The sequence below is a fragment of the Alphaproteobacteria bacterium GM7ARS4 genome (assembly GCA_014332745.1).
Classification (GTDB): domain Bacteria; phylum Pseudomonadota; class Alphaproteobacteria; order GM7ARS4; family GM7ARS4; genus GM7ARS4.
The window spans coordinates 106,775-151,445 of sequence record JACONL010000003.1; the positions used below are offsets into that span (position 1 = coordinate 106,775).

Annotated in this window: 41 protein-coding genes, 2 tRNA genes and 1 pseudogene (1 of these 44 only partly in view); 20 read left to right on the forward strand and 24 right to left on the reverse strand. The window is 52.0% G+C overall.

Features of this window, described 5'->3' with window-relative positions; genetic code table 11:
• The 3 genes and pseudogenes from GDA54_04035 to GDA54_04045 form a co-directional block, all read left to right on the forward strand.
• A pseudogene (locus GDA54_04035) lies at positions 1 to 70 on the forward strand (flavoprotein) (it extends 449 nt beyond the left edge of the window).
• Entirely contained in the window at positions 67 to 1,434 is a 1,368-nt protein-coding gene (locus GDA54_04040) for a dihydropteroate synthase (GenBank protein ID MBC6497473.1), read from the forward strand. The pseudogene GDA54_04035 and the gene GDA54_04040 overlap by 4 nt, the downstream one beginning before the upstream one ends.
• Before the next feature lies 1 nt (position 1,435).
• Positions 1,436 to 1,996 carry a DUF447 family protein gene (locus GDA54_04045; protein ID MBC6497474.1) on the forward strand — a complete coding sequence of 187 codons (561 nt, stop codon included), beginning with the start codon at positions 1,436 to 1,438 and terminating at the stop codon, positions 1,994 to 1,996.
• 713 nt (positions 1,997 to 2,709) lie between these two features.
• Here the strand turns inward: GDA54_04045 and GDA54_04050 are convergent.
• Together GDA54_04050 and GDA54_04055 are read right to left on the reverse strand one after the other, a co-directional pair.
• Complete coding sequence (locus GDA54_04050) at positions 2,710 to 4,011, reverse strand: hypothetical protein (protein MBC6497475.1); 1,302 nt, start codon at positions 4,009 to 4,011, stop codon at positions 2,710 to 2,712.
• Positions 3,980 to 5,041 (reverse strand): ATP-grasp domain-containing protein, encoded by a 1,062-nt coding sequence (locus GDA54_04055; protein MBC6497476.1) that lies wholly within the window; start codon positions 5,039 to 5,041, stop codon positions 3,980 to 3,982. Before GDA54_04055 ends, GDA54_04050 begins: the two co-directional genes overlap by 32 nt.
• 2 nt (positions 5,042 to 5,043) lie before the next feature.
• Here GDA54_04055 and GDA54_04060 point away from each other — a divergent pair, with 2 nt between their 5' ends.
• The 3 genes from GDA54_04060 to egtD all read left to right on the forward strand — a co-directional run bounded on the left by GDA54_04060 (position 5,044) and on the right by egtD (position 8,230).
• Positions 5,044 to 5,793, forward strand: coding sequence for a hypothetical protein (locus GDA54_04060; protein MBC6497477.1), 750 nt, complete (start codon positions 5,044 to 5,046; stop codon positions 5,791 to 5,793).
• A gap of 107 nt (positions 5,794 to 5,900) precedes the next feature.
• Positions 5,901 to 7,262, forward strand: coding sequence for an ergothioneine biosynthesis protein EgtB (locus GDA54_04065; protein ID MBC6497478.1), 1,362 nt, complete (start codon positions 5,901 to 5,903; stop codon positions 7,260 to 7,262).
• 20 nt (positions 7,263 to 7,282) lie between these two features.
• Positions 7,283 to 8,230, forward strand: a complete 948-nt coding sequence (egtD, locus tag GDA54_04070) for an L-histidine N(alpha)-methyltransferase (GenBank protein ID MBC6497479.1) — start codon at positions 7,283 to 7,285, stop codon at positions 8,228 to 8,230.
• Positions 8,231 to 8,327: 97 nt separating this feature from the next.
• Here egtD and GDA54_04075 read toward each other — a convergent pair whose 3' ends face one another.
• The 4 genes from GDA54_04075 to GDA54_04090 all read right to left on the reverse strand — a co-directional run bounded on the left by GDA54_04075 (position 8,328) and on the right by GDA54_04090 (position 10,183).
• Positions 8,328 to 9,185 carry a site-specific DNA-methyltransferase gene (locus tag GDA54_04075; GenBank protein ID MBC6497480.1) on the reverse strand — a complete coding sequence of 286 codons (858 nt, stop codon included), beginning with the start codon at positions 9,183 to 9,185 and terminating at the stop codon, positions 8,328 to 8,330.
• A 54-nt stretch (positions 9,186 to 9,239) separates the two neighbouring features.
• Positions 9,240 to 9,315, reverse strand: a tRNA-Asn gene (locus GDA54_04080).
• A 70-nt stretch (positions 9,316 to 9,385) separates the two neighbouring features.
• Positions 9,386 to 9,456, reverse strand: a tRNA-Cys gene (locus GDA54_04085).
• 70 nt (positions 9,457 to 9,526) lie between these two features.
• Positions 9,527 to 10,183 (reverse strand): outer membrane beta-barrel protein, encoded by a 657-nt coding sequence (locus GDA54_04090; GenBank protein ID MBC6497481.1) that lies wholly within the window; start codon positions 10,181 to 10,183, stop codon positions 9,527 to 9,529.
• 115 nt (positions 10,184 to 10,298) lie between these two features.
• Here GDA54_04090 and GDA54_04095 point away from each other — a divergent pair, with 115 nt between their 5' ends.
• Positions 10,299 to 10,478, forward strand: coding sequence for a hypothetical protein (locus GDA54_04095; protein MBC6497482.1), 180 nt, complete (start codon positions 10,299 to 10,301; stop codon positions 10,476 to 10,478).
• A gap of 31 nt (positions 10,479 to 10,509) precedes the next feature.
• Here the strand turns inward: GDA54_04095 and GDA54_04100 are convergent, their stop codons facing one another.
• From GDA54_04100 to GDA54_04120, 5 genes are all read right to left on the reverse strand, one after another.
• Entirely contained in the window at positions 10,510 to 11,070 is a 561-nt protein-coding gene (locus tag GDA54_04100; GenBank protein ID MBC6497483.1) for an outer membrane beta-barrel protein, read from the reverse strand.
• A 131-nt stretch (positions 11,071 to 11,201) separates the two neighbouring features.
• Positions 11,202 to 12,203, reverse strand: coding sequence for a beta-N-acetylhexosaminidase (nagZ, locus tag GDA54_04105; GenBank protein MBC6497484.1), 1,002 nt, complete (start codon positions 12,201 to 12,203; stop codon positions 11,202 to 11,204).
• Positions 12,204 to 12,248: 45 nt separating this feature from the next.
• Entirely contained in the window at positions 12,249 to 13,439 is a 1,191-nt protein-coding gene (locus GDA54_04110) for an SPOR domain-containing protein (GenBank protein MBC6497485.1), read from the reverse strand.
• Between the two features lie 17 nt (positions 13,440 to 13,456).
• Positions 13,457 to 15,190: an arginine--tRNA ligase gene (locus GDA54_04115; protein MBC6497486.1), complete on the reverse strand. Its 1,734-nt coding sequence runs from the start codon at positions 15,188 to 15,190 to the stop codon at positions 13,457 to 13,459.
• 16 nt (positions 15,191 to 15,206) lie between these two features.
• Complete coding sequence (locus GDA54_04120; GenBank protein MBC6497487.1) at positions 15,207 to 16,364, reverse strand: deoxyguanosinetriphosphate triphosphohydrolase; 1,158 nt, start codon at positions 16,362 to 16,364, stop codon at positions 15,207 to 15,209.
• A 122-nt stretch (positions 16,365 to 16,486) separates the two neighbouring features.
• On the opposite strand from GDA54_04120, the gene erpA reads away from it, so the two are divergent.
• Together erpA and xth are read left to right on the forward strand one after the other, a co-directional pair.
• Complete coding sequence (erpA, locus tag GDA54_04125) at positions 16,487 to 16,825, forward strand: iron-sulfur cluster insertion protein ErpA (GenBank protein ID MBC6497488.1); 339 nt, start codon at positions 16,487 to 16,489, stop codon at positions 16,823 to 16,825.
• 14 nt (positions 16,826 to 16,839) lie between these two features.
• On the forward strand, positions 16,840 to 17,697 hold the full coding sequence (gene xth / locus GDA54_04130; GenBank protein MBC6497489.1) for an exodeoxyribonuclease III: 858 nt from the start codon (positions 16,840 to 16,842) through the stop codon (positions 17,695 to 17,697).
• A gap of 15 nt (positions 17,698 to 17,712) precedes the next feature.
• Here xth and GDA54_04135 read toward each other — a convergent pair whose 3' ends face one another.
• The 7 genes from GDA54_04135 to GDA54_04165 all read right to left on the reverse strand — a co-directional run bounded on the left by GDA54_04135 (position 17,713) and on the right by GDA54_04165 (position 28,687).
• Positions 17,713 to 20,373, reverse strand: a complete 2,661-nt coding sequence (locus tag GDA54_04135) for a CDGSH iron-sulfur domain-containing protein (protein ID MBC6497490.1) — start codon at positions 20,371 to 20,373, stop codon at positions 17,713 to 17,715.
• A 37-nt stretch (positions 20,374 to 20,410) separates the two neighbouring features.
• Complete coding sequence (gene ilvD / locus GDA54_04140) at positions 20,411 to 22,285, reverse strand: dihydroxy-acid dehydratase (GenBank protein MBC6497491.1); 1,875 nt, start codon at positions 22,283 to 22,285, stop codon at positions 20,411 to 20,413.
• A 42-nt stretch (positions 22,286 to 22,327) separates the two neighbouring features.
• Positions 22,328 to 23,158 carry an alpha/beta fold hydrolase gene (locus GDA54_04145; protein MBC6497492.1) on the reverse strand — a complete coding sequence of 277 codons (831 nt, stop codon included), beginning with the start codon at positions 23,156 to 23,158 and terminating at the stop codon, positions 22,328 to 22,330.
• Between the two features lie 8 nt (positions 23,159 to 23,166).
• On the reverse strand, positions 23,167 to 25,863 hold the full coding sequence (locus GDA54_04150; protein MBC6497493.1) for a valine--tRNA ligase: 2,697 nt from the start codon (positions 25,861 to 25,863) through the stop codon (positions 23,167 to 23,169).
• A 27-nt stretch (positions 25,864 to 25,890) separates the two neighbouring features.
• A complete protein-coding gene (locus tag GDA54_04155) occupies positions 25,891 to 26,700 on the reverse strand; it encodes a hypothetical protein (protein MBC6497494.1) in 810 nt (269 codons plus the stop codon).
• Positions 26,701 to 26,811: 111 nt separating this feature from the next.
• The gene (locus tag GDA54_04160) at positions 26,812 to 28,119 is read right to left on the reverse strand and encodes a TolC family outer membrane protein (GenBank protein MBC6497495.1); all 1,308 of its coding nucleotides are present in this window, start codon (positions 28,117 to 28,119) and stop codon (positions 26,812 to 26,814) included.
• Positions 28,112 to 28,687, reverse strand: a complete 576-nt coding sequence (locus GDA54_04165; protein MBC6497496.1) for a hypothetical protein — start codon at positions 28,685 to 28,687, stop codon at positions 28,112 to 28,114. Before GDA54_04165 ends, GDA54_04160 begins: the two co-directional genes overlap by 8 nt.
• 182 nt (positions 28,688 to 28,869) lie before the next feature.
• Here GDA54_04165 and dnaX point away from each other — a divergent pair, with 182 nt between their 5' ends.
• The 9 genes from dnaX (at position 28,870) to GDA54_04210 (ending at position 38,156) form a co-directional block, all read left to right on the forward strand.
• Positions 28,870 to 30,360, forward strand: coding sequence for a DNA polymerase III subunit gamma/tau (gene dnaX / locus GDA54_04170; protein ID MBC6497497.1), 1,491 nt, complete (start codon positions 28,870 to 28,872; stop codon positions 30,358 to 30,360).
• A 134-nt stretch (positions 30,361 to 30,494) separates the two neighbouring features.
• Positions 30,495 to 31,106: a recombination protein RecR gene (recR, locus tag GDA54_04175; protein ID MBC6497498.1), complete on the forward strand. Its 612-nt coding sequence runs from the start codon at positions 30,495 to 30,497 to the stop codon at positions 31,104 to 31,106.
• An 18-nt stretch (positions 31,107 to 31,124) separates the two neighbouring features.
• On the forward strand, positions 31,125 to 32,003 hold the full coding sequence (locus GDA54_04180) for a hypothetical protein (GenBank protein ID MBC6497499.1): 879 nt from the start codon (positions 31,125 to 31,127) through the stop codon (positions 32,001 to 32,003).
• 10 nt (positions 32,004 to 32,013) lie between these two features.
• Complete coding sequence (gene lptB, locus GDA54_04185) at positions 32,014 to 32,829, forward strand: LPS export ABC transporter ATP-binding protein (protein MBC6497500.1); 816 nt, start codon at positions 32,014 to 32,016, stop codon at positions 32,827 to 32,829.
• A gap of 13 nt (positions 32,830 to 32,842) precedes the next feature.
• Positions 32,843 to 34,246, forward strand: a complete 1,404-nt coding sequence (locus GDA54_04190; protein ID MBC6497501.1) for a cobyrinate a,c-diamide synthase — start codon at positions 32,843 to 32,845, stop codon at positions 34,244 to 34,246.
• Between the two features lie 119 nt (positions 34,247 to 34,365).
• Complete coding sequence (gene mdh / locus GDA54_04195) at positions 34,366 to 35,337, forward strand: malate dehydrogenase (protein ID MBC6497502.1); 972 nt, start codon at positions 34,366 to 34,368, stop codon at positions 35,335 to 35,337.
• A 211-nt stretch (positions 35,338 to 35,548) separates the two neighbouring features.
• The gene (gene sucC / locus GDA54_04200; GenBank protein ID MBC6497503.1) at positions 35,549 to 36,718 is read left to right on the forward strand and encodes an ADP-forming succinate--CoA ligase subunit beta; all 1,170 of its coding nucleotides are present in this window, start codon (positions 35,549 to 35,551) and stop codon (positions 36,716 to 36,718) included.
• The gene (sucD, locus tag GDA54_04205) at positions 36,718 to 37,602 is read left to right on the forward strand and encodes a succinate--CoA ligase subunit alpha (protein ID MBC6497504.1); all 885 of its coding nucleotides are present in this window, start codon (positions 36,718 to 36,720) and stop codon (positions 37,600 to 37,602) included. The genes sucC and sucD overlap by 1 nt, the downstream gene beginning before the upstream one ends.
• A gap of 23 nt (positions 37,603 to 37,625) precedes the next feature.
• Positions 37,626 to 38,156, forward strand: coding sequence for a hypothetical protein (locus GDA54_04210; protein MBC6497505.1), 531 nt, complete (start codon positions 37,626 to 37,628; stop codon positions 38,154 to 38,156).
• Here GDA54_04210 and holA read toward each other — a convergent pair.
• From holA to GDA54_04225, 3 genes are read right to left on the reverse strand one after another with little or no spacing between them, the layout of a single operon-like run.
• Positions 38,136 to 39,236, reverse strand: coding sequence for a DNA polymerase III subunit delta (gene holA / locus GDA54_04215; GenBank protein ID MBC6497506.1), 1,101 nt, complete (start codon positions 39,234 to 39,236; stop codon positions 38,136 to 38,138). The two genes, GDA54_04210 and holA, sit on opposite strands and share 21 nt — an antisense overlap.
• On the reverse strand, positions 39,233 to 39,769 hold the full coding sequence (locus GDA54_04220; protein MBC6497507.1) for a hypothetical protein: 537 nt from the start codon (positions 39,767 to 39,769) through the stop codon (positions 39,233 to 39,235). Before GDA54_04220 ends, holA begins: the two co-directional genes overlap by 4 nt.
• The gene (locus GDA54_04225) at positions 39,750 to 40,424 is read right to left on the reverse strand and encodes a dienelactone hydrolase family protein (protein ID MBC6497508.1); all 675 of its coding nucleotides are present in this window, start codon (positions 40,422 to 40,424) and stop codon (positions 39,750 to 39,752) included. The genes GDA54_04220 and GDA54_04225 overlap by 20 nt, the downstream gene beginning before the upstream one ends.
• A gap of 84 nt (positions 40,425 to 40,508) precedes the next feature.
• Between GDA54_04225 and GDA54_04230 the strand changes: the two genes are divergently transcribed.
• Positions 40,509 to 40,892 carry a hypothetical protein gene (locus GDA54_04230; protein ID MBC6497509.1) on the forward strand — a complete coding sequence of 128 codons (384 nt, stop codon included), beginning with the start codon at positions 40,509 to 40,511 and terminating at the stop codon, positions 40,890 to 40,892.
• On the forward strand, positions 40,885 to 41,541 hold the full coding sequence (locus GDA54_04235; protein ID MBC6497510.1) for a sulfite oxidase-like oxidoreductase: 657 nt from the start codon (positions 40,885 to 40,887) through the stop codon (positions 41,539 to 41,541). The genes GDA54_04230 and GDA54_04235 overlap by 8 nt, the downstream gene beginning before the upstream one ends.
• 10 nt (positions 41,542 to 41,551) lie before the next feature.
• Here GDA54_04235 and GDA54_04240 read toward each other — a convergent pair whose 3' ends face one another.
• The 3 genes from GDA54_04240 to GDA54_04250 all read right to left on the reverse strand — a co-directional run.
• Positions 41,552 to 42,574 (reverse strand): substrate-binding domain-containing protein, encoded by a 1,023-nt coding sequence (locus GDA54_04240; protein ID MBC6497511.1) that lies wholly within the window; start codon positions 42,572 to 42,574, stop codon positions 41,552 to 41,554.
• A 57-nt stretch (positions 42,575 to 42,631) separates the two neighbouring features.
• Complete coding sequence (locus GDA54_04245) at positions 42,632 to 43,891, reverse strand: hypothetical protein (GenBank protein MBC6497512.1); 1,260 nt, start codon at positions 43,889 to 43,891, stop codon at positions 42,632 to 42,634.
• 344 nt (positions 43,892 to 44,235) lie between these two features.
• Positions 44,236 to 44,671, reverse strand: a 436-nt coding sequence (locus tag GDA54_04250) for a hypothetical protein (protein MBC6497513.1), incomplete at its 5' end; no start/stop codon positions are given.

Genomic DNA, 44,671 nt, shown 5'->3' on the forward strand with positions numbered 1-44,671 from the left:
TGTGTGGTCTATGGCGCAATTAGGGCATGCGATCACCTGTCGCTGTGAGCAGCTAGGGACAGATGTATGACAGAGCGTATCGTTTTTCTCACAGGGCATTTGGCGGAAGTGCCGTTGCGGACATTACTCTCAGAGATGTCGGCGCGGAGTCGTATTCATCCGCAAGTCGAGAATGTGGGCGTGCAGGTGGCAGCCCTTATGACGCCAAAGATTATTCTTCGCCGTCTTTCTCGTTCTCGTGTTGCTGGCGCATCGAGGGTCATTGTGCCGGGGCGTGTGCGCGGGGATATGGCGGTGTTGGAAGAGCATTTTGGGACAAAAGTCGAGCGTGGCCCAGACGATTTATATGAATTGCCCCAATTTCTAGGAGAACAGGAACGAGATAAGGACTTGTCGCGCCATGATTGTCTCATTTTTTCAGAAATTACCCAAGCGCCTTTCTTATCGGTGCAACAATTGACGGAGAAGGCGCAAACATATATTGCTGACGGGGCGGATGTGATCGATATTGGTTGTCTTCCCGACACGCCATTTCCTCATTTAGAGGAGAGCATCGACGCCTTGCATGCCTTAGGCATAAAAGTCAGTGTCGATTCTTCCGATGATTGCGAGTTAGCGCGCGCCGCCGCCGCTGATGCCGACTATCTTCTCAGCGTGCATAAAGGCAATATGGACTTGTTGGAGCGTTATCCTCGTATGACGCCTATTGTCATACCCCATCCCCTCAAAGATATGGACTCTCTCTATGACGTCATAGATCTCTGTTTGTGTGCGAAGCGTCCCTTTTATGCCGACCCCATTTTAGACCCGCTCCATATGGGCTTTACCGAGTCATTAGGGCGTTATGCCGCTTTAAGAAAGCGTTATCCCACCATTGATATTTTTATGGGGACAGCAAATGTCACAGAGTTATGCGATAGTGATAGCGCTGGTGTTGTCATGGTTCTTATGGGGATGGTCTCAGAATGGCGGATAGGGGCTGTGTTGACGGTACAAGTCAGTCCTCATTGTCGGCGTGTCATTGCCGAGACAGATGTTGCTCGTCGTATTTTCCATTATGCCCAGAGCAAACACATCTTAGCGAACAACATTGACGATAGGCTGACGAGTCTCCACGAGCGTCGACCCCTATGGTATGATAAGAAGGATATTGCCATGATGGTGGCGAAACTACGCGCGAGCGACAAAGCATGGCGTATTGCTATCGATAAGGAAGGGATGCTCCATGTCTTTAATGGCACAACCCATGTGCATTGTTCTGACCCGTTTGCCATGTTCCCTCAGTTAGGGTTAGACACCCATGGTGACCATGCGTTTTACATGGGGTATGAATTGGCGAAGGCGCAACAAGCAGCTATGTTAGGCAAACGTTACGTTCAAGACAGAGATTTATTCTGGGGATGCGCTGTCCATAAGATGACGAAGGAAGAGTAAGATGGTGAAGATTATCGAGACGTTGGTGACGACGGTGAATGCGCAAGGCTGTGTCCATACGGCTCCTTTTGGCATACGTTATGGGGGAGGCGAGCGTGTGGCTCTTGCGCCTTTTCGTCCCTCTCGCAGTCTCGACAATTTATTATTGCCGGGGGCGGAAGCTGTCATTCATTTGAGCGACAATCCTGTGTTTTTTGCGGCATGTCTCACAGACCGCCGTGATTTTTCTATGCGCAAGGCAGCGCATGTGAAAGGGTGGGTCTTGTGTCATGCTGTAAGGGCGTTCGAGTCCCGTGTTGTCGGTATTGAGGAGGATTCGACACGCCCGCGCATTATGCTTGAGAAGGTTGCAGAACATGCCTTAGAGGATTGGCATGGGTATAATCGGGCGGGCATGGCGATTATTGAGGCATGTATTGTGTTGAGCAGGCTGGCTTTCCTCGAGAGGGCGGAGGTTGCCAGCAAGATGGCATTCTTTAAAGATGTTGTGGAGCGTAGTGGTGGCGAGGAGGAAGACAAGGCATGGGGGTGGCTTCAAGAGTATTATGAACAGAGGTCTTAGGCGTGTGTCCCATGTCTCTTGTGTCTCACCATAACCATGGCCATTGTGGCTGGCTGGCGAGTGTGCGCAATGGCATGGAGGCCAGCATGGTGGCGTCTATGGGTGTCGATATTATCGATATGAAAGAGCCATCGAAGGGTGCTCTTGGCGCGCCTTCTGTTGCTCTCTGTCGCTCTGTATGGCGGGCATGGGGAGGGCGCAAGACCTTGAGTGTGGCAGCTGGCGACTATCATCTGTCGTCTGTTGAGTCCTCTCTCCCCCTTGTTTATTCTTTGGCCAGAACGGGTGTTGATGTCGTGAAGGTTGGGATGCGTCTTCATGAGTCCCCTGACGATGTTGCATGGGATGAAGCGTCCTATGATCGTTGCTTCTCAGTGTGGAGAGATGCTGTGGATGGGCATGCGCGGTGGGCGTGTGTGCTGTTTGCTGATGATAGGGGGTTTAGGCGCTTATGGCGTCGTGTCGTGCCAAAGGCTTTTGCCTATGGCTGTTATGCTCTTGTGGTGGATACGGCAAACAAAACAGGCCTATCGTTACCGCGCTATCTTTCTTGTGGCGAGATGAGGGACATTACGCATTGTGTGCGGGCGTGTGGCGGCGTGAGCATTTTAGCGGGGTCTTTACATTTTTCCGACATTGCGCCTTGTGGCGACAGCTCTCCTGATTATTTAGGCTTTCGGGGGTTATTGTGTGAGGGGGGGCGTATGGGGGTGTTATCGATGGCGCGTCTGAGGCGGGTTGCGCGTTACTTTCCCTATCCTTCTGTCCTCTCCTCTGTGATGGGCGGTGAGGAGGGCGAGAGCGACGGCAGGGGCGCAGATATCGATACCGCCTTTTCCGTCAATGTCGTTGGTGGCGTGCGTGGCACGGCAGGAAGGGTATGACGAGAGGACAATATCGGCAAGACGACATAGGCGTATGGGCATGGAGAGGGCATGGCGGAGTCCCTGTGCGATTTCCTCACTGAGGACATGCCCACATCCTGTGACCCATAAGGCGAGTTCGTGCGGCTGGTGGCGTTGCAGGTGTGTGATAAAGGGGGGCGTTTTGATGACAAACAGACAGGCGTCGCAGAGTTTTTGTAGGTGTTTTGCTTGAAACGCCTTGACGAGCGCATCTTGTTGTGTGGGCGACAATGTTGTGCTGTCGCGTCCTATCATGCGTGCGATACGTTGGATGCTTTCTTTTCGACTCTTTCCTCTTCCATCGGCTGTGGGCATATGGTGATAGGCGAGAGGGAGACTATCATTGTAGAGATAGATATCGCCACTGGTGGCGAAGAGTTCGGCACAGACGGGCATCGGCTGTGAGTCGAAACATATGTGGGATGCGCACGCCATGAGGGGCGTGCGTATGACACCGCTATAGAAGAGCTCACGATGGCGTAGGCGTGTATAGTCGTCATGGCCATGGCTGAGCGGTGTGTGGTGATGGATGGGCGTTATGTCGCTTGTTGTGCTTCCAATATCGAGGAGCAGGAGGCAAGGGTGGGGATTATACATGGCGGCAAAATGCGCTGTGGCGCGCCAATTGCTTGATGCGTATGCCAAAGGCTCTGTGCTGGCGCTGTGGAGGGATGTTTTTTCCCCACGTTGATTGTAAAAAGAGACATGGTGTTCGTTATCATCTTGTTTGATGAGAGCGCAGAGTGTCTCCATGATATGGATGACGCCTTCGCGTCTGTTCGAAAAAATATCGGCAACTTCACCACTCATGGTCACGATGTGATGCCATAAAGGGCGGGATGGCCTGTCATGAGGCGCATGGCTTCTGTGCTGTGTCGTCTGCTGTGCCCCGTGGCGTGCCCCGTGCTGTGCCCATGTGGTGGCATATGTGATGGCATCACGGCATGCGCGCTCGAGGATGGTGCGTCCTTGCCATAGGGGTGTTGCCACGTGGCGCGTATGGAGGGATGCGCTCTTCCTGTGATAGAGCGCATTTTTGAGATGGGCGCCTCCTATATCCCACCCCATGATAAAGTCTTCATGATGGGGTATGGGAAGGGGGGTGTGCATGGTCTTTGAGGCGGATGGTGTATGTGCTGTGGGGACGTGGGTAGGAAGATGCGAGCGTCCCTGTGCGATGGAGGGTGAGAAGCCAATCACACGGGTTATGGTGGACGATATGACGGAGTCCCATATAGGATGTCGTTATACGCGGATTGATGTCTGTTATGACACATTGTCTGTCATGGTCGATGATATCGATGCCGACAAAGCCATAGAGTGTCGGCATGCATTGGGCAATGTTGTCTGCGAGGCGTTGATAGCGTTGCCATTGTTGTGGGTGACATGGGATTCCCACATCGATTTTCTCTAAGGTGATGGCGTGTGTCTCTTTGTCTATGTGGATGTGCTGTCGGTTGCATGTGATGAGTTGCGCCTTGCCATAGGCACAGAGGGTTGTGAGGCTATAGCTCTTGCCTTCGACCCATAGGGTGACGATATGGGATGGGTAGTCGGTGCGCATGGTTTTGAGCTGTGTATATCCCTGTGCCATAAAACTCTCGAGACATCCCACGCCGTCGTCTGGTTTCAGGCAATAGCGTGTCTCTTCATCATGGGTGTGTGGGCTTGTCGTTGAGGTGCGCATGTCTATGATAGGGGGGGCGTGCATATGGTGGGCGAGGAGATGTCGCGTTGTTTTTGTTTTAGAGCTGGCGATGGCGATGGCGCTACTTGCTGATGTGAGAAGAGGGATATGGTTCTGTTCCACCATATGCGTTAATCGGTATAAAATGTCCTTGTGTTCGGGGGCAATAGGGATGACGATGTCTGCTTCTTGGAGGGCTGTGTGCCATGGGGATGGGAAGCCGTCTTTGTCTTGTGTGTTTGCTGGGATGGGGATGATACGTATGGCGTGGTGTGGTGTGATGGTCTGTGCATAGTGGCGATGGCAACAGAGGATAATGTCGAGGGGTTGTATGGCTGTGGCCCGTATAAGGTCGGAGAGAACAGCCCGTAACATGAGAGAGCCTTCATGAAAGAGTGGGTGGTGTGGGCTGGTGCCGATGGCGGTGATATACTCACAGAGGAAGATGACCATCGATGAAGTTAATAGCGGTGATCGATATGCGAGGGGGGTATGGCGTCAGAGCCTCAGCGGGGATGGGAAGGGGCTGTTATCCCTTCCTACGTGCGCCTTTTCCAGTGCGTATCGTGCCTTTGGTTGACCGACTCTACCATGCCTATGGCTTTCGTCATATCTATATTGCGGATTTGGATGCTCTGATGGGTAAGAAGGAGGCATGGGTTTATTATCATCTTTATAGAATGCTCGAGGGGTTGTTTCCAGATGTGACATTTTATGTGGATGGGGGGTTTCGTAGCGTGTGCCAAGTTCGGCGTTTCTATCGTTTTGTGCGAGGGCATCAGATCATTCCTGTGATATGCACGGAATGTTTTTGCGGTACGGAGGATTGGATACGGATTAAGCGTTTGATGCGGGGGCGCGTTGTTCTCTCTTTGGATTATCGAAACGACTATCTTTTAGGTGGCACGTATATAGGGAGGGCGGTTGGTTTATGGTCTTCTTATATGTTGGTGATGGCCTTAGACGCCATTGGTCGAGGGGGTGCGCGGGGTATGAAGCGAGGGGGCGCTATACAGGAGCGCGGTCGTCGGTATGGGAGCGAGCAACATTTCAAGGGGTGTTTTTTAGCGGGAGGTGTGGGGTGTTTTCAACATCTTGTGACAGCGCAAGAACAAGGCTTTGCTGGCGTTTTGCTCTCTTCCACGTTGTATGGCGGCGTCTTTTCCGCGTCTCAATTACAAAATTGGAACAAAAGCTTGCGTTAGGGTTCTTATCCCTCTAGTGTCATGGCACGTAAGGTGCGGTTTGGGGGTGCGGTTTGGGGGGTGCAGTTTGGGGGTGCGGTTTGTATGCGTTAAGGACAGGGTAGACAATGTCGACAGCTGTGAGAGCGAAACAGGTCAAGGGGGGACAAGGAATACGAAAAGGCTTAACCCACCTCTTGTCGTTGCCTCGTGGCGGCGCTGACCATGGGCATATCTATCGCCATGTGCGGGAGCAGACGATGGCGCTGGTGTCTCCTTTAAGTGAGGAAGATATGGTCGTGCAGTCCATGGCGGATGCGAGCCCTTCTAAATGGCATATTGCTCACACGACATGGTTTTTTGAGGAATTGGTGCTCAAGAAATTCATGTCGAATTATCGTCCCTACCATAAGGATTTTTCTTACCTTTATAACTCCTATTACAATAGTTTAGGTGAGCGTATGGCGCGTCCACAGAGGGGCTTAGCGACGCGTCCTCCCCTCAAGGATGTTTATGCGTATCGTGCGTATGTGGATGAGCATATGGCGTTGTTGTTTTCCTCTGCCGACCATGGGGATGGCGCTGAGTCGGTGTGGGAGCGTCTGTCGCCCATTGTCGTTCTTGGTCTTCATCACGAGCAACAGCATCAGGAATTGTTGCTTATGGATATTTTACACCTTTTTTCCCATAATCCCCTTTGTCCCGCCTATAAGAGGGCGGCGCCTATGGTGATGAACGATGCCACCCAGCATGGGTGGTATGATTATGAGGGCGGTCTTGTTGATATAGGATGGCATGGGGATGGTTTTTTCTATGACCATGAGGGGCCGCGCCATCAGCACTATCTTGTGCCTTATCAATTGGGGTCTCGTCTGATCACCAATGGCGAGTGGATAGCGTTCATCGAGGCGGGCGGGTATGATACCCATGAGTGGTGGTTAGATGATGGGTGGCGTTGGGTGCAACAGAAGGGGATTAAAGCGCCCCTTTATTGGCGGCGTGAGGGACGTGGTTCGTCATCGGCTTGGCATATGATGACGTTGTATGGTATGATACCCCTGAACGAGGATGTGCCGGTGGTTCATGTGAGTTTTTATGAGGCGGATGCCTATGCGCGTTGGCGAGGCTATCGTCTTCCGACGGAGGCGGAGTGGGAGGCTGCCGCATGTGGGTATGCTCTTTCAGGCGTTTTTCTTGATAAGGGGCATCTCCACCCGCAGATTGCCGACCATAAGGCGAAACATCAATTTTTTGGTGATGCGTGGGAGTTCACATCCAGTGCGTTTCGTCCCTATGCTGGCTATCGGCGTGAGCAAGGTGCTTTGGGGGAATATAATGGGAAATTCATGTCGCATCAGATGGTGTTACGGGGGGGGTCGTGCATCACCCCTGAGGGGCATATGCGTTTGACCTATCGCAATTTCTTTTATCCATCGATGCGTTGGCAATTTGCGGGTGTGCGTCTTGCGCGAGATATGGAAGCGCCATGATGACGATGATATGATGACTCATGTGTGAATGCGAAACACAAACGTTTTTGACTGATGTCGCCATGGGGCTTTCCTCTCCTCAAAAGCGTATCCCATCGAAGTATCTTTATGACGAGAAGGGGAGTGCGCTTTTCGAGAAGATTTGTTCTCTTGACGAGTATTACATTACGCGCACCGAGCTCAATTTATTGGAGGAATGCGCGCCTCACGTGGCGCGATCTATGGGAGGGCATGTCCATATCGTCGAGTTTGGGAGTGGTTCTGATGTGAAGATACGGGCGTTGTTGAAGGCGTTTCAAGGCAGTGTGACCTATGTTCCCATCGACATCTGTCAGGAGGCGTTGGAACAGTCGGCACAATCACTGCGCGCGGACTTTCCTCATGTGGAGGTTCTTCCCGTTTATTGTGACTTTTTGAAGCCTTTTTCTCTTCCCAGTGCCGTTGCTGGCGGGCAGTTGCTTGGTTTTTTTCCGGGCTCTACCATTGGCAATCTTGGTGAAAAGGAGAGCAAAGACCTTATGAGCAGGGCGTCCCACTATTTAGGTGAGGGTGGCTCTTTCCTCTTAGGCATTGATTTAAAGAAGAATCAAGAGACTCTTCGGCGCGCCTATGATGATAGTCAAGGCGTGACGGCGGCCTTCAGTTTGAATCTCCTCGAGCGTATGAATCGTGAGTTATCGTCCGACTTCGTCATAGAGAATTTCGAACATCGTGTGCGCTGGAACGAAGAGCGAGGCGCTATTGAGATTTTCATCGTGAGTCTCTGTCATCAGGAGGTGTCTGTGGGTGAGCATCGTTTTCATTTTCAGAAAGACGAAGGCATTCACACCGAGACATCCCGTAAATATACGATGGCACAAATCAAGAATTTGGCGTTGCAATCGGGTTGGCATGTGCAACGTAGTTGGGTGGATGATGCCTCCCTCTTTAGCGTTAATTACTTGGAACGTTCGGCATGCATGTTATGACCATGCCATGTCGAGGACAAACCCATTCTCCGACGCTTCTCGCTTAAGACGTGAGCATATACTTTATAGACACGGGGTCTATCGCATGTCCTTGATGTCAGCATAGAGTTCCATGGTCCCTATGTTGTCGCGTGATGATGTCGAGCGTATCGTCTTTGTTTTTCAGGAAAACGCCTTGCTTATTGTCAAAGCCTGTTTTCTTCTTGATAATTGGCACGAGGTCCTCTTTGATTTCCAGATTAATACTATGCCGTCCTAGTTCGCGCGCTTTCTTCATGGTTGTTCCACTCCCTGTGAAGGGGTCAAGCACTGTTTCGCCCTTGTAGGAAAAGAGCTTTATGGCGCGATAAGGAATCTCTTCTGGAAATGCCGCAATATCCTTTTCGAGAGGAGCGCCGGGCATGACATTATTCATTTCCCACAGCGTCATGTACCATTTGTTGTCCTGAAGTTCCTTGACATCAACTTTAGAGGCTTCTCTGGTGTTTTTGTCGATAGATTTATAGTTGAATGTTCCCTTTTGGAATATGAGGATGCTTTCCAAGAGATTGTCTGGGTAAAAATACATGGGGTATGGATTCTGTAGGATGACGCCACTGCGGCGGCTAATTCTCAGATACCCATCAGGTTTTTTCCATATGATTCTATCCCTATATCGAAATCCCGCTTTTTGGCATATTTTTGTCGCGTCAGCCACGATAGGAAATTTCTGTCCATCCACAAGCATGTCATCTATATTGAGGACAATGATTCGGCCACCCTGTAGGACTCGATAGAGCTCACAAGCACATTTTTCGAGTATGTCAAGATATTGGTCGTAGCTGCCAAAATATCCTTTATAGTCGAAGGGCGCATTGAAGTAGGGGGGCGATGTGACAACGAGATGGACGCTCTCTGTTTGTATCTCTTGCATGCTGGTGCAACTGCCGAGGATCAGTCTGTGATGTGTGGCAATGCGTGTTCTCTGTTCCATTGGACCATGCATGGACATGAGGGGTGTATAGGCGGGTGGCTCCGGCGGCAGGACTCGAACCTGCGACCCGGCGGTTAACAGCCGCCTGCTCTACCAACTGAGCTACACCGGAAGAAAGAACATCACCCCACAGGCAATGTAGCAAAAAAGAGGGGAGGGGCAAGGGCTTTGTTGGCAAAAAGAGGCGCGAGTCGGAATCGAACCGGCGTCCACGGATTTGCAGTCCGCTGCATAACCACTCTGCCATCGCGCCCCAAACCCGCCCACACCATGTGGAAAAAAAAGAACAACCAGATAAGGGAGCATGACCCACCTGTGTCAGCCTAGAAAGGCTGTGTCACACCCACACGTATCATATGCGCTTTCCCGCTATCTATGACGGCTTGTGTCGTTGCGAAACGGCCACCCTTGTCAAAAGACACATAGCTATAATCGACACGCATGAAGAGTGCTGTGCCCGCAAGGTCGAATTCGATACCGCCACCAAAACGAGGTCCATGGATGAGAGCATCGTCTTTTCCACCAAGGCGTCCAGTATTTTCTAGCTGCACCCAGCCATATCCTCCTTTTGCGTATATCATGAGAGGCCCCAATTCAGCGCCAGCTCTTCCCATCACAGCAGCATCATAGCCATAGCGGTAGCGCGTCGTTTGTGCGACATCGTCTCCGCCACGACTCACCACACGCCCCACCTTTTCATCTGAGAAGACATAACCGCCTTCCAGCTCCAACCCCATCAGCGCCCTGTTACCAGGCTTGCTTTTGGGAGAGGACGCCACATTAAAACCCAGCCCGAGATGGACAGAGCCTCCATCGGCACTGGGGTCTGGAGCGATGGCGGTGTCTTCCTCTACGAGGTCAAAGGACGCCGTCTGCCACCCTCCCAAGAGGAAGACATATCTCTCGAGATTCCCCCATGCATAGGAAGGGACGAGAAGAGCCGTCCACAAAACGATACCGAGAAGGGAATACGAGAACACACTTGTTTTCATGGTCTGTTGAGCCTTGTGCATTGTTAGTAAGACGTTTTCGTAAGACATCATCGCCAGCGCTGCTCCGCGCACTCCTCACAAAAGGTAAGGACTCCTTCCCAGCATGTTCACAAAGAAGCACCCCCTGCCACCTCTCGTGTTACCGCCCACGTCCCTACGGACAGCTCTTGCGGGGAGCAATTCCCTGCCCAGAAGACGTACCAACAGAGCAACCGCCCACCCGCTGATAGAGAGGCTACGCGCCACAGCACGCCACCCACATCCATCCTCGCACAAGGGCTGAACGAGCTGTCACGAACGCTGTCTATGTCCTGTTAGAAGGGGAAAGAGACACCTACTCGGAAGAGATGGGTTTTCCCTTCCCTTTCATTGTAGAAGATATAGGTATAATCCGCGCGCAACGAGAGATGGAAGTTTGGTACCCTATATTCAGCACCTCCGCCACCACGTAACCCGCCATCAAACTGGCTGATACGTTCTGTAGCCGATGTACGCTTGATATGGGTCTGTCCGTAACCCGCCTTTGCGTAAATTGTGAGGGGATTGCCTTGCGTTTTGACGCCAGCGCGTAAGAAAAAGGCGTAGTCGAGGCCAAAATCCGTCTCATACCCGTTCACAGTGGCAGAATCGAACAAATGTCCCGCCTCTCCCTCGAGCCCCACGAAGAGGTTTGTCCTTGTCTTCGGGGGAAGGATATAGTCGATATTCGCACCGACATGGATGGAGCCACTATTAGGCTTCGTGTCTTCTGAGGAAAATTTCCACCCACCTAGCATATAAAATTGTCCACTGCTCTCCGCGCGAGCCTGCCCTGAAAAACAGGAGAGGGTAAAGGCCGTGAGAACAATAAACGCATAGCACTGAATTCTTTTCATGATTTTCTCCTATTGCTGAAAAGTCCTATGGTACCCTGTTGTGTCATATGGGATACGTCTTACCCCTTTGGCATAATAAAATATAATTTTTGCCTATGCAAGTTTTTGCTGAAAAATAATGCTGTGGCCTATCATTTTTTAGACACGTCATCAAGGGTATGGGCAAGCGTGATACGGCGGGCGCTGTCCTCCCTTAAAGGGGGAAGATTTTCCGCCAATTGTCGCATCGTGTCTCGGTGGCACGGGCAGTGAAGAACGAGATCACATCCCGCATTGAGGGCAGAGCGCGCTCTTTCGATGGGAGAGAGATATGATAGAGCATGCATCGCGATGTCGTCGGTGATGAGGACTCCGTCAAATGCCATCATGTCTCGAATAATATCTTGGATGACAATGGGTGAGAGCGTGGCGGGATGGCGCGCATCGATATCCGTGTAGGTGACATGGGCTGTCATAGCCCATGGGGGTGGTTGTTGGGGGGGTGGCTGTTGTTGGGCGTTCAGAGGGCGCGCGAGGGCTTGAAAAGGTAGGAAGTCGCTTTCCATAAGCGTTTTCTTATGGGTATCGACGATGGGGAGGGATAGGTGGCTATCTTCTTTTGCTCGTCCATGGCCGGGAATATGTTTGATGACGGCGTGGACGTTCTGTTTCTGCAATGCATCGATGAAGTGTCGTCCCAGTGACGTCGTCACGTCCGCTCTATGAGAGAAGGCGCGACTTCCAATGATAGGGTGGGCATCTTGTTGGGGAAGGTCGAGGACGGGTGCGCAATTGACATTGATTCCCATGCGATGGAGGGTTTTCCCTATGTGCGTGGCATTCTTGGCACAGAGGGCTATGGCATCATCGAGCTGTGTTTCTGCTTTGAGACCAAACATGTTGGCAGCGGGAAAGGATGGGAAAGGGGGTGATGGGAGGCGTTGCACCTTCCCTCCTTCTTGGTCTATGAGGATAAAGGGTTTGTGGTGGCAGATGGCGCGCACACTCTCCACTAACTGGGTTATTTGTTGCGCATCGCGACAATTGCGGTCGAACAGGATAAATCCTTGTGGTTGATATTGGCGGAAGAACGTTTCTTCGAAAGAATCGAGGGACAATCCTTTGAGTCCAAAGATAACGGGCAGGGATGTCATGATGTAGGCGCACCGCTATGAGACACGACTGGCTTGGTCGTGTGGCTACTGTTGTGCCGATGTCGTGTTAGGCTGGATGGCGAGGCAATGCTCACCTAATTGCTTCATTTGGCGACAGATTTTTTGAGCATCAGCATGGCTTGGGAATGGTCCTACTTGTAGTCGGTAGAAGATGCCTTTTGCGCCGAGATTTGCTTCTTCCACATAGGGTGTGTAGGCGGCAAGGAGGGCGCTATGGTCATAGAGGAGTCGAAGCCATGCATTGTTCGTTTGTATTTTCTGTCGATAAGAGCCAAGTTGGATACGATGTGTTTTACTATGCTCGACATTGAGGCTGACCACGTCCCTTATGCTTTTTTCTGGCGGTGGCGAGAGAGTCGGCTTGGCGGTGTTGGCGTTTGCTGGTTGGCGTGATGGAGAAGGTTTGCTCTTTGCTTTGACTGTCAAGGCCGCGAGGAGTTCTTTTTTCCCTTCTTCAGCAGATTTTATCGGTGTTGTCGCGTCTGTCTTTTTGTCTTTATCCTGTTCCGCTTTAAATTGGGCGATTTCTTGGGCGATACGTTCGATATTGTCGCGCACTTCTTCATTTTTTTTGCGTTCTGGCGTTGCGAGAGCTTGTGCGGTATCACTGGCGGTGGTTGACTCTGTGTTTGCTTGTGTCTTTTGAGGCGCTGTTGTTTTTTCCTCTATCGTTGGCGTTGGTGTATTCGTGTTGGCGGTTTCTGTGCTTGTGTTGTCTGTGGGCTTATCTTCGGTGATGCGATAAATTTCTTTGTCTTGATGAGGGATAGGGGGCTGGTCGGGCTGGACGATGGGGGTGATGCGCACCGTTGAGCCGTCCGACGTGATAAGAGGCACTTGGGCATTTTGTTCCATGCCTGATTGCACGCCCATGCGGTAAGAGAATGTCATAATGAAGAGGAAAAACCCCAACACAGCGAGGCCACTGACGATGTAGAAGGCTGGCGGGTATCCGCTCAGTAGGGTATCTAGCTTGTCCCTGAAGGATGGATTGTCCTCGTGGAGCTCGCCATCCTCTTCTATGAATTCTGTGTTCGTATCGTCTTGGTCCTCTTCATGGGGCGGAGGAGGCTGTGGTCTAGGGCTTTGCTGTGGTGGCTTTTTGTTCGAAGACGCATCCATAGAATGGCGTAATGCGTCGAGAGGCGACAGCTCTTCTTTTTGTCTTCCTTGGCCTTGAGGCTGTTGCGTGCCTTGTGTCTTGTCTTCAGCCATGGTGCTCTCTCTCTGTGTTAGTCGCGCAATTCGTCCAAAGCACAAATACCCAGGGTCTCTAACCCTTCTTTTAGCATGATTTGTGTCGCTTTGACTAGTGAAAGGCGTTCTTTTTGTCGTTTTTTGTCCCCCGCGTCGAGGAATCGCATGGTTTTATCACGATTCCCTTGAGTCCATAGGATGTGAAAGGCTTCGGCAGTGCGTGTTAAGAGATATGGAATGCGGTGTGGCTCACGCATACGCACGGCATCGCGACAGTGCTCGGGCCAAAAGGCCAGAATCTTAATCAAGGCGATCTCGTGGGGTGACGTGAGAGAAGGAAAGGGATGGGCGGTCTCCTGTGAGGGGATGTCAGGGGCATGTGTCGCCTGACGCAAGATAGAACAGCATCGGGCGTGGGCGTATTGGACGTAGAAGAGGGGATTGTCTCGATTTTCGAGAATGGCGGTGTGTAAGTCGAAGACAAGGGGGGCATCATGGCGTCTGGTGAGCATGAGGAAACGCACGGCATTGCGACTTGTTTGTTCGACGAGTGTGCGTAGTGTGACGATATGCCCCAACCTTTTCGAGAGTTTTACGGCTTGTCCGTCTTTCATCAGCCGCACCATCGCCATCAACATGACATCGAGTTTTCCTTGACCATCGCTCATGGCATGGAGAGCGCCTTGCAGGCGTTGGACATAGCCAGCATGGTCAGCCCCCCAAATGTTGATCATGGCGTGATAGCCTCGTTGCCACTTGGTGTGATGGTAGGCGATGTCAGCAGCGAAGTATGTCCATGTGCCATCGTCTTTTTGTAGGGGGCGGTCGCTACTATCACCGAATTGTTGCGCGCGAAACAAGTAAATAGGACGTTCTGTCCAATCTTCTTTTTTCATGCCTTTTGGCGGGGGAAGTGTGCCGTGATAGAGCAATTTTTTCTTATGGAGGATATGGAGGGTTTTTTCTATCTCTCCGTTTTGGTGGAGGGATTTCTCTGAGAAGAACACATCATGGCGTATGTTGAGGCATGCGAGGTCTTGGCGAATCAATGTCGTCATGGCATCGATGACATGGGTTTCGATGTGCTGTTTCCGTGTGGCGTCCTTCATATGGAGCAGCTGTGTATCGTGGCGTTTTATCAAGGAGAGGGCGACATGCCGTAGATGGTCGCCTTCATAAAAGTCTGATGGTTTTGGCGGCGTGACACCGCATTCTTTTTGATAGTACCACCAGACAGAGTCGGTGAGATGAGCAATTTGGACACCCGCATCGTTCATGTAGTATTCACGGGTGACGTTAAAGTTTGCTTTTGTGAGCATATTGGCAAGGACATCGCCAAAGACGGCGCCTCGCGCATGTCCTACATGCATAGGGCCTGTAGGGTTTGCTGAGACGTATTCTATGTTAATCTTCTCTCCTTTTCCTATATCACTCCGTATCCATTCCTTGCCAGCTGAGATGATGGCCGCAAGCTGTTGGTGCCAGAAATGCTCCTCGCATGTGATATTGAGGAATCCAGGGCCAGCGACATCGACATGTTTGATGGACGGGTGTTTGTCTAAGGTTGTTTTTATCTTATGGGCGAGCTCCAGTGCTGTCATGGCGTAGGCTTTCGTGAGACGTAGGGCGATATTGGTCGAGACATCGCCAAAATCTTGATGTTTTGCCAATTCCATGGCGATGCTGTCGGTGGATATGGTGTCTTTCCCCTGCCCATTGGGGAGGGCATCATGGAGCATGGTTTGAAGCTGCTGATAGGCGTCACGCATAAGAACGAGGCGGGGCTTATAGTCTTATTATCTGTTTTTGATAGCATTTTTCGGCATAGCGGTCGGTCATGCCTGCGAGATAATCGCACAGGATGCGCGCCTTATGCGATTCATCGTCTCCTTGCTCTTGGGAGCGTTCATACCATGACGCTGGCAATTGATGTGGGTGATGCCACCAATGGTGGAACAAGGCGCGCAATTTCTGTTGGCTTGCCTCCATGATAGCACGGACGTCTTGATGGCGATACATTTTTTCCTGTAGGAATTGGCGTAACGCGCCCATCACATCGGCCATGGGCTTTGAGAAAGTGATGAGCGGGGCGTGATGGGCGCGCACTTGTTCGGCATGCGTGATATGGGCGTTGGCGAGCGTCTTTGACGAGTGTTCCACAAGGTCATCGATCATGCGCGTGATAAGGTGGCTAATACTCTCATGGCGGAGGCGTTGTGAGTCCACATGGGGATATGTGCGCTGTGTTTCTGTAAAGACCTCATGGAGGAGGGGTATCGTCATGAGGTCTTCGATGGACAATAAGCCGCTGCGCAACCCGTCATCAATGTCGTGGTTATGATAGGCAATATCGTCGGCAAGGGCAGCGACCTGTGCCTCGAGGGAAGCAAAGCAATCAAGGCGCAAGTCGTGCTGTGCGTTATAGCGCGCAAGATGGTAGGGATATGGCTTTGTCGTCACGGGCCCATTATGTTTTGCCACGCCTTCCAATGTTTCCCACGTCATATTGAGTCCGTCATAAGAGGCATAGCGTCTCTCGGTGGCTGTGAGGACGTGGAGCGTTTGGTCATTATGGTCAAACCCGCCATAGGGCGTCATGAGTCCTTCCAGTGCTTGCTCGCCGGCATGGCCAAAGGGTGGATGTCCCAAATCATGGGCGAGGGCGATGGCTTCGGCAAGATCTTCGTGTAAGCCTAGCCTACGTGCGATGGAACGCGCCATCTGTGAGACCTCTAGCGTATGGGTGAGGCGGGTTCGATAATGGTCATTTTCTGTGACAATAAAGACTTGTGTCTTAGACTCTAAACGGCGAAAGGCCGTGCAATGAATAATGCGGTCCTTATCCCGCTGCCATGGCGTGCGGTTTTTGTCAGGGGAGTGCGGGTAGAGGCGTCCTCGACTCTGTTGAGGGTCGCTGGCGTAAGACAAACAACGTATCATCATGACTCTCAATTCTTTTTTGTTGATTATAGCTTACGTTATGGGCTATGGCTATGCCTTGTTTTTATAGGTGATGTGCCTTATAGTCTTTCGTGGGCGGGGATGATGTTAACAGAGGTGATGACATGACGGACGGGACAGGTGTGACATTGACTGAGAAGGCGGCACAACGTATCACGGATATTGCCCGCAAGAAAAACAAGGGTGATGCGATGCTCAGAGTGTCCGTGCAGGGTGGAGGCTGTCAGGGGTTCTCCTATGTTTTTTCCTTTGACTCGGCACAAAGGGAGAATGACACGTTATTTTCACAGCATAATGCCAAACTTGTGATTGATCGTGACTCTTTTGCGTTGCTTCAGGGGGCGCGCATCGACTTCGTGCAAGACCTCATGGGGGCGCGCTTTTCCATCGACAACCCGCAAGCCTCTTCTTCTTGTGGCTGTGGCAATTCCTTTAGCCTCTAGGGAGTGTTGACGTTGTGGTGAGTGATGTGGATACGCTCACCATTGCCACGTGGAATGTCAATTCTGTGCGCGCTCGCATGGAGTCGCTCGTAGAGTGGCTTCGCCACCAAAGTCCGGACGTCGCCCTTTTGCAAGAGACAAAAATCCACCATGAGGCGGTGGACAAGGAGATTTTCGAGGATTTGGGGTATAACGTGGCGTTTTTTGGGCAAAAAGCGTGGAATGGCGTGGCGATTTTAAGCAAACGTCCTTTAGAGGATGTTCGTTATGGCTTTGAGCGTAAGGAATCGCCAGCCGAGACGAGGTCTATAGACCAGCCGTATCTGCATGCGCGTGTCATTGAGGGGTTGTGTCCCTTTGCCACAGGCATGATGCGCGTTGTCTCTATCTATGCGCCCATTGGCAACCCGTTAGGGAGCGATAAATATCAGAACAAGCTCTTGTTTATGGACGAGATGTATGACTATGTGCTGTCCCTCTTAGGGGAAGAGGGACATTTTGTGTTAGGGGGCGACTATAATGTCTTGTTAGAAGATAAGGACGCTGCCGATCGTGATGTCTTCGACGACGATGCGGTGGGGTCTTATGCCAGTATGGCGTCCATGCGCCGTATTATGCATTTGGGTGTCGTCGATAGCGTTCGGGCGCGCCATAGGGGAGAGGGGCATTATAGTTATTGGGATTATCAAGATGGGGCATGGGAAAAGGACCATGGCATTCTCATCGATAGGCTGTTGTTATCTCCTCACAGCGCTGACTGCCTTCGTGAGAGTGGTATTATGCGTGAGATGCGAGGCAGAGGCGCACGAGGCGTATCACAAAACAAGCCTTCTGACCATGTTCCCGTCTGGTGTCGCCTGTCGTCTCCCTAGGGATGTGGCCTCAAGCTAAATCAGCATGGGGTCGGTGACGATATCGATGAGGGCTGGACCTGAGGAGGCGAGGGCGTCACGCATGGCGTTATCCAATTGCTTGATTCTGTCGACGCGTATGCCTTTTCCACCACACTGGGTAGCAAATTGTGCGAAGTCGGGATTATGGAGGCTTGTCTGCCAGACGTCCCAGCGTCCGTCCCTTTGTTCTTTCGATATTTTTCCTAATTCATTATTGTTGAGAAGGATATGGGTGATAGCCATGCGATATTTGACGGCTGTGGTGAATTCGGCAAGATACTGCCCTAGGCCACCATCGCCGCTAATAGAGATAATGGGGCGTGGCTGTTCTTGTGTTTGTTCATAAGCCCATGCGCCCATGGCGGCGGGGAAGGAGAAGCCGATAGAGCCTAGATAGCCAGACATGAGGATTGTTTGTGCAGTGCATTCGAAATAGCGTCCAAAGGAATAGGTATTATTGCCCACATCCACGGCGATCACGGCGTTGTGAGGGATATGACGGGAGAGCACATCGAAGAGCGCTGCTGCGTTGACACCTTTTTTATTATCTTCGCGTCCGCGCCTTTTTTTCTCTTCCCGCCAGAGCGCCCATCGCGCCTTGATGTCTTGGCGTTGGTCTATGCATGCTGTCTGTTGCGGTAGTGCGTTGAGGAGGCGCTGTGCTGTCGTGCGAATATCGCCCCAGATAGGGAGGGTCACGGGGTGAAATTTTGCCAGCGCCATGCGGTCAAAATCGACTTGGATGATGGGTTTGCTCTTATCGATTCCCGTATGGTCTGAGAAAGACGCTCCGAAGGCGATGATAAGGTCGCTTTCATTCATGAGCCAGCTCGCGATGGGTGTTCCGCTACGTCCCAAGACGCCAGCGGCGAGGGGGTCGCTATCGGGAATGATACCCTTTGCCTTAAAGCTCGTCATGATGGGGGCGTTGATTTTGTCGGCGAGGGCGCGCATGTCGTCCATGCTGTCTCGCGCCACACCATGGCCTAAGATGATAACGGGGCGTCGGGCGTGGCCTATTCTATAGGTGGCTTCTGTGATGTCGCGTTCATCTGGTGCGATATGGGTGCGCGCGATACGTCCTCTGGGCGAGGAAGCGACGCTTTTTTTGTCGGCAGGGATATTTTGCACTTCGTCTGGAAAGATAAGATGGGCAACGTCTCGCCGCACGATGGCGTTTTTCATGGCGAGGGACATGAGGTCGGCATGGCGGCTTGTATGGAGGACGGTGTGATTAAAGGGCGCGACTGCTTCGAAGGCGGAACTTTGGTCTATTTCTTGGAAGGCGCCGGGACCCAGCACTTGGGTATTGACTTGTCCTGTGAGGGCGAGGAGGGGAGCTCTATCGATATGGGCGTCCCATAGTCCTGTGAGCAGGTTGGTCGCGCCGGGGCCAGCGATGGTGAGGCATGCGGCAGGCTTACCGCTGAGTTTCCCATAAGCCGAGCATGCAAACGCCGCTGCGCCCTCATGGCGAATGCCAATAAAGGTGAGACGCCCTTTTTCCTCTTCTATGCGGATGGCGTCCGCCAGGCCAAGATTGGAGTGTCCGACCATCCCAAAGACATGGCGTACGCCCCATGCGACCATCGTCTCGACCATGACGTTTGATATGGTGCGTGGCATGGCGAGGGATTCTTGGACAGCGACATAAATGCCGTCATCTCGGCACTCCACAGGATAGGCGGCGACATCGTCATAGCCAGAGCCTTTGCGCGCTTTCCCGTTGATAGGGTCGAAATCCCATCCATGCCATGGACAGCGTAGGTAGCATTTCTCGATACTTCCCTCACCGAGAGGCCCGCCTTGATGGGGACAGCGATTCTTTAAAGCGCCATATTGTCCCTGAAAATGCGTCAAGGCGATGGTTTGTTTGCCCGCTGTTACCGTCCGCACGCGCCCTTCAGGCAGGCTTCCTTTGTCCGCCACTTTATACCAGACGGTGCGCGTCTCTTCTGGCGTGGGCTGGCGATGGGTTATGCTCAGGGTCGCATCATCGTCTTGGAAATCCTTATACCAGTGGCTTCCATCGCAAAAAGGCTTGTTCGTTGATGCGCCACATCGGCAGAGAGCATAACGCCTTTTATCAGCGCCCTTTCCCCATTGTCCCTGCTCGTGTGTTTGAAGGTCAATAGCGCCTTCTACGTGGAACGGGCCATCTTTGCTGACGGTGATACGCGCTGTCCCATGGTCTGTTGCTGAAGAGGCTTTGTTCTTGAGCGTATAACGCAAAGCGCCAGATGGGCATTGTTGGATGACGTTGATAATGTCTTGGGTTTTTGCGCCATCGGGGTCGATCCACGGCTCGATGCCCATGCGCCAAACGCTTTTGAGTGTCTCTGTGCATATGCCCGCATGGGAGCATATGGCGCGATTATCGTGAATGGTGATATGTTTGCCTTCATAGGCGTCATCATGGTCTGGAATGTGGCGTTTTTGGCATGCGCTCGTAAAGCCAATTTTTTTATGGCTTCCGTCGCAATAGGGCTTATCGTGCGATGCGCCACATCGGCAGAGGGAGAGGACGTTCTTTTTTGGGTAGGCGTCTCCCGTCCAATCGTAGAGAGGAGGGGGATTCTTAACAACAAGGGGCCCGTCTGTCACAGGGGCGATGGTGGCTGCTGCGCTCTGTTTTTTTTCTGTTGTCTCGGACATGTTTCAGTGGCAGGGTTCAGTGGCGGGGGCAGGGGTGCTATGGCTGTGTTTTATGGAGTAAGGCGTGTATGGTATCTGTTGACCGCACTGCTCCATAGGATGCCGATGTGGTGAGGGCAGCATAAGCTTTGAGGGCGTCACTGACCTTGCGGGGACGTGCGTGGACAGGTTTCCACCCTCCATCGTTACGTGCGTGCATTTTTTCTCGCCTTTGTTGCATTTCTTTGTCGGATATATCGAGCGTGATGAGACGTTGGGGAATGTCAATGATAATACGGTCGCCTTGCTCGATGAGGGCGAGGTTTCCCCCCTCAGCGGCTTCTGGTGATATATGCCCTATGGAGAGGCCTGATGTCCCTCCTGAGAATCGCCCATCGGTGATGAGTGCGCATGAACGGCCAAGGTTCTTTGATTTTAGGTAGCTCGTGGGGTAGAGCATTTCTTGCATGCCCGGTCCTCCTTTTGGCCCTTCATAGCGTATGACGATGACGGCGCCTGCTTGGACGTCATCATTGAGGATACCATTGACGGCGCTCTCTTGGCTTTCGAAGATATGGGCTGGTCCTTCAAAGGTAAAGAGCTCTTCATCGACACCGGCTGTTTTCACAATACATCCTTCTGTGGCGATATTTCCTGTGAGCACGGCAAGCCCGCCATCTTTGCTATAGGCGTGGTCGCTATGGCGTATGCATCCTGTTTTTCTATCTTGGTCGAGGGCGTTGTAGCGTTTATCTTGGGAGAAGGCTTGTTGCGTGGGTACGCGCCCCGGCGCGGCAAGATAGAATCGCTTGCAGTGGTCGTCATGGCTTTGGTCAATATCCCATTGTTGAAGAGCATGCAAAAGTGTCTCACTATGGACGGTCGGGACGTGGGTATGGAGAAGGTTTTTCTCTTGTAGTCGTCCGAGGACGGCATAGACGCCGCCGGCGCGATGGAAATCTTCCATGTGATAGTCAGAACTGGGGGCGATTTTGCACAGATTGGGGACGGCGCGCGACAATCTGTCGATGTCTTTGATGGTAAAGGGGCACTCACCTTCATAGGCAGCGGCGAGAAGATGGAGAACGGTGTTGGTTGAGCCTCCCATGGCGATGTCGAGGGACATGGCATTCTGGAAAGCCTGATAGCTGGCGATGGCGCGGGGAAGGGCGTTTTGATTGTTCTGTTCGTAGAATTGCTTTGCCAATTCTACGATACGATGTCCCGCTTGAATGAAGAGCTTTTCGCGCTCCACATGGGTCGCCAAGAGACTCCCATTGCCGGGTAACGCAAGGCCAATGGCTTCCGTGAGGCAATTCATGGAATTGGCGGTAAACATGCCAGAGCATGAGCCACATGTAGGGCATGCGCTACGTTCATAAGCCAGCACATCGTCGTCGCTCGTGTCGGGATTGGCGGCTTGCACCATCGCATCGACGAGGTCAAGGGCCTTCTTTTCGCCTTGGATTGTCGCTTCGCCAGCTTCCATAGGCCCGCCAGAGACGAAGATGGCGGGGATATTGAGGCGCATGGCCGCCATGAACATGCCAGGGGTGATTTTGTCGCAATTGGATATGCAGACAAGAGCATCGGCACAATGGGCGTTCGCCATATACTCTACGGAGTCAGCAATAATTTCTCGCGAAGGGAGAGAGTAGAGCATACCATCATGGCCCATAGCGATGCCATCATCGACGGCAATGCTGTTGAATTCTCGCCCTACGCCTCCTGCTTTGGCGATGGCGTCACAGACCAATTGTCCTACGTCCTTGAGATGGACGTGGCCTGGCACGAATTGGGTAAAGGAATTGGCAACGGCGATAATGGGTTTTTCGAAATCCTCGTCACGCATGCCTGTTGCCCGCCACAGCCCGCGCGCCCCCGCCATGTGACGCCCATGAGTCGTTGTGCGTGAGCGATAGGCTTTTGTCATACGCTTCTCCTGAGATTTCAGATGATGACGTCTTTCCGTTGACTATAAGCTATGATGGGAGGAAATGCCATGCTCTTGATAAAATGCCATCACCGCCTGCCAAAAAAGGGTGCGTTGTTCGAACATCATAAAGTGCCCTGCGCCTTCGATGGCATGTAAGGGCATGCCGTCATGGCGTAGGCGGCGCGTATTGTCTTCTATCTCCGATTCAGCGCCATAGAGATAGAGTGTTGGGCTGGACATCATCTTATAGAAGGCATAGAGCTGTCCGCTTGACGACCATCTTGTCGTGGATTGGGCGTAGGCGTGAAAGGCGTCCGCGCGCGTTTCTTTCAGCGCCATTCCCCATCGCCTTGTGGATGGGTTGTCTGACGTGCATGCGCGTTCTAAGAGGCGTGGAAAACGCCTATGGATAAAGTCCTCTCTCTCGTAGGATGCCGCTCGCCTGCTGATGAGCTTGCCATCATGGGGTGATAGATTGCCTTCAGCGCAAATGAGAGAGCCAATGGTGATACCATCCTTTTTTTGTAAGGCGCGCTGTGCCATGAGCAGAGCGATAGCGCCTCCCATAGAGTGGGCGACGATATGGATATGGGTATGTCCGTGTCTTTGCAGGCTTGTGCTGAGCCAGCGCGCCACCGCCACAAGGGTATAGGGTCCCTGATAGGCTTCGATGTCTCCATAGACCATGTCCCCTTTGCTGTGTCTCTTTTTCCGTTGACGAATGCCATGAGCAATGCCATGGGCGGGGAGGTTCGGTATAAGGCATGGCGCGCCTTGAAAGAAACGCATGGTTTGTGCGTCCTCGAAGCACTGAGCGTTGTCACCTAATCCATGGAGAAAGAGGAAGGAAGACAAGGACAATGCCGTCACAGGGGCTTTTACGAACGTTTGAGGCGATGGATGATTCGCTCGAAATGGCGATAGGCGTCATGGTGCTTCTGCCATTGTTCTGTTTTTTCTTGGAGGATGGCCGCGGGGGCATTTTTCACGAATCCTTCATGATCCAATCTTGTGCGTAAGGCGAGGGCTTTTTCTTTATGGCTATGCATCGATTTCGAGAGTCGCGCCTGTAAGGCGTCCATATCCACATGGTGAGACAGGCCTATGGCAAAGAGAGAGCCATCCACAAAAAATTCGATGGCATGGCGGGGGTGGGTCTCCTTGTTGGCGATGTCGGTGATAGTCTCTATGGGGCATAGATGGGAGAGGAGTTTGTGGTGTGTTGTGAGGGCAGTCCTATGGTTATCGGACGCTTGTATGATGTGCAGTGATATAGGCTCTTTTGGTGATTGCTGGAGGTCTTGCATGAGGCTTCGCACATGGTGTGTCAGTGTGAAGATAAAGTCGATGGCGTGGGTATTATCATGAGCATTGTCATAAGTGTTGTTAGGGGTGTCTCTATGCGGTTTTTGCCTCAGCGTTTTGGTGGGTGTCGTCCTTTTGATGAGGGCTGGTGCGTCTTTTGCTTTGAGTACACGCCAGATATGCTCGCTCACGAAGGGCATGAAGGGGTAGAGGGCATGGAGCATGTGGCAGAAGACATATCCCATGACGTTGCGCGTTTCATGGTGTGTAGGCTCGTCTTCATGGGTGAGGAGAGACTTCACGCCCTCAATATAGTTATCGCACAGGTCTGACCATATGAAGTGGTAGAGCGCTTGTGCGGCTTGGTCGAAGCGTCCATTGTCGAGTTCATCACCGACTGCATGGAGCATATGGTGTAGTTTATGGATGATCCACTGATTGAGGGGGTGGCGATATTGTGGGCTCGTGTCGGGGGTGCATGTGATGGCATGGAGCGTACAGAAACGTGCGGCATTCCATATTTTTGTTGTAAAATTGCGGTATCCTTGGATACGTGATGTGCTGAGGCGGACATCTCTTCCGGGAATAGCGGAAGCTGCCATCGTAAAACGCAAGGCGTCTGCGCCATAGGAGTCGATGGTTGCAAGGGGGTCGATGACATTGCCTTTGGACTTCGACATTTTTTGTCCCTGTTCGTCCCGCACGAGGGCATGGACATAGACATGGCGAAATGGGACATCTCCTGTGAAATGGAGTCCCATCATCGCCATGCGGGCGACCCAGAAGAAAAGAATGTCGAATCCTGTCACGAGGACGTTGTTAGGATAGAAGGTTTTTAATTCTGCTGTTGCTGATGGCCAGCCTAAGGTTGAAAAGGGCCAGAGGGAGGAGGAAAACCACGTATCGAGGACATCCTCTTCTTGGGTTAATGGGGGGATGATTGCTGTTTTGTAATGGGTGCGCGCCTGTTGTTCGGCATGGGCTTGTGTGTTGGCGACAAAGATTGTGCCATCTGGAGCGTGCCATGCGGGAATGCGATGTCCCCAACGTATCTGTCTTGATATGCACCATGGCTGGATATTGTCGAGCCATTGTAGGTATGTTTTGCGCCATGTGGCGGGTGTGAATGTCATGTCGCCGCTCTCGACGGCGCGTATGGCTTTGGGGGCAAGGCGCGGCGCATCGACAAACCATTGGTCTGTGAGCCATGGTTCGATAATGGCGTGGGATCTATCACCGTGGGGCGTTGGGATGCTGGTCGTTTCGATATGGTCTATATGTCCTTGCTGTGTGAGCGCCTCGATGAGCGCTTTCCGTGCTTGGAATCGTTCCATGCCACGCCATGGTTTTGGCACGTTATCGTTGTAGTGCGCCCTTGAGTCGAAGACATTGATGAGGGGGAGGTTGTGGCGTTGTCCTACATCGAAATCGTTCATGTCATGGGCGGGTGTAATCTTCACGGCGCCAGAGCCTTTTTCGGGGTCAGCATGGGGGTCGGCAATGATAGGGATTGTCCTATGGAAGAGGGGAAGAATGCACTGACATCCAATCCATTGTTGATAGCGTGGGTCATCGGGATGGACGGCGATGGCGGTATCGCCCGCCATGGTCTCAGGGCGTGTCGTGGCGATGATGATAGCGTGGGATGGCTTATGGGCGAGAGGATAGCGTATATACCATAGGTGTCCTTGTCGGTCTTTCGTTTCTACTTCGAGGTCGGAGATCGCTGTTTCGAGGACGGGATCCCAATTGACAAGGCGTTTGCCTCGATAGATGAGTCCTTGTGCGTGCAGGGTCGTGAACGCATGGAGCACAGCGTGAGACAGGCCGTCATCGAGGGTAAAACGTTCCCTCTGCCAATCAGGCGAAGCGCCAAGGCGACGCAATTGAGCGGTGATCTTCCCACCCGAACGTTCTTTCCATGCCCATATATGCGCGAGGAGTTCGTCCCTTGTGAGGGATGACGGGTCTTGATGGCGTGATGCCAGTTGCCTCTCGACGAGGGCTTGGGTGGCAATCCCTGCGTGGTCTGTTCCCGGCTGCCATAAGGTGCGCTCACCTTGCATGCGGTGGTAACGGACGAGGATGTCCTGAAGAGTCATATTGAGGGCATGCCCCATGTGAAGCGACCCCGTCACATTGGGGGGCGGCATCATCATACAGAATGCTTTGCTCTCCTTATTCTGGTGCGGCGCAAACAAGCCGCTTTCTTCTTCTTCCTGATAGAGTGCTTGTTCTATAGCCTGATGTTGATAGGTTTTCGCGAGCATACAGAACGGATATGGAAAGAGGTAAGATTATGCTTTAGGAACGCCCTTGTTCGCGAGCCAAGAGCGCAAGACGGATGGGACGATTTTTTTAATCATCGCCTCAGTGATGTGGCTATTGGTGGCTTGGGCTTCTTCCTCCAAACGTTTCTCGACGCGCTCCACGATGTCGGGCAAGGACTCTTGTATGGCCCCTTGTATATCGGTGGACTGCGTTTTTGATACGTGACGTAACTCGGCTGCGATATGAGGGAGGATAGAGACGTTGTCTTCCTTGCCAACGACATCGGTGAGTTCCAATATGGAGTCATCATTCCTCCCAGTGTTCTCGTTGCCCTGTTGATGGGGGAGCGCTGGCGTTGCTGTCTGAGAAGGCGGTGGCGCTGTGGCACGTGGTGCTTGTGGTGATGGATGTTGTGGCGATGGTGGCGATGAATGTTGTGGCGCTGCTGGTGATGGATGTTGTGGCGCTTGTGGTGATGGATGTTGTGGCGCTGCTGGTGATGGATGTTGTGGCGCTTGTGGTGATGGATATTGTGGCGGGATGGCGTTGTGTGGTGTCATCACACTGCCGAGATATGATGTCTGTGTGTTCTCTGGTTGGGGGCTATGGAACGACATTTTTGTGGTTTGGGCATCTTCTTTTCTCACTGGCACATCAGGAAGGATGGGGAGGAATTCCGTCTTTTGTTTTTGCTCTTGGGCGTCATGTTCTCTGGTGAGGATGTATTGTGCTGTCGCATGAAAGTTTTCATCTTCGAACATCGAATTTTTCTTTGCGATTTTCTCCACTGCCGAGAGAATCTGCGCGGTCGTGTTTTTTTTATCAGAATCGCTCATAGCGTATGTCTTGCCCTGACGTTTGTAAGAGACGCGCCTGCCCCCAGCCCTGTCTGCTCTATTATATAGGATGAAGGCGTTGTGATAAAGAGGAAAATGGGGTCGTTCTTTTTATTGTGTGTCCGTGATGCCGATATGGTCCAGCGTGAGTGCTCCCATAGCGTTCAAGAGTTGGAAGACGGCTTCTCTGAAATCATATTCGGCTTGGGCGAGTTGTTTGAGAGATTGAAAGAGTTCATTTTCGGCATCCAACACATCGAGGACGGTCCTATCACCGAGGGTCGCTTCCTCACGTACGCCTTGGGCGGCGATACGGTTGGCTTGGACTTGTGATTTATAGGAGACAATTTGCGCTTTAATGGCTTCGAGATTCTGCCATGCGCTGGCGACTCTTTGGTCGACGGTGCGTTGTTCTTGGGTGAGGAGGTGTTTTGTCTTAGCGTGGTCATATTTAAATTCTTGGAGGAAGCTCAAGGCGGCGCCGCCTTGCCATAGGGGCACGGTGAGGAGCGCTTTGACTTCGACACTTTCACTTTTGCTTCCTCTGCTAAATGTATCGAAAGAGCGTGAGCCTCGTCCCTCTAGCTTGAGGGAGGGAAGAAGTTGCCCGATGGCGTTATGGACTCGGTAACGGGCGGCATATTCGCCATAGCGCGCATTTTGTAGGAGGGGATGGTTTGTGCGCGCGACGTCAATGCTTTTCTCTAGGGTTTTTGGGAGGGAAAAGGTGAATTTGGACGTGATGGGGTTGTCTGGTGGCGCTTGCCCGACAATATCCCGATATTGTGCTTGGGCGATGGCATAGTTTCCTTGACTACGTACGGTTTCGGCATGGGCTTGTGCCAGTCGCGCTTTTGCTTGGGCGACATCGGTAAAGGTGACTTCACCCACTTGGAATCGGTCTTCTGTTGACTTGAGCTGTTCGATGAAGAACGCTTCACTTTTACGGGCGATCTCTGTCAGTTGCTTGTCGCGCACAATGGCAAAAAATGCCGATGCTGAGCGCAAGAGGACATCTTGTCGTGTGCTTTCTAACACGGCCATGGCTTGTTGCTCTAGGGCATAGGCTTGTCGCACTTTTGCGACACTGGCGAAGCCGTTAAAAATCTCTTGGGTGATGACGAGTTCGCCTTTGCGTGGTTTCCGTCTCTCGCTACCCCTGATAAAGGGGAGGTCGCTTGTAACATCTGAGACGGCGTAGTCAGCGCGTCCCTCGATGCTTGGTAAAAATTCACTATAGGCTTGGGGGACTTTCTCTTGGGTGGCTCTGAAGCTTTCCCATTCTGCTTTCAAGAGGGGGCTATCGCTATAGGCGTATCGTAGTGTTTCCTCTAATGTCGAGGCAGAACTGGAAGCTATGGGCACAACAAACATGCAGAAGCAACAGCACAAGGCTAAAGAGACGATGTCTTTAGGCATGGTGATGGGCTCGCAGCGTGTGTCCGTTGTGGCGTGTACGTGTATATGTGATGACTCCATGCTTTGAGGAGTCTAACCCAATGAGACATCCCCCCACCTCTAAGCGCGCAAGGAGCTTGTCCACATGGTATGTGTTTCTCTGTGTGCCTGTGATGTCGTCCTCGATAAGGATGAGATGGTATGTTTTGTGCTTGTGTGCGTCATCTTCTTCACAATCATATCCCATATGACGAAGGAGGGCAGCGGCATAGCCATCAACGTCTGGTAAGACGAGGGCATGGCCTTGTGTTGGTGTCTCACCATCAGCGAACAGGTCATCAGTGCTGTCGCTATGGGCATTGTCAGGGCAATGGGAGAGCATTCTGGCGGTGACAATGGGGGCAAGGAGGTATCCCCCGTGAGGCATGGGAATGGGGCCATCATGGTAGGCTGTGGTGCGATATTTCGGAGGCACGAAACGCTCTCGCGGCACGGCCATGAAGGCATCAAGGATGTTCCTTGCTCTTATGGCGTGAGGGATGATCTGTCCAAACACCATATTATGTCTTTGCTGTTGGAAGTCACTCATGCGTTATGGACGAAGGGACAGGGGAGACGATAGCGCCATGCTTTGATGATACCAAATGATTGTCACAACCCTCTCTTTCCCTTATAATGATGTCTTGTGTTACGTGCAAGGGGCGTGAGGGCGTACCGTGGGCGTGGGAGATGTCATGAACATGTCAGTGGGACGTGTCAGTGGAAGGGAGCATGGTGAGCGACAAACAAACGACAGGAAAGACAGAAGCTGTGTCTCAGGGCGCTGTGTCTCAGGGCGAAGGGGCGTCTCTTTTTTCTTCTTCTCAGGGTTCTCAGGGGGACGAGGGGCTTCGTCTTGCGGATAAGGAGCAGTCATCGGTGCGTCATGACGACGGGCGTTCTCATGGTGTGCAGGCGGCGTCATCTATGCGCCTTGCGCTGGCGCGGCGCTATCGTCCGGCGCGCTTCGAGGATGTCTTGGGACAAGATGTGACGGTGCGTATCCTACGCCATGCCCTTTCTTCTCAACGTTTAGGGCATGCGCTGTTGTTTGCTGGTCCTCGTGGCACAGGCAAGACGACATTGGCGCGGTTGGTTGCGCGCGCTGTCAATTGCACCTCCTTGAAGGAAGAAGAGAAGCCATGTGGGCGCTGTGCCTCGTGTCTTGCGGCGCAGGAAGGGCGTCATTTTGATATTCTCGAGATTGATGCAGCGAGTCACACGGGTGTCGACATGATGCGTGATGTCATAGAGCAAGTGCCTTATCACCCTGTACAGGGGACATTCAAATTCTGTATTATCGATGAAGTCCATATGTTGAGTAAGGCAGCCTTCAATGCTCTTCTGAAGACGTTGGAAGAGCCTCCGCCCCATGCGTTTTTTCTGTTCGCGACGACAGAAGCGTCTAAAATTCCGTTGACGGTGTTATCGCGTTGCCAGCGTTTTGACCTCAATAGGCTTACGTCAGAGGATATTGTCAAGCATATTGAAGAGATAGGTGTCAAGGAAGGCTTTACCCTAGATGGCGGCGCTTCTGTTTTAATAGCGAGGCATGCGCAAGGGTCGATGCGCGATGCCTTGTCTTTATTGGATGCGGCACTGGCGGGCGTCCATGACGGCGTCGTGCGCGGTGACGCATTGCGCGCGATGATAGGGGTGGCAGACGGAGAAGACATCATTGCTCTGTTAGAGAATCTCTTCAAGGGCAATGTGGAGGATGTGCTACAGCATATACGTGCGCTCTATCATCAAGGAAGCGACGCCCATGCCTTGCTGTCTTCTCTCCTTGATGGGTGTTATTGGTTGACGATCCTCACCATAGACAGACAGGCAGAGCCTCCCTTTCCATTGGGAGACTCGGCCAAGAAGCGCGCCCAAGATATTGTCGAGCATGTCAAGAGAGGAAAGATGATGCGCCTATGGCAGATGGTGATGGCGGGATATAACGATATACGTCTTGCTCCCAATCCCCTCCATGCCCTCGAGATTGTCTTGCTCAGAGTCATGCATGGCTTGTATCTTCCCACATTGGATGCGATGATTGATACGATGTCTCTTGATGGGGCGCAGGATAAGAGTCATGCGGATGGCGATAAGACGACTCATGAACGCCAGCATGAGACACAGAAAGGTGTGTCTTCTCGTGAGGAACAGACCCCAGCCTTGCTAGAGAAGGCGCAAGCCGTTTTTCCTGATGCTGTTGTGACGCGTCACGGGACGTGACGATGGCACAAAGAGATGGAGCGCGTGAAGCGGGACGATAAGGAGGGTAGAGCATGGCAATAAAAAATGGACATTCCCCATCGCGCCCCCCATTGGGTGTGTCGCCTCTGTCGAACGCCTCGTCTTTGCCTGCCATGGCGCAACGTAGAGAGGAGGAGGCGCGCATTCCAGAGCTCGAACAGCTCATTGGACTTTTTGCGCGTCTTCCGGGGATGGGCATGCGTTCGGGACGGCGGGCTGTTTTGTATCTGATGGACCATCGTCAAGAGCTCATGACACCCCTTGCCCATGCCATTGGGCGGGCGGCAGAGAAGGTGAAGCAGTGTGCGCGCTGTGGCAATCTCGACCTTCAGGACCCGTGCGCTCTCTGTTGTGATACGACAAGGCGTCAGGATATTATCTGTGTTGTGGAGAATGTGGCGGATTTATGGGCGATGGAGCGTTCTGGTGTATATAGGGGGCAGTATTTTGTCTTGGGGGGGACGTTATCGGCTTTTGATGGCAAGGATCCCGAGCATTTACGCATCCCCTTATTGGAAGAGTATGTGCGTTCATCGTCCTTTGAGGAGGTTATTCTCGCCACCAGTGCGACGGTTGATGGGCAGACGACAGCCCATTATATCGCCTCTGTCTTAGAGGATGTGGCTGTGCGTGTGACTCGTTTAGGGCAGGGTATTCCTTTTGGTGGCGAGTTAGACTATCTCGATAGCACGACTCTTGCGTCGGCTTTACAAGGGCGTCGCTAGCTGTTTTGGGTGAGCGTCATGGTCTATCGGTTTTTTTGTCTCTGTGTGGTTGCTCTCTACGTCATGGTGGGTGGTGGGGCGATGGCAGACGGTGCGAGAGGCATTGACTTTCCTTCATTGAGCGGGGATGAAGAAGTCGTCATTCGGGCGCGTCACGGCATCGAATGGCGTCGTGATGAACGTCGTTATATTGCGCGTGGCGATGCGTCTGTTCGTCAGGGTGACAAGGCCATTTATGCTGATATGTTAACATTGATATATCGTGAAGAAAGTGATACGATGGAGGGCGGTATGGGTTCTATTAAGCGCTTGGAGGCAGAGGGTCATGTGCGCATCGAAACCGCATCCGAACGCGCCATGGCAGACAAAGGGACGTATGATGTGATGGAAGGGAAAATCATGCTCACAGGGGAATCAGTGTCTATTCACAGCGGCGCGCTGACGATGCATGCCAAGAATCACTTTACCTATTGGCGCGAGCTTGCTCTTGGTGTGGCAGAAGGCGATGCCTCTGTGCAGAAGGGCGATGCCATGTTGCAAGGCGATGTCTTGGTAGCCGAATTTCTTCAAGAGGGCGATAGGGCAACAGGCATATCCATGATTGAAGCGTATGGCAATGTGCGTGTTTCTGATGCGGCACAACATGTGCGCGGGAAGCAAGGCACGTATCATGTGGAGAGAGGGCTTGCCGATATTATGGGCGATGTGGAGATTGTCTATGGGCGTCATACACTACGTGGTGAGCATGCCCAATTCGACTTTGATAAGGGCGTGAGCCGTTTAGTGGCTGGAGCGCCAGCGGATGATGACACGCTCATGTGGAAGAAGCGTGCGCGCGCGGTGATCCAATTGGACGACCCCACTCTCGACACGTTCTTCGAGGAGGAGACTCAATAGCATGGCTGTGATGTCATCACCTCAAAAAAGAAAAACAAGGCGTCTCAAAGTCGTCAAAGGGCGTCATGCGACGACGTTCTTGCCTCGCAAAAAAACATCTGCTCAAGGGACTCTTCGTGTTGCTAACTTAGGGAAAATGATAGGCAAGAAGCGTGTCTTGCAAGATATTTCCATGACACTGCATCGGGGTGAAGCCGTTGGGTTGTTGGGTCCTAACGGGGCGGGCAAGACGACAATTTTCCATATTATTGTCGGTCTTATCGGCACTGATTATGGCTCGATTCTCATTGATGGAGAAGATGTGACATTGTTACCCATGCATGTGCGTTCCCAATATGGTATTGGGTATTTGCCTCAGGAATCGTCGGTGTTTCGTGGGTTGAGCGTGGAGGAAAATATCTTAGCGGTCTTAGAGATAGGCGAGCCAGACATAGAATATCGTCGTTCCATGTTGGATGATTTGCTTGCCGAATTTTCCATATCCCATTTGCGTCGCGCCAATGTCATGGTGCTTTCTGGTGGCGAGCGTAGACGTTTAGAGATTGCGCGTTGTTTAGCGGCTCGTCCTCGTTATGTCCTCTTAGACGAGCCTTTAGCGGGGATTGACCCGATCGCCGTCAATGAAATACGTCATCTCATATCGCATTTGAAGGACAGGGGCATCGGTGTTTTGGTGACTGACCATAATGTGCGTGATACATTGCGCATTATCGACAGGGCGTATGTTTTGCATGATGGTGGTGTCATCATCGAGGGGACGCCAAAGGATATTGTTGCCAGCGAGGCTGTGCGAGAAGTCTATTTAGGCAAGCAATTCAATCTTTAGGGGGACGCAACCATTGTCTTATGATGCGGGGCGTCTTATGGTGGCGTCCGTCAGTTCGGGCAGTGGTAAGACGATGATTGCCAGTGCGTTGATGCGTCTCTTGCGTCGGCGAGGGCTTGCTGTTCGTCCTATCAAGGCAGGGCCCGACTATCTCGACTCTTTTTTCCATATGCTGGCGGTTTTTGGCAGGATGTCCTCACGCCATGCCTCCCAGACATCACGCATGACGGGATATGCGCGCCATGTGGATTTATGGGCGATGCACCCTCAGCATGTGGCGTCCCTCTTGGCAGAGATGGAGGGGGGAGGTGATAAGGCAGGGCCAGCCATGTGGACGGTGGCGGAAGGCGTCATGGGGCTTTTCGATGAAGGGTTGGGGCATAAGGGAACATCAACGGCAGATATTGCTCGTCTTTTTTCCATGCCTATTCTCTTGGTTGTTCATGGGGGCAGGATGGGGGCGTCTATTGGGGCATTGGTGCAGGGCTTTTGTCAGTATCGAGACGATATAGAGGTGGCAGGGGTCATTGTGAATGGCGTGAGCACACGACGTCACCGTCAGCTCATTAAGGATGCTTTAGATGCGATAGGTGTTGTCATTTATGGTTTTGTGCCTCGAAGTGACGACATGGTTTTTCCCTCGAAACGTTTGGGATTAGCGCCTGTCTTAGGGAGTCGTGACAGGTTGATTCATGCCAATAGGCGTCTCGATGCCATGGCGGATCATATCGAAGAGCATGTCGATGTGGATGGGCTCATGGCGTGTATGGCAGGGTATGGGGGGAACGGACGGCGTGGCGCAAAGACACTGGCGGCCTATCGTCCTCTGTTTGCGGGCTCTCATGTGTCGGTGGCGTACGACGAGGCTTTTTGTTTCGTGTATGATTGGATGGTGGCACATTGGAAGAGATACGGACGTGTGGATTTCTTCTCACCCTTACGCCATGAAGTTCCCTCTGAGCGTGCTGATGTCATTTTCCTTCCCGGCGGGTATCCTGAGGATTATGCATTGTCCTTATCGCAGAATCGTTCTTTTTTTTCGGCGTTGGGACGAGCATCACAGCGGGGTGCATTCATTTATGGGGAATGTGGTGGTTTCATGGTGCTGGGGAAGGGTCTTATTGATGGTGATGGCAAGGAGCATAGGATGGCGGACATGCTTCCTGTGGTGACGAGCATGCGTGAGCCTTCCTTGACCTTAGGCTATCGACGGGTTGTTCTTGCATGTGATACCCCTTTGGGGGCACGGGGTGTGGTGTGGCGTGGCCATGAATTTCACTATGGACGTATTGTGACAATGGGCGATGTGCCTCCTCTTTTTCATGCTCGTGGGCTGGCGTATGGCATGGCGATGGGGCGTGTGGCGGGTTCTTATATCCATGTCATCGATAGGGAGCGTGATAGCGTCACACCGTGATAACGGTGTTCTCTCTCATGGGTTTCTGTGAGTCGTTTTTTTCTTTTACTTTTTTTCTTTTTCGGTGCACTCTTACGTGAGAGTCTCACCATAGAGGGTCTTTTAAGAGAGGTAAGGTTATGAAAAGCACGAAGAGAACAAAGATAGCGTTGGTGGGGGCGGGGAATATCGGTGGCACACTCGCCCATAAGGTGGCGTTGGAGCATTTGGGTGATATAGCGATTATTGATGTGGCGGAGGGTGTTGCTCAAGGCAAGGCGCTGGATTTATCGCAAGCGGGGTCTATCAGTGGCTATGACACGCGGATAACGGCAGGCAAGGACTATGGTTTGATGGAGGGTGCTGATGCTGTCATTGTGACAGCTGGTGTCCCTCGAAAGCCGGGCATGAGTCGGGATGATTTGGTGGAGGTGAATACGAAGATTACAAAACAGGTGGCAGAAGGTATCAAGCGCTATGCGTCAGATGCCTTTGTCGTCATGGTGACCAATCCTTTGGATGCGATGGTATGGGTCATGCGCCATGTGAGTGGTTTGCCTTCTTCGAAGGTTGTGGGCATGGCGGGTATTTTGGATGCTGCGCGTTTCACCCATTTTTTGAGTGAGGCGTGTGGTGTCTCTAAAGCCAGTATTCATGCGATGGTGATGGGTGGACATGGGGATACGATGGTGCCTTTAGCCCGTTACACGACCATTGGCGGTGTTCCCCTTTCTCAATGGATTTCTATGGGTGTGCTGACGGACAAGCAACGCGATGATATTATTCAACGCACGCGCGATGGCGGTGCGGAGATTGTTTCGTTGCTTGGTTCTGGTTCAGCCTTTTACGCGCCGGCAGTGGCGGCGCTCTCTATGGTTAAGGCGTATCTGTTTGATGAAAAGCGTGTCGTTCCGTGTGCGGCGTGGATGGATGGCTCTTATGGTGTGAAGGATATTTATGCTGGTGTTCCTGTGGTCATAGGAGCTGGTGGTGTCGAGAAGATTATCGAGTATGCTTTGGACGAGCAAGAAAAGGCGCAATTTGCGCATTCTGTCAAGGCTGTGCAAGAGATAACGGACTCGGCGCGCAAGGTTTTGGCAACGCTGTCATAATATGATATGGTGCGTCTTTTCTTTTGGTCTAGGAATCATCACGGGCGGCTTGCTTTGTCGTCTGATTCTGTGCCATGATACGCACCACGCAAGGATATGGAGGGGTGAGAGGGCATAAGGGATGTGTGGAGGGGGTATCACAGAGAGGTTTGCGGGGGGACATGTGTGATACGCATGGAGTCTCAAAAGCACGAACATGAGGACAGGGTTGATGAACATTCACGAATATCAGGGTAAGCAACTATTGCATCAATATGACGTTCCTATTCCGACGGGTGATGTTGCCTATAGTATCCATGATGCCGAGCGTATCGCCCGTTGGTTGGATGAAGACATTTTGGTGGTGAAAGCGCAAATTCATGCGGGTGGGCGTGGCAAGGCAGGCGGCGTCAAGATTGTTCGTTCGGTGGACGATGTTTTGGAGGTTGCCGATGTGATGTTTAGGAATGCTCTCATCACGCCGCAGACACCCCCCGGTGGCAAGCGTGTGAATCGTGTCTATATCGAAGCGGGTTGTCATATTGCTCAAGAGATTTATTTTTGCGTGGCGACGAATCGTGCGACAGGAGGTAACGACCTCATTGCGTCGAAAGAGGGTGGCGTGAATATCGAGGAGGTTGCTGAGCGGGATAGTTCTCTTATCGAGCGTTTGTGCCTTCCCAGCGGTGGCGACTTACAACCTCACCATGTGCGTCGTTTATGTTATGCTCTGGGGCTCAGTGGGCGCGAGGGGCGCAAGATGCAAGCGGTGATGGTATCGATTTACAAGGCATTTTGCGCTTTGGATGCGAGCCTCATAGAGACAAATCCCATTGCTGTGACGAAAGAGGGCGATGTGTTGGTGTTAGATTGTAAGATGACGTTCGATGATAACGCCCTCTATCGCCAGAGGCAGGTGGAGGAGATGCGTGATGATGATGAAATGGACCCTTTAGAGTTAGAGGCGTCTCGCCATGACCTCAACTATGTCAAATTGGATGGCAATATAGGGCTTATGGTGAATGGGGCGGGTTTGTCTATGGCGACGATGGACATTATCAAGTATTTTGGCGGTGAGGCGGCCAATTTCATGGATGTGGCGGGTGCGGCGACGCCGCAACGTGTGGCGGCGGCGTTCAAATTAATTTATCGCGATGAGGATGTGCAAGGTATTTTGCTTAATATTTTTGGTGGGATGATGCGATGCAATGATATTGCGGAGGGTCTTGTCAATGCGGCCCGTGATGTTGGTTTAGCGAAGCCTTTAGTGGTTCGTCTGGAGGGGACGAATGTGGAAGAGGGGCGTAAGATTCTCAAGGAGTCGGGATTGTCGATAGAACCCAAAGCCACGATGGAGGACGCGGCGCGGGCGATTGTCGAGTCTGTCAAGGGGAGAGCGTGATGGCCATTTTATTGAACAAAGAGACAAAGGTTATTTGTCAAGGTTTTACGGGGACTCAAGGCACATTTCACTCTCAGCGCGCTTTGGAGGCGGGGACGGTGCTTGTGGGTGGTGTGACGCCGGATAAGGGGGGGCAGACCCATTTAGGCTTGCCTGTTTTTAATACGATAGCGGAGGCGGTGGACAAGACGGGGTGTAATGCCAGCGGTGTTTTTGTGCCTCCTCCTTTTGCTGCCGATGCCATTCTCGAGGGTGTCGAGGCGGGCCTTGATTTGATCGTTTGTATCACCGATGGTGTTCCTGTGCGTGATATGCAGAGGGTGAAGCGCGATATGCGTGGGCGTAAGACGCGTCTCATTGGTCCTAATTGCCCTGGTGTTTTGAGTCCGCGCTTTGGTAAGATCGGGATTATTCCCAGCTATATCTGTAAGGAGGGACGGATAGGCGTCATCTCTCGTTCAGGCACTCTGTCCTACGAGACGGCTGTTCAATTATCGGCGTCCAATATGGGGCAGTCAACGATTGTGGGGATAGGTGGTGACCCCGTCAATGGCACGAATTATGCTGATGTTTTAGAATTGTTCATGGATGATGACGACACGGACGGCATTGTCATTATCGGTGAAATTGGTGGCACGGCAGAGATTGACGTAGCCCAGATGATTAAGCGTTTAGGGAAAAAGGCAAAGCCCGTGGCGGCATTTGTTGCGGGGGCTTCGGCGCCACAAGGGCGTAAATTGGGGCATGCGGGGGCTATTGTGTCGAGCGGAGAAGAGACGGCAGAAGCAAAAAAGGAGGCATTAAAGAGCGCGGGGGCTATCATTGCCGAGACCATTATCGATATTGGTAAGGCGATGAAGCAGGCGCTCGACAAGAAAACATAAAACACCCATAGGATGGAAAGCGTATGAGGTCACATAACGTTCTTATATCATATACGGGGCCTGATAGGCCGGGCTTGATTTCGGGGGTTACGGCATTGTTGTTTGATGAGGGGGGAAGTCTCCATGACATTACGTTTGCTGCGTTAGGTCAGGGCGCGGAGTTGGCGTTCATTTATGAGATGCCATCGACGGGGCTCACGGTGGAGGCTCTCAAGGACAAGCTCACATCGATTAAGGGGGTGCAAGATGGCGCTATCGCCGTGTCTCCCTTTAACCTCAAGACGGAGCGTGGTCCTTCCAATCGGGTGACGCACCGCTTTGTCTTGTCGGGTAAAGACAAACGTGGTTTTATTCGTGATATGGTTGAGACGCTGGATTCATGTGCGGCGATTATCGTCAGAATGAATGCGGAGCGTTTTCATGGGCGGAAGGGTGACGTCTATTTTGCTCGTTTTGCTGTTGCGTTGCGTCAGGAGAAATCTGCTGATTGTCTTGCTTTGGTCGCGAAACTGGCCAGTAACTACGAGATGAGTCTACGTTACGAGACGGCGTGATTGTCGTAGGGTGTGTGTCCCTATGTCTTCTCTTTGGTGACGCGCTGCTGATGTCTGGGCGAGGCGGGCGATTCCAAGAAGGATTTGTTTGCTTTTTGTCTCATGGGCGTCATATCCTCCGCTTTTGCTGGTGATTTCTCCTTGAGTGAGTCTGGCGATGGCGTGCATGATGTTTGTGCTGGACCAGCGTGAGAGTTGTTCTTCGAAGGCTTGTTTGTCTTGGAAGAAGACGGGGGGGCGTAGAGACATCATGGCTTGTGTGCGTGATGTGCCAGCATCCATCATGCTGAGACATTGATAGAGACGCATAAAGTGGTTGCCTGTGCTTCGCATGAGCATGGGGAGGGGCATGGCTTGTTCTTGTGCCTTGTCGAGCAATGCGTTTGTCTGTGCGACGTCGCCTTTCCCAATGTGAAAGGCGATCGTTTGAGCGGTGAGGGCGTGCATGTCTTGGCGGAGACATGCGACACAATCATCATATGTGATATGGCGCTTATTGCCGACATACAGGACCATTTTTTCTACTTCTCGTTTTGTGACATGACGCTCTTCACCTAAAAAAGCCGTGAGGAATTGGAGAGTCCCATGGTCCATAGATTTATCGGCATGGTGGAGAAGATGGCGTATATAGTCGATGGTTTGATGGCTATATTCGCTATAGCATGGGACGATAGCGCAGCGTTTTTCTTGTTCGAAGAGTTGACGTAACGAAGAGCGTTTATCTAGGCGGCTACATGTGATGATGATTGTATTGGCTTTTTTTGTTGCCTTTAAGAGTGTTTGCATGGGTTTATGGAGGAAGTCGCCGCCATTTTTGACCCATATAAGCCGTTCTTTGCCGTTGAGAGCGATGGAGTAGGCATGAGAGAGCAAGAGCTGAGGTTCTGATGTCAGCGTTTCTCCCTGTAAGGGAACAAAGACAAAGGGGTCGTCGCTGTCGTCCTCTAGGATGGCATGGCGTAGTGCTTGGGCAAAATCTAGGGCAAGCCCTTGATTGCTTCCATAGAAGAGGACGGCTTGGCTATTGGTGTGTTGCTTCTGTTTAATCCAGTTGTGGACGTTTTTTGCTTGGAGGATCATGGCGTTCTTGTTTTTGCGGTGCGTGTGTGTTTTTTCATGAACCCGTGGACGCTCAGGGAGATACTCTCGGCAAGTTTTTTGAGGAGTCTTTTTTTATATTCTCGTGCTGAGACGACATTGGCATATGCTTGTTGTAGGTAATCGTAGCTTGTATTCAAGGTGCGTGTGTTGCGGAAGATGATTTTATTGTTTTTGATATCGCGTAGCATGAACGCTGCTTGCACGGCAACGTTGGTGCGTGAGAAGGTTGCGTCACTCTCGAGGCTAGAGAAAGAGCCTTCACTTTTGAGCTGTATGATGAGTTCATAGCGCGCTGTGTTCTCTTGACGGTAGGGTGAGAGATGTTGTTCTAGATATGTGCGTAAAATCTGTCCTTGCCGTTCGGGGATGTGGGCGATGGCGATGGACGTCAGGAGTGGCGTACTGCCCTCCTGATGGCTATGCGTGCCGTAGAGTGGCGTGAAACTACAGCCGTGGAGAGGGAGGATACAGAGGGTCAGGGAAGCAAGTGCTTTATAGAGATGGTGAGACATGGTCATGCTCTGTGGAGAATTGTTTTTGAATGAATCTGGCCCCTTGTTTTATCCCTTCATTGTCGATGGCATGTCCGAGATGTGGGCGACTGATGGTGTGATGTTTGACGCCGTGCTGGGCGAGCCATGTGCTTGTTTGCGCCATGAGTTCATGGTCTACGACTGAGTCTTGCTGGCCGTGGATAAGCAAAATATCGGGTCTGGCGATAATATCTTGTGCGCGCAAGGGATAAAGGGCGCAAGAATAGCCAAGGATCGCTTTAAGATGTGGATATGCCGTGAGTCCTATATGCAGGGCGACCATGCCTCCCTGTGAGAAACCGCATACGATCGTCCTACGGGGCGTGATGTGATAGAGAGCGTGTGCTTGTTCGAGATAATCGATGAGGACGGATTGGTGCTGTTTTGCTTGTTGGGCGATATGGTCGGGGGTGAAAGGTTGTAGGCTAAACCATTGTCGTCCTGTCGGATGGATTTCGCACGGGAAAGGCGCATCTGGCAGGAGGAACGTGGTCTGGGGCATGACTCTGTGCCACGCTGAGGCGATGGGTGCTAGGTCGTTGCCTTGCGCGCCATAGCCATGGAGGAGAATCACAAGGGATTGCGTTTTATCCTTTGCTTTGATAGACTCGGTGTTGAGGGGGAGGCTGGACATGTGAGGGGCGTGTTCTATAGCAGTCTAAGGGCGTCTTTGTGGTAAAGCGATGGCGCTCTTGCCATTGTTCTGTGAGATGACACTATGACACATATCACCATGTATCACAATCCCAATTGCCGTCATAGCTGTGCGGCGCATGCGTGGTTGCGTGATGCATGTCGTCAAGACACAGCGTTGCATATGGACATCGTGCTCTATCTGGAGAAGCCACCGAGCAAGGATGATGTCATGGGATTTTTTCGGCGTATTCATGCTCCTTTGGAACAATTCATCCGCCCCACCCATCCTCTGTATGACACATTGGGTCTCAAGGGAAAGCAGCTGGATGAGGATGATATGGCATCGGTGCTATCGCGCCATCCGCCATTGATGCAAAGGCCTCTTGTTTTTATAGGAGAAGAGGGGATTATTGCGCGGGATATAGACGCGTTGCGCCTCTTTGTGGAAGAGCATCGTGATGATTAACAGGGACAAGCTCATAGGAATCAAACGTTTATGGGCGTCAAAGGAACAACATCGCTCAAAACAACGGCAGGATGAGGGGCATGAGTCCATGCGTCTTCCTCCCGGTCAGCGCCTTGTGAAGAATTGGCCTGTGTTGGATTTAGGGACGCAACCATCCATTTCCCAAGATGGGTGGCGTCTTCGCATTGGTGGTCTTGTGGAGACTCCTCTCTCGATGGATTGGGGGTCTCTTCACGAGCAGAATTTGGTGGAGACGGTGTCAGATATGCATTGCGTGACGACATGGTCGCGCTATGACAATCATTGGCGTGGCTGGCGGACAAAGGATATGCTGTCCCTTGTCAAGCCAAAAGCCCAAGCGCGTTTTGTGATGGTCGTGAGTTATGATGGCTATAAGACGAATGTGCCAGTCGCAGCCTTAGAGAATGACCAGTCTTTATTGGTGATTTCTTGGGAAGGCAAGCCCCTCACGCGTGAGCATGGGGGTCCTGTGCGTCTGCTGATACCGCATCTCTATTTGTGGAAGAGCGCGAAATGGATAAAGGAGATAACCTTTATGGCTGATGACCAGAGGGGTTTTTGGGAGTCCAATGGCTACCATAACCGCGCTGACCCATGGCGTGAAGAGCGCTACGCATCCCAAGAATGAAGAGGCGCGTTTAGCGTTTCCCCTCGAACGCGCGCTCCATGGTGAGGCGTTTATCTTCATCCATAGGGATAAGTCCTTTTTCGACAAGCAATCCTTCTTCGCCTATCATCTCGTCAGAGATGAAGTAAGAGACATAGTCTGCCAAACCTTGGACTTTTCCGAGATGCTCTCCCTTGACATAAAAGTAAAGGGGACGAGAGATAGGCCATGTTCCGTCCTTAATAGAGTCGACGCTGGCTTTTTTCCCGTCGATGCTGGCGATTCGCAGTGAGCCTTGGTTCAAGTAATAGAAATTGAAACCAAAGACGCCAATAGCGCCGGGGTCTTGGAGGATACGGTTTTGCGTAACCGTGTAGTCGCCGTCAATATCCACAGAGCGCCCATCCTTGCGGATTTTTTTGCACTGAGATTTCAGGCTTTCCTCGTTTTTCTCGGCATAGGCTTCCATGAGGGACGTAAACATCTTACATCCGGGGGAAACGCCATGGGATTCGAACACGTCGCGTGTTCCGTGTTTGACGCCCGGGATGAAGAATTGGATCTCTTCATCGGGTAGATTCTCCCGAATGTCTTGCCAAGATGTATAGGGATTAGCGACAACGTCACGCCTGTCTTTGTTGGGGACAGTTTCGCCTAAGGCAAGAAAGACATCCTCTTTTGTCAAGGCGTATTCGACATCGCTACGCGCGGCGCTGGCAAAGACGATCCCGTCAAAGCCGATGACAATTTCGATAACGTCCTTGACTCCGTTCTTGGCACATGCCTCTCGCTCGGATTCCTTGATCTTGCGTGAAGCATTGGCGATATCGATATGCTGTAAGCCAGTTCCTGCACAGAACAATTTGAGGCCTGCCGATGAGCCTCCAGACTCGATGACAGGTGTTCTGTATTGCGGAAATTGGCGACCGAATTCCTCCGCCACGACGATGGCGAAGGGTAGAACGGTGGACGAGCCAGCAATGCTGATGTGACGACGTTCGGACGCGCCGACCTCTTGAGCGTGGATGGCAGCCCATAGAACAGAGATGGCCATACCGATGTTACATAGCTGTTTCATGATGAGAACTCCATTGTAAAAGGTTGAAAGACATTACCAATCGATTCCCAGGCGCGCCTGTAGTCCCGATGGTTTGTCATCTGGTTGCCCCACGATCTTGCGCGTGGCGAGCGCATACTCTAAAGAGAGTTTGACATAGGGATCTGGCTTCCATTGAACGCCAAAGGTGATGGCACGAACGCGGTCATCATTGGCCTCCCCAACCTCGTATGAAGTTGATTGGAAGCGCGCGGAGACAGCGAAAGCGCCAATGCCTCCTTGTCCAAAGGAACGCGCAGGCTTGATACGCTTGAAAGCCCCATCCTTATAGGCATTCCTCTCACCCGTTATCCAAAACGTCGCCTGAACATAGTAAGCATTCATGTCGAGCTCATTGGCAGCGACAGGGGCTGATGATGTGAGACGCCAATACTCTGCCTGCACGCCCAGAGACCTAAAGCCATAGGCAAGCTCTGGATTGATGACATGGTATCTGTCAAGATTTAATCCCTTGACGCTGTAAATATCATCTTTGAGCACAGCAGACGTAAATGGCGTATGCCCATCAAAATCCTGCTGAGCGGGATTTCTTTCTACTGACGCCAGTCGCCACCCAAGACCGAGATGCAGGTAGTTGCCTAGTGTGCTCTCATGCCACGGCGCATACGTGATACGCGTAGAAAAGCCAAACAAGCTCTTTTCTCGGTTTGTATCTTCTCTATAGCCGTCACTATGGATGGCTGTCCCCCATGTCCACATGCTCCCTTTGGTAAAGACACCGATACCCATTTTGCGTCCGGGCATGGCGACATTGTCGTCGGTGAGAGGCCTCTCAAGAAAAGGATAAAACCGAGACGATGTCATTTCGGATAGGCTAAAGGGCATCTTGAAGTGGCCGAGACGTATTTTGAACGCATCGAATGTAATATCCATATACGCGTCCTTGACGCCCGTCGATGAGACAAAGTCATACTCGAATTTATAACCAAGATATGTCCCATAGCCTCCCTTGATACCTAGCCTGACGCGGCGTATACCAGCCGCAGCGCGCCCCTTAGAAATGGGATCCTCAAGAGCATCAGCATCGTCATCACGACTAAAGGAAAGATAGTCGATATGCATGCGCCCAAGGAGTTCAGCACGCCACTTATCGCATGTGATACCGATGCGCGCCTTCTCGTTGAAGGAGCATCCGCTCTCCGCAAAACTAGGATGTGCTGTTGCTAGCCACCATGCTGTCGCCACCGCAAAAACGAGAAGACCTCGCCTCATGGCGCTACGCCAGCATAATGCCTCTGGAAAGTGTATCGTCATAACATATTCTCCTGTTGTTGTTTACGATTCGCCTTCCTTGTAGCCGTGTGTTTTCATGGAAAGCAAGTTTTTTTCGAGAAAATAATTTTTTTATCCTGTTTGTATGGATAGGCGACCAGCGCGCTTTTCCTCTTACACCATGTGTGATGTCACATTCCGCGCCAGACCCTTACGCAAAAGCCCCCTTGGTGTTCTACCAAGGGGGCTTTGTTAGGAGATTATCGTCTCTGGCGTTATTGGGCGAGACATATGCGCCAGAGATGGGTGGGGTTGGAGGCTTCTTTCCTGCCTGTATGAAGCCTCCCACGACCACCTATCATCCCCCCGACATCCCCCGTTGTTCGCTAGAAGTCGAACAGAGCCCTGAACTGCACACCGCGAGGCGCATCGCCAGTGGCGGCACATTCTGTGCCTCCCGTATTGACACACGCTGCTGGCGAACGGTTGGCATAGACATACTCACCCATGAACTTGACATAAGGGTTAGGCTTCCATGTCAGCCCTGCAGTGAGCCCCCATATATTGCCACTAGAGGGATTGCTCCCGCCATCAGACAGCAAGAGACGATGGAAACGCATGGCAAAGCCAATAGCGCCCAACCCGCCTTGGTTCAAAGGCTTGAGAGGCATGATACGGTCAAAAGTGCCAGTCGTTGGGTTATAGCGATTGCGTTCCCTTGTTAGCCACCAGTTGATCTGCCCATAGAAGTGGTAATAATCCACAGAGCGCGCCGTGACAGAGTTAGGCTCTTGGGTGATACGCGTTGCGCCAGCTTGGATG

What these genes read in the sequence shown, in the direction of transcription:
- GDA54_04110 (MBC6497485.1), bottom strand. Translation starts at nt 13,439, where the DNA reads ATGGCTGAAGACAAGACACAAGGCACGCAACAGCCTCAAGGCCAAGGA.
- erpA (MBC6497488.1), top strand. Translation starts at nt 16,487, where the DNA reads ATGACGGACGGGACAGGTGTGACATTGACTGAGAAGGCGGCACAACGT.
- nagZ (MBC6497484.1), bottom strand. Translation starts at nt 12,203, where the DNA reads ATGACATCCCTGCCCGTTATCTTTGGACTCAAAGGATTGTCCCTCGAT.
- GDA54_04155 (MBC6497494.1), bottom strand. Translation starts at nt 26,700, where the DNA reads ATGAGCGATTCTGATAAAAAAAACACGACCGCGCAGATTCTCTCGGCA.
- mdh (MBC6497502.1), top strand. Translation starts at nt 34,366, where the DNA reads ATGAAAAGCACGAAGAGAACAAAGATAGCGTTGGTGGGGGCGGGGAAT.
- GDA54_04210 (MBC6497505.1), top strand. Translation starts at nt 37,626, where the DNA reads ATGAGGTCACATAACGTTCTTATATCATATACGGGGCCTGATAGGCCG.
- GDA54_04135 (MBC6497490.1), bottom strand. Translation starts at nt 20,373, where the DNA reads ATGTCCGAGACAACAGAAAAAAAACAGAGCGCAGCAGCCACCATCGCC.
- GDA54_04055 (MBC6497476.1), bottom strand. Translation starts at nt 5,041, where the DNA reads ATGGTCATCTTCCTCTGTGAGTATATCACCGCCATCGGCACCAGCCCA.
- GDA54_04040 (MBC6497473.1), top strand. Translation starts at nt 67, where the DNA reads ATGACAGAGCGTATCGTTTTTCTCACAGGGCATTTGGCGGAAGTGCCG.
- GDA54_04245 (MBC6497512.1), bottom strand. Translation starts at nt 43,891, where the DNA reads ATGACGATACACTTTCCAGAGGCATTATGCTGGCGTAGCGCCATGAGG.
- GDA54_04160 (MBC6497495.1), bottom strand. Translation starts at nt 28,119, where the DNA reads ATGCCTAAAGACATCGTCTCTTTAGCCTTGTGCTGTTGCTTCTGCATG.
- GDA54_04060 (MBC6497477.1), top strand. Translation starts at nt 5,044, where the DNA reads ATGAAGTTAATAGCGGTGATCGATATGCGAGGGGGGTATGGCGTCAGA.
- GDA54_04240 (MBC6497511.1), bottom strand. Translation starts at nt 42,574, where the DNA reads ATGGCCATCTCTGTTCTATGGGCTGCCATCCACGCTCAAGAGGTCGGC.
- GDA54_04065 (MBC6497478.1), top strand. Translation starts at nt 5,901, where the DNA reads ATGTCGACAGCTGTGAGAGCGAAACAGGTCAAGGGGGGACAAGGAATA.
- sucC (MBC6497503.1), top strand. Translation starts at nt 35,549, where the DNA reads ATGAACATTCACGAATATCAGGGTAAGCAACTATTGCATCAATATGAC.
- GDA54_04120 (MBC6497487.1), bottom strand. Translation starts at nt 16,364, where the DNA reads ATGATGATACGTTGTTTGTCTTACGCCAGCGACCCTCAACAGAGTCGA.
- GDA54_04225 (MBC6497508.1), bottom strand. Translation starts at nt 40,424, where the DNA reads ATGTCCAGCCTCCCCCTCAACACCGAGTCTATCAAAGCAAAGGATAAA.
- GDA54_04115 (MBC6497486.1), bottom strand. Translation starts at nt 15,190, where the DNA reads ATGCGTGACGCCTATCAGCAGCTTCAAACCATGCTCCATGATGCCCTC.
- GDA54_04220 (MBC6497507.1), bottom strand. Translation starts at nt 39,769, where the DNA reads ATGTCTCACCATCTCTATAAAGCACTTGCTTCCCTGACCCTCTGTATC.
- egtD (MBC6497479.1), top strand. Translation starts at nt 7,283, where the DNA reads ATGTGTGAATGCGAAACACAAACGTTTTTGACTGATGTCGCCATGGGG.
- recR (MBC6497498.1), top strand. Translation starts at nt 30,495, where the DNA reads ATGGCGCAACGTAGAGAGGAGGAGGCGCGCATTCCAGAGCTCGAACAG.
- ilvD (MBC6497491.1), bottom strand. Translation starts at nt 22,285, where the DNA reads ATGACAAAAGCCTATCGCTCACGCACAACGACTCATGGGCGTCACATG.
- GDA54_04050 (MBC6497475.1), bottom strand. Translation starts at nt 4,011, where the DNA reads ATGCACACCCCCCTTCCCATACCCCATCATGAAGACTTTATCATGGGG.
- GDA54_04180 (MBC6497499.1), top strand. Translation starts at nt 31,125, where the DNA reads ATGGTCTATCGGTTTTTTTGTCTCTGTGTGGTTGCTCTCTACGTCATG.
- dnaX (MBC6497497.1), top strand. Translation starts at nt 28,870, where the DNA reads ATGGTGAGCGACAAACAAACGACAGGAAAGACAGAAGCTGTGTCTCAG.
- holA (MBC6497506.1), bottom strand. Translation starts at nt 39,236, where the DNA reads ATGATCCTCCAAGCAAAAAACGTCCACAACTGGATTAAACAGAAGCAA.
- GDA54_04230 (MBC6497509.1), top strand. Translation starts at nt 40,509, where the DNA reads ATGACACATATCACCATGTATCACAATCCCAATTGCCGTCATAGCTGT.
- sucD (MBC6497504.1), top strand. Translation starts at nt 36,718, where the DNA reads ATGGCCATTTTATTGAACAAAGAGACAAAGGTTATTTGTCAAGGTTTT.
- GDA54_04045 (MBC6497474.1), top strand. Translation starts at nt 1,436, where the DNA reads ATGGTGAAGATTATCGAGACGTTGGTGACGACGGTGAATGCGCAAGGC.
- GDA54_04165 (MBC6497496.1), bottom strand. Translation starts at nt 28,687, where the DNA reads ATGAGTGACTTCCAACAGCAAAGACATAATATGGTGTTTGGACAGATC.
- GDA54_04150 (MBC6497493.1), bottom strand. Translation starts at nt 25,863, where the DNA reads ATGCTCGCGAAAACCTATCAACATCAGGCTATAGAACAAGCACTCTAT.
- GDA54_04100 (MBC6497483.1), bottom strand. Translation starts at nt 11,070, where the DNA reads ATGAAAAGAATTCAGTGCTATGCGTTTATTGTTCTCACGGCCTTTACC.
- lptB (MBC6497500.1), top strand. Translation starts at nt 32,014, where the DNA reads ATGTCATCACCTCAAAAAAGAAAAACAAGGCGTCTCAAAGTCGTCAAA.
- GDA54_04095 (MBC6497482.1), top strand. Translation starts at nt 10,299, where the DNA reads ATGTTCACAAAGAAGCACCCCCTGCCACCTCTCGTGTTACCGCCCACG.
- GDA54_04235 (MBC6497510.1), top strand. Translation starts at nt 40,885, where the DNA reads ATGATTAACAGGGACAAGCTCATAGGAATCAAACGTTTATGGGCGTCA.